This is a genomic window from Methylosinus sp. (assembly GCF_036560965.1).
GTDB lineage: Bacteria > Pseudomonadota > Alphaproteobacteria > Rhizobiales > Beijerinckiaceae > Methylosinus.
The window spans coordinates 1-57095 of record NZ_DATBQF010000079.1; the positions used below are offsets into that span (position 1 = coordinate 1).

The following is a 57095-nucleotide window of genomic DNA, read 5'->3' on the forward strand; positions in this document are numbered from 1 at the left end:
CGAATTTCTATCGCCCGGCGGAAGTGGATATTCTGCTCGGCGATTCGTCCAAGGCGCGCAAGGCGCTGGGCTGGGCTCCCGAGACCTCGCTCGAGCAGCTCATCCACGAGATGCTCGACGCCGATCTCGAGCGGCTGAAGCAAGAGGCGAAAGCCTGAGGGCGCGCGAGCATCCTCTCGCGAACGACGCGAGAATTGACGCTATGGCCGAATCGAAATCCGATGAGCGAGAAGGCGTGACGCTGTCGTCCGACAGCCTCACCGCTTTCATTTCGCCGAAAGGCGCGGAGCTGCAATCGCTGCGCGACAGCGACGGCGTCGATTATCTCTGGGCCGGCGAGCCGATCTGGCCCAAGCATAGTCCGCTGCTGTTTCCGATCGTCGGCCGGCTGGCGAACGACCGCTACGCCTATCGCGGCGAGAGCTATGCGATGCCGAAGCACGGCTTCGCGCGCGACCGCCTGTTCGAGATCGTCGAGGCGGCGCCGCATTCGGCGCGCTTCACGCTGCGCTCGGACGCCGCGACGCGCGCGGTTTTTCCCTTCGACTTTCTGCTCACCGTCGAATTCACTCTGTCGGGCCGGCGTCTCGACATTCGCCATGGCGTGACCAATCTCGGCGCCGACGACATGTATTTCTCGATCGGCGCGCATCCGGCCTTTCGCTGGCCGCTCGGCGAGGCCGCCAAGGAGCAGAGTCGACTGCATTTCGAGCGCCATGAGCCGGCGCCCATCCGCAGGCTCGTCGGCGGACTTCTCGGTCGCATGAAGGACTCCCCCGTCGAGGGGCGAACGCTGTCGCTGCGAGAAGAGCTCTTCGCCGATGACGCGATCATCTTCGACGCATTGACGAGCCGGAGCCTCGTCTATTCCTGCGGAAGCGGGCGATCGCTGGAAATCGCGTGGGAGGGATTCCAGCATCTCGGCCTCTGGTCCAAGCCGGGCGCGGACTTCCTGTGCATCGAGCCTTGGCGCGGCTATGATTCGCCGGTCGGCTTCGCCGGCGAGCTCGACGAAAAGCCCGGAATCGCGCATGCCGGCCCCGGCGAGACGCTCGATTTCATTTTGCGCATCGGCGTCGAGTGACGAGCATGGGCGTCGCCAAGCGCCATGCGCTCAAGCTGCTTCGCCTCTCGCTGGGCCTCGCGACGGGCGATCTCGACATTGTCGGGCGCCTGGACGGTTTTCACGACGACGTCGTCCATGGCTGGGCCTATTGTCCCGCGCATCCGGGCCGACGCGTGCTGGTCGATATATTCGCGGATGATGTTTTCGTCTGCCAGCGATCGGCGGATCTGCCGAGAGCCGATCTCGCGGCCAATGGCATGGGCGACGGCCGCCACGGCTTCGACGTCAAGATTCCCTCGGCCTTCTCGCGCGGCGACGCCACCAGGATCCGCGTCTACGCCATCGCGGAGACGCCGTTCGAGCTGACGTCGGCCGAGCGGCGCGCGCTGCTCGCGCGGCGCCTCGGCCGAGACGATTATCTTCGTGCGACATTCGGCGCGGCTTTCGCCTCGCGCGACGGCGACAGCGAGGCGGCTTCGGCGTCGCGTGCGCCGAGCGCGTCGCACACGAGGGAGCTTCTGTTCGCGCCGACGCCCGTCCCCGCCCCGCCGCCCATTCTCGGCGAGGCTCTGTGCGCCTATCTCGACCAAAATCGCTACAAATGGGATCTCGCCGACACATTCGACGCGACCATTTCAACCGCCGATCGCGAAGCCTTCCTCGCGCATTATGTCGAATTCTACGGACGCGCGCGGCGGCCCTTGCGCATACCGCTCTCCGCGCGCGACATAGAATTTCTCGATGACGGGCCCACTCTCGACGATCGCCTCGCGCCGAGCCGCGCGATGCGTCTCTTCACGCGAGCGCCGCCGGAGAATGCGACCGAGGCCGAGCGGCTCACGGCGATTTTTCGCTGGGCGGCCTTCGGCGCCGCGGCCTTCGATGTCGAGGACTGCCTCATCGCCGACGCTCATGCGGAACTGCTGCGCGCCTGCGACGCGCCGGACATTCGCTTCCCGCTCTCGACCTTCATGACCTGCTTTCTCGACGCGCATCCGATCCTCCGCGGCGCGCGTGTCGCGACCGAAGGCGATCGGCGATCGGCCTATCTCGCCGTGCTGCTCTTCGCCGCGCGGGCGCCGCATTATCTGCGCTACATTCCGCCGGATTGGCTCGACACTTTCCTGTCGCCGCAGGATGGCGTCACGCCCTTCGACGACGAGTCGCGCCGGCTACTCGGCGCCGACGCCGTCGACGCATCGCGCTGGCGCGCGTCGATCGACGCGCTCGGCTATGATTATGACGCGAAGCGGTTTCGCACGCGCACGCCGTCGGGACATCGCGCGCATTCTGCCGCGTCTCCCGCGCCCGACGGCGAGACCGTCGACATTCAGCTGATCGGGCCCTTCAGCCGGCAGCTCGGCATAGCGGACAGCTGCCGCGCGCTCGCCGCGGCGCTCGCGCGTCTCGATCATTCGGTGCGGCTCTGCGACTTCACTCTGGATTATCCCAATCGGATTCGCGCCGACGCCGAGCCTCTCCCGACGACGCCCGGCCGCGCCAGGATCAATATCCTGCATCTCAATCTCGAAGAGCTGCCGAGCGCGATCGCCTATCTGCCGGATATCTGGTCGGACAGCCGGCTCGTCGGCTTTCCCTATCTCGAAATGCCGACGCCGCATCCGGCGCAGATGCTCGGCCTGACGCTGGTCGACGAGCTCTGGTCCGCCTCGGCCTTCACGACCCGGGCGCTCGCCGGCCACAGGCCGACCCATACGGTGGGCACGTCGGCGCGTTTCGTGCGCAAGCGCGGACGCGCGGCGGCGCGCGCGCTCGTCTATGACGATATCGCGGGCGCCGATGATTTCGTCTTTCTCGCCTCCTGCGACGCGCTCTCCGGCGTCTATCGAAAAAATCCGCTCGGGACGATGCGCGCCTTTCTCGCCGCCTTTCCCCATGATGCGAAGGTCAAGCTCGTCATCAAGACGCATAGCGTCGATCGCGTGCGGGCGCCGCGCGAGATGGAAGTGTGGCGCTCGATTCGCAATGTCGTCGCCGAATGCGAGCGGATCGTGCTCGTCGACCGCATTCTCGACGATGAGGAGCAGGCGGCGCTGATCGAAGGCGCGGATTGCTATGTCTCGCCGCATCGCGCCGAGGGCTTCGGCTATCATATGCTGGAGGCGATGACATTGGAGACGCCGGTGATCGCCACCGCCTATTCCGGCAATATGGAATTTTGCGACGATCACACGGCCTTTCTCGTCCCCTATCGGCTCATTCCGGTCGGCCCGGGCGAATATCCGCGCACGCGCAGCGACCAGCTCTGGGCGGAGCCGGATTTCGCGCGAAGCGTCGAGGCGATGCAGGCGGTCTTTCACGATCGCGAAACGCGAGCGGCCAAGGTCGCAGCGGCGCGCATGATCGCCGAGACGCGTTTTTCGACCGAAGCCTTCGCCGCCCGTCTCGATGCGCGCATCGAAGAAATATTGGCGCGCGGCGACTGAGCGTCAGCGCGCGCCGCCGATAAGCTTGCGCGCGCCTTTCTCGAGCGCCATTCCGGCGCTCATCGCGAGCACGAAGACGATCATCTGCGGATCGAGAAACGCGAGATCGACGATCGCCGGGCCCGGGCAGACGCCGCCGAGCCCCCAGCCAATTCCGAAGATCGTCGCGCCGATGACGAGCGGCGCGTCGATGCGCTGATTCGTCGGCAGGCGCATCTCATCGCCGAGCAACGCGCGCGAGCGGCCGCGCGCGACGCGAAAGGCGATCAGCCCGACGCCGACGGCGCCGCCCATGACCAAGCCGAGCGACGGGTCCCAGGGACCGGCCACGTCGAGAAAGCCTTTCACCTTGCTCGGCAGAATCATGCCGGAGATGCAGAGGCCGAGGCCGAACAGCAGGCCGATGGCGAAAGCGGCGATGGTCGATTTCGACATGGATCAACCCAGCATGTGACGGAGAACGAAAACGGTGAGAACGCCGCTCGCCATGAAGGCCGCGGTCGCGACGAGCGCGCGCGGCGACAAGCGCGACAGGCCGCAGACGCCATGCCCGCTGGTGCAGCCGCCGCCGAGCCGCGCGCCATAGCCGACGAGCAGTCCGGCGAGGATGGTCGCGCCATAGCCTATGTCGAGGACCGGCGTCCGCGCCGCGCCGGCGAGCCGCAGAAGCGCCGCCGAGGCGAAGAGGCCGAGGACGAAAGCGACGCGCCAGGAGACATCGCCTCTCGCGGGCGGCAGCAGCCCGGCGACAATGCCGCTGACGCCCGCTATGCGCCCGAGCAGCAAGATCATCAGGCCCGCCGCGAGGCCGATCGCCACGCCGCCCGCCGCCGCGCTCCAGGGCGTAAAATTCGTCCAGTCGATCTGCATCCTCGCCGCCTCCGTCGCGCGCCGGCTCAATAGCCGCGCGCCGCTCCCGCCGCCGACCGCGGATCATTGACGCCCGTCATCAAGCCGTCGCTGATCGCGATCGCCTCCGACGCGCCGAAGGGCGCGTGATCCTCGATCTCATGCCCCATCGCCTCGAGCCGCCGCCGCGTGTCGGGCGAGAACGCGCCGGGCTCGGCCAGCACGACATCCGGCAGCCATTGGTGATGAATGCGCGGCGCCGCCACCGCCTGCGCCAAGGACATATGATGATCGATGACATTGAGCGCCGTCTGCAGCACCACCGAGATAATGCGCGGCCCATTGGGGCTGCCGAGCACGAGGACGGGCTTTCCATCCTTCATCACAATGGTCGGCGACATGGAGGACAGCGGCCGCTTGCCGGGCGCGATGGCGTTGGCGCTTCCCTGCACCAGGCCGAAGCCATTGGCGGCGCCGGGCGCGGCGGAAAAATCATCCATCTCGTCATTGAGCAGCACGCCCGTTTCCGGCGCCATGACTTGCGCGCCGAAATAGCCATTGAGCGTAGTGGTGACGGAGACCGCGCCGCCCTCGCCATCGACGATGGAATAATGCGTCGTCTCCAGCCGCTCGCGCGGCGCGGCGCCGGGCGACAGATCGGCGGAGCGCGTCGCGCGATCGGCGACGATGCTGTTTCGCAGCGCGGCCGCATAGGCTGACGATGTGAGACGCGCGACCGGATTGCTCACGAAATCCGGATCGCCCAGCGAGTTGTTGCGATCGAAGAAGGCGCGACGCTCCGCCTCGACGAGAAGATGCGAGGATTGCGGCGTGTGAAAGCCGAGAGCGGCGAGATCATAGCCTTCCAAAATATTCAATATTTCGCACAGCGCCACGCCGCCCGAGCTCGGCGGCGCGGAGGAGTAGAAATCATAGCCGCGATAGACGCAATGGACCGGCGCGCGCTCCATCACCTCATAGAGCGCGAAATCATGCGCCGCGATCACGCCCTTCTCGGCCTGCGCGGCGCGCTCGATCGCCTGCGGAATGCGCCCTTCATAGAAGGCGCGCGGCCCCTGCGCCGCGATCTCGCGCAGGAGACGCGCGAGATCCCTCTGGATCAGCCGATCGCCCGGCTGCAACGGCGATCCATCCGCGCGCGAGAAGATTTTCGCCGCGGCGGGACTGTCCTTCAATCGCGTCGCGGCGTGCAGGACGCGAATATCCGCCTCCTCCAGAACAAAGCCCCGCTCGGCGAGCGCGATGGCCGGCGCGATGATTTTTTCACGCGGGAGGCGGCCGTATTTCGCCTGCGCCGTCTCGAGGCCGAGCACGGTTCCCGGAACCGCCACCGCGCGATAGCCGATGCGGCTCGCCTCCGTGTCGACGACGCCCTTTGCGTCGAGGAACATATCGGCGGTGGCGGCCAAAGGCGCCGTCTCGCGAAAATCGAGGAAGCGCTCGCCCTGCCCCGGCAGATGCAGCAGCAGAAATCCGCCGCCGCCGAGATTGCCGCAGCAAGGATGCGCGACGGCGAGCGCATAGCCGACAGCGACCGCGGCGTCGACGGCGTTGCCGCCGGCTTTCAATATGTCGAGTCCGATGTCGCTGGCGAGACGATGCTCGCTCACCACCATGCCGCGCCGCCCCGTCGCGACCGGCTCGGCGGCGGCGGCGAGAGCGAGAAGCGAGAGAAAAAAGGAGAGAAGCAATCGCATCGAGGACTCGTGTGATGGGCAATGCACAGTGGCCGCCGGCCTATCGCCCGCTGCCTATTCCCGCCGGCGGACCGATGAGAACATAACCGCGGCTGCGGCCTTCATTGCCGGCGTCGACCGTATTCATCGCATCGAACAGTTCCGCAGCCGAGATCCAGACCGGCGGATATTTGTAGCGCGCGACGTCGAGAAGCAGGAAGCGATCCGTCTTGGCGTCATAGGCGGCGAGCGGCGAGATATGTCCGCTGCGCGCCTGCCCCAGCGCGGCGCGCTGATAATTGACGACGACATGGCGTCGCTTGCCCGACAGCTGCTCCGCCGCGCTGGCGCGAAATTCGTCCAGCGAGCTCTGCGCCGCATGCGTGACCTTCGCCTCGAGGCCGAAGCTCGCGACGAGGCCGCCGAACTCGTCGAGCGTCATGCCCCGACGCAATATGCTCTCCTGCTTCACCACCGCCTCGGTCTTCTCGCTGAACAGATTGTCCTGCGAGAAGCTCCCCTGCCCATCGGCGGGCGCGGGTATCTCGAGCGCGTTGAGCAGCATGGTCAGAGTGGCGACGCCGCAAAAGGAGCCGTTCTTCTGCGTGACGAATTCCGACGAGAGCGGCCAATAGGCCTCGCGCGCCTCCGCCTCGAGGAACCATTCGCGACCCTGCGCGCTGCGCAGATCGACGAGATTGCCGGAGAGCGGCAGGCGCTCCGCCAGCGCCGGCGAAAGCGCGGCCGCGCCAATGGCGAGAGCCGGAACGAGAAAAGCAAAAAATCGTCGTCTCGAGATCGACGTTTTCGTCATTTCATCCTCGGAGAAGCAGGGCCGCTCGACACCGCGCGATGGCGCGAGCGCGACAGGCGTAAGGATGCAGCTCAAAGCGTTTCCAGCCGAAGTGGATGCCGGTTCGGCGTTGGAAACGCGTCGATACAATAGCCTGAGGTGCTTCCGTGTTTCAACGAAACACGGAAACACTTTAGGGGGCGCCGACGACGTATGCAATTTTCGTCCCGCCGGCGCGAGCGCGGCGCTTATCGCGCTACGGCCTCGAGCGCGGCCAGCAGGCTCGCCTGATCCGGCGCGGCCGCCACGCGAATATCGGCGCAGCCCGCCGCGCGCAGCACGCCCGCGACCTCCTCCGACAGCGCGCAATGCACGACCCGCGCGCCTGTCGACCCTTCGGCCAGCGCGAGGAAGATCGACGCGCTGCGCGCCGAAAAATGCAGCACGGCGTCGATCTCGTCGGCGGCGAGCGCGGCGGCGGCCTCGTCGCCGAGCGCCTGCGCCGCGCGCGCCTCATAGGTCTCGACGATGGTCGCCGCATGGCCCCGCGCGCGCAGGAAGGATTCGAGATCGTCCTTGCGATCGTGGCCGGCGAGATAGAGGAAGCGCGACGGCGCGGCGAAGCGGGATTGCAACAGCGCCGTCAGCGCCGCCACATCGGGCGCGCTCGCCTGCGCCTGCACGCCGCGCGCCGCGAGCGCCTGCGCGGTCTGGGCGCCCACGACGAAGAAGGGCGCGCGCAGAGCCGTCAGCCCCTCGCCCGCATATCGGATCGCGCGGGCGCTGGTCGCCAGAACCGCGTCGACAGTTTCGGCCGGCGTCGCGGCGCCGGTCGCGACGATCTCGAGAACCGGGGCGATCAGCGGCGCAAATCCGCGCCGCCGCAGCTCTTCCGCCGTGCGCTCGGCGTCTTCTCTCGCCCGCGTGACGAGAACGCGCCTCATGAGAGGCCCGCGACCCCATTCGGCAGCCGCAGCAATATTTCATTGGCCGCATCGTCGCCGATCAGCGCGGCGTCCATGGCGGGACCGCGCCGATGCGCCTCATAGACCTGCGAGCCATCGGCGCGCAGCGCCATGCCATGGAACGCGATCGCCTCGCCATCGAGCCGCGCATAAGCGGCGATGGGCGTGCGGCAAGAGCCGTCCAGCACGGTGAGAAAGGCCCGCTCGGCCGCGAGCGCGGCGGCGGTCGAAGGATCGAGAATGGCGGCCAGCGCCTCGCGGACGCGCGCGTTGCCGGCGCGCTTGGTGACGGCGATGGCGCCCTGTCCGGCGGCAGGAAGAAAATCCTCTATCGGCAGAATGGCGGTGGCGTGGCGCTCGAGGCCGAGCCGCTTCAGCCCGGCGAGCGCCAGCAGCGTGCCGTCCACCTCGCCGCTCTCCACCTTGCGCAGCCTGGTCTCGACATTGCCGCGCAGCAGCACGATGGAGACATCCGGCCGCAGCCGCTTCACCTGCGCGCCGCGCCGCAGCGAGGCCGTGCCCACCACCGCGCCCTTCGGCAGCGCGTCCAGCGTCGCGCCATTGCGGCCGATCCAGGCGTCGCGCACATCCTCGCGCGGGAGATAGCCGGCGATGGCGATCTGAGGCGGCAAATGCGTCGGCAAATCCTTGGAGGAATGCACGGCGAGATCGATGCGCCCCTCGATGAGGGCGACGTCCAGCTCCTTGGTGAACAGCCCCTTGCCGCCCGATTCCGAGAGCGGCCGATCCTGGATCATGTCCCCCGTGGTGCGGATGACCTCGATCGGCAGCGTCTCCGCCTCGAGGCCGAGCGCCGCGGCCAGCAAGGCCCGCAGTTGCCACGTCTGCGCCAGAGCGAGAGGGCTGCCGCGTGTGCCGATGCGCAGGGGTGTTGTCGTCATAGCCTCGTCCGCCGTGGGAATTGTCGAGGCGGACTATAGGGAAAAGCGGGCGAGCTACAAGCGGGCGGCCCCGACATCGCCGATGCGTTGACGGAACCTGGCAGGTTCTTCGATAATCAATTTGAACCTGGGAGATCAGCCCGTGACCGCCTTCACCGTCCGCCTGCCGGACGCTACCGCCGCCAAGCTCGAAACGCTGGCGCGGAAGCTCGACCGCCATTGCTCTTTCGTCGTGGCGCAGGCGATCGAAGACTTTGTGGAGCGCGAGGCGTGGCAGCTCACCGAGATCGCAGCCGGATTGGCGGACGCCGAGCGCAGGGACTTTGCTTCCAAGTCAGAATTTGCTGATGTCATTCAAAAATATGTAAAGGCCGCTCGGCACGAGCCATCGGACGATCCGGTGGAGTGACCGCCCGTTTCGGGCCAAGAGCCAAAATCCATCCGCACCTCCGCCGCCCGCCCCATCTCTTACGCAAACCGCCGCGAACTTAACCGCGCCTTAACCGAGATCGGATAAACCGAAAGCCAGCGCGGCGAGGCGAATGAGCGTCCCCGCGCGAGGCGTGCCCCCGATGTTCTCCACCGACTTTCAGCGTCTCGTTTTGCCGCGTCTCGCCATTCCGCTGCTGGGCGGATTGCTGCTCGCGGCGGCCCAGGGCGGCGCCCGCGCCGCCGAAGCGCCGAAGAACGTGTATTTGATTTCCGGCCACGAAGGCTATGGCGTCGTCGAATGCATCACGCAGAAGAAAGATTGCGGGAAGATCGTCGCCGATTCCTGGTGCGAGTCGCATGGTCACGGCCCCGCGGTGGCCTTCGGCCGCGCCGACGATGTGACCTCGGCGATCGGCCCGGCCTCGGCGCGCAGGCCCGCGACGGCGGAGGCCGCCGTCGTCTCTTGCAGCGAGTGATCTCGCAGCGATCGAACTCGCAGCGAAAGAGCGCAGGCGGGCGCGGGCCCGCCGGCCCGTCATTTTTTCAGGAACTCGCCGCATTGCGCGACGTCGCCCGCGCCCCAGGGCTGGACCGGCACGCTCGAGGTGGAGTTTTCCGGCGATCCCTCGATCAGCCGGTCGGAATAGGCCATATAGACCAGCACATTGCGCTTGGCGTCGCAGCCGCGCACGATATGCAGGCGCTTCCACAGCGCCGAGCGGCGCTCGCTGAACACCTCGTCGCTCTGACCGAATTTCTCCTTGAATTTCACCGGCCCGTATTGGCGGCAGGAGAGCGACACGTCGGAGGTCTGCTCCGCCACGCCGAACATTCCCGCGACGCCGCCCTTCTCATGCACGGTGTAATAGCAGGCGACGCCGTCGACCTCCGGGTCGTCGAGCACATAGGTCGCCAATTTGTCGTTGGGCGTCAGCAGCTTGAAGTCGGTCGACTTGCGGAAAATAAGATCCGGCCCGTCGGCCCGGGCGGGAACGGAGCCTGCTGCGGCGAGAAGCCCCGTGACGACGAGAGCGGACAGGACGAATTTGGACGGCTTCATAAGTGCGTTCCTCCAGAGCGCCGGGACATTCCCTCGACAAATGTCGTGATGCGCCTTGTTCGCGACAAGAAGCTCGCGACAATCGCGAGCCGATTGATCGGACGGACAATATGCCCGATATGGTCTCGAGCTCGACGGTTTCGGATTCGCCGGCCTCCGGCGCCTCGCCTTTCGAATCGCGCAATATAGGACCAATGTCGGCCAAACATATCACCCCGGAGACAGCTTCGCGGAAGGGGCCGGCACGGCGCCTCGCGGGCGCGCTCGTCCTCGCCGCCGCCGTGCTGCTCGCTGCGCCGGCCCTGGCGCAATCGGCCTATTGCGACAATCTGCGCGCGCAGATCGCCGCCGCCGGCAATAATGCGGGCTCCGCCCGCTATCGCGCCGCCGCGGCGACCCAGCAGAAAGAGATCGACCGCACCGTCGCCTATGGGCATTCGATCGGCTGCGATCGCCAGCAATTCCTGTTCTTCGGCAATGCGCCGCCGCCGCAATGCGGCGCGATCAACGGCCGCATCGCGCAGATGCGCTCCAATCTCGGCTCGCTCCAGCATAGCTCGGGCGACGGCCAGCGCCAGGCGCTGCAAGCGCGCTTCGATCAGCAATGCCGGCAACAGCAGCAGCCGACGCGCATCGTCGCCCGCCAGCGCAATATTTTCGAGGAGCTGTTCGGCTCGCAGGAGGAGGAGCCGACGCCGGCCCGCGAGCTCCCGGCGACGCCGCAAGAACGCGATGTGGACGAAGATGGCGCGCCGGTCGCGCGCGGCGGATCGATGGCGGTCTGCGTGCGGGCCTGCGACGGCGGCTTCTTCCCCATCAGCTATTCGGCGCGGCGCGCCAATCTCGCCGAGCTGGCGGATCTGTGCCGGGCGCAATGCCCGAATGTCGAGGTGGCGCTCTACACGCGCTCGCCCTCACGCGATATCGAGACCGCATTGTCGACGGATGGCGAGGCCTATGCCGACCATCCCAATGCGCTGAAATTCACCAAGAGCTACGATCCGACCTGCTCCTGCCGCCCGCCCGGACGCAGCTGGGCCGAGACGCTCGCCGAGGCCGAGCGGCTGCTCGCCGAGCGGAACCGCGGCGATCTCGTCGTCTCGGCGGAAAAAGCGGAGGAGCTGTCGCGGCCGATCGGCGCGCGCGCCATGCGGGGCGCCGTGTCGCCCAACCTCCCCGCCCCCGCGCCGGAGACGGCTCAGCCGGAGAAACGGCCGGTCGAGGTCCATGAGACGACGACGCGGGAGATCGTCGGCGCCGACGGCGTCAAGAAGCGCGTGCGCGTCATCGCGCCGACCCTGTGAGGCCGTCCGCGCGCTCATAGAGCGTCCAGGCGAAACCCGAGAGGCCCGACGCCGGGAAAAACCCACGGCGCAGGAAGGCGGCGCGGCAATCCTGCGGGCCGGCCGAGCGCCGTTCCGCATGGTCCGCATTCGAATCCGGAAGATCGACGACCAGCAGAAAGGCCGGCGGCGAGGCGCACCACTCCGCCGGGGCGACCGGCGTCGCGACGACGCCCAGCTTGCGCGCATAATAGGCGACGACGGCCTTGGTCTCGCCGCGCGCGAAATCGACGGCGTAGCGCGCCGCTGGCCGCTCGGCCATGATCCTGACCGCATCCTCGTAATGGCCGCGGCCGTAGCGGTAGAAATCGGCGAGCTGCAGCGCATCGCCGGCCGCAAAGCCGGACAGCAGGACGATCGCCGCGAGGCGCCGCCACGCTCCCGCGCGGTGGAGGGCGGCGCAGCCTTCGGCGGCGAGCAGCGCCAGGCCTATCGCCGCGGTCGAGTGAAAGCGCGGATATTGCTGGCTCGGCAGCGCCGCGGCGACATGCAGCAGCGGCAGGCCGAAAACCGCGATCGCCGGAAACACCCGGCGCTCGGCCGGCAGAACCGCCAGCAGGCCCAGAGCGAGCAGCGCCGCCATTGCGACAATGGCGAAATCATCGACGCCGCGCGGGAAGCCGAGCGTCGCCCGCGCCATTCCGGCGACGCCCTCGGCGAAAATCTCGGGGCTCAGCGGAACCATGGCCCCGACCTGAAAATCCGGGGCGAGAGCGCCATAGACGAAACAGCCCAGCGCCGGAAGGCTCGCGAGCCCGGCGACGATGGCGATGACGACAGCCCCGCCGAGGCCCCGCCGACGGGCGCGCACGACCGAGGTCAGAACCAGCGCCGCCGTCGCCTCGACCATTGTGAGATGGCAGAAGGTCCCGAAGCCGATCGTCGCGGCGAGCGCCAGCAGACGCCGACGGGAGGCTCCCTCGACCAGAATGGACTCCACGACCCCATAGGCCAGCAGGACGGCGAGAAACATGCCGGCGTAGCCGCGCGCCTCCGAGCCGTAATGGACGAAGAAATAGGAGGCGGCGAAGACGAAAGCGGCGAGGAGCCCGGCGGCGTCGCAATAGCGGCGGCTCGCGGCCGCGGCGGCGGGAATGGCCAGCGAGCCGAAAACCACCGCCGCGAGCCGCATGAGCGGAACCGGCGCATCGGGTCCGAGCAGAAGGAGCCAGGCGGAATTGGCGACGTGATTATTGTCGTGATGCAGGCCGATGAACACATCGGCGATGGAATGCGCCCGCTCCAGCAGGTGGAGCGTCCAGATTTCGTCGAGCCAGAGATCGCCCTGCGCGGCGTGGAGGCGCAAGGCGACGCCGAGGAGCGTGAGGGCGATGAGGGCGCGGAAATAGCTATTCGATCCGCGGACCATGAGGCCCACGCCCCCGCCCTCCCCCGCGTGGGAGCGGGGAGCGGCGACGTGACGCGAAACGTCGATGACGCGCGAAATCTGCTCGCTCTCCCGCAAAGCGGGGGAGGATTGGGGAGGGGACGCGGCTTCAGGCTCGCATTGCATCAGCGAGACGATCGCACGAAGCCGTCAACGAAAGCTCAAGCCTCCGCCTTCAGCGGCCGCATCAGCAGCGCCTCTATCGCCTGATCCACACCGATCGCGCCCGACAAAATCGCGTCGACCGCCTCGGCGATCGGCATTTCGACATTGCGCTCCTTGGCCATGGCCACCAGCGCCGCGGCGGTGAAGGCGCCCTCGGCGAGCTTGCCGTGGGTCGCGGAGATCGGCGCCTCGCCGCTCGCCAGCGCCGCGCCGAAAGCGAAATTGCGCGATTGCGCCGAGCCGCAGGTGAGCACCAGATCGCCGAGGCCCGACAGGCCCATCAGCGTCTCCTGATTGACGCCATAGGCGCGGCCGAGCCGCGTCAATTCGGCGAAGCCGCGGGCGATCAACGCCGCCTGGGCGCTCGCGCCGAGCGCCCTGCCCGCCGCCATGCCGCTGGCGATGGCCAGCACATTCTTCGCCGCGCCGCCGATCTCGACGCCGAGCACATCGGTCGAGCGATAGAGACGGAAAGCGCGCGTCGACAGCAATTCGCAAAGGCCCTTGGCCAGCGCCTCGTCGCGGGCGGCGAGCGTCACCGCCGTGGGAAGGCCGCGGCAGACGTCGGCGGCGAAGCTCGGACCCGAGAGAATGGCGATCTTCGCCTGCGGCAATTCCTGCGCCGCCACCTCGCTCATGAAGCGCCGCGTGCCGCGCTCTATGCCCTTGGAGCAGATGATGAACGCCGTTCCCGGCGAAAGGATCGGGCGGAAGCGCCGCGCGACCTCGCGCATCGCCTGGGCGGGGACGACTCCGAGCACGACGCTCGCGCCGGCGAGCGCCGCAGGATCGGCGCAGGGCGCGACGCCTTCGGCGAGCGGCAGGCCGGGGAGATAGGCGCGGTTCTCGCGGTCGCGCGCCAGAGCGGCGACATGCTCGGGATCATGCCCCCAGAGCGCGACGCCGGAGCGCCCGCTCGCCGCGACATTGGCGAGCGCCGTGCCCCATGCGCCGGCGCCGAGCACGGCGATCTTCTCCTCGCTGCTCATCTCATCCCGATCTTCTGATTGTCCGAGCGCGCCCACAGCCGCTCGAAGGTCTCCTCGAATTGCGCGACCGCGGCCGGGCTTTCGATCAATATGAGGTCATTGTCCTGGAATTCGGCGCCCGAGACGGAAAAATTGGCCGAGCCGCTGCGCAGCGCCCGCCCATCCACCTGATAGGATTTCAGATGCATGAGATCGCGCGAGCGGCTCTTGCGCTTTATTTCCATATTTCGCGCCGCGGCGACGGCCTCGATGGCGGGGCTGAGGCCGCCGCGCTCCTCGCCGTCGAGATAGACGCGCACGCGCACGCCGCGCATGGCCGCGGCGCCGAGCGCCGAGATCACGGCGCGATCGGTCAGGACATAGGCGGCCATGTCGATGGATTTTCTCGCGCCGCCGATGAGCCGCAGATCGAGATCCTCGAAGCCGGCGCGCGGCCCGTAGAAGACGCGCACGCCGACGGCCATCGGCTCCTGCGACAGCAGGCCGCCGGGCGGCGGCGGGACCGAGAAGGTCGCCGCCGCGGCCAGCAACAGCCGCTTCATCTCAACTGCCCCGCCGACCGCATCGCGAGCTCACGCCTTGCCGTGGTGGAGCGGTCCGGCGTTGGCGTCGAGCGGCCAGCGCGGGCGCGCGGCGAAGGTGAGATCATCCGTCATGCCGCGCGCGAAACGCTCGAGCCCGGCCCAGGCCACGATCGCGCCATTGTCGGAGCAAAGGCCCGGCGGCGGCGAGACGAAGCGCAGGCCGGTCTCGGCGCAAAGGCGGGTGAGCGCGCGGCGGATCGCGCCATTGGCGCCGACGCCGCCGCCGATGACGAGGCCATTGGGACGGCCGCCGCTCTGGGTGAAGATGCGCAGGCCGGAACGCGTGCGGTCGACGAGCACATCGACGATGGCCGCCTGGAAGGACGCGGCGAGATCGGCGACGTCGCGCTCGGTCGGCCCGGATCGCGCGGTCTCTTGCGACGCGCCGTCCTGTCGCGCGACCTCGAGCCGCGCGATCTCCTGGCGCACCGCCGTCTTGAGGCCGGAGAGCGAGAAATCCGCGCCCTCGCGACCGAACATGGGACGCGGAAAATCGAAGCGCCCGGGGTCGCCCTCCTCGGCGAGCCGCTCTATGTGCGGGCCGCCGGGATAGGGCAGGCCCAGCATTTTCGCGACCTTGTCGAAGGCCTCGCCGGCCGCGTCGTCCACTGTCGAGCCGAGCCGGCGATAGTCGCCGACGCCCAGCACGGCGACCAGCTGCGTGTGGCCGCCCGAGATCAGCAGAGCGAGATAGGGAAAATCGAGCCGCTCGGTGAGGCGGCCGGTGAGCGCGTGAGCCTCGAGGTGGTTGACGGCGATGAAGGGCTTGTCGGCCGCGAGCGCCAACGCCTTGGCCGCCGTGAGCCCGACCAGTATGCCGCCGATGAGCCCCGGCCCGGCGGAGGCCGCGATGGCGTCGACGCCGGAGAGATCGGTCCCCGCCGTGTCGAGCGCACGCACGATGAGCCGCTCGAGCACGTCGATATGAGCGCGCGCCGCGATCTCCGGCACCACGCCGCCATAGGCCGCATGCTGGGCGATCTGGCTCATCACCTCATTGGAGAGAATGTCGCCGCCATCGCCGCCGATGCGCGAGGATACGACGGCGACCGCCGTCTCGTCACAGGTGGTTTCAATGCCGAGAACGCGCATGGACGGGTCCTTGAACGCAGGCGCTGAGCGAATCGCCGCGCCGACGGAAGCGGAAACTGGCGCCAACCTATAGGCGCGCGGGCAGGCAAAGCAAAGCGGCGCACAGCCGAGCTAAGCCGAGGTCAATCCGGACCCGAGCGCCCGCACGGAGACTTCGCCGTCAGGATCACCGCCAAGGCGACACCTGTTCCAACGACTGCGCCGAATATCGTCGACAGAGGAACGAGCACAGGCAAAGCATAAGTCAGCACCTCGATGACAGAGTGACAAGGCCCCGCCATCAGCCTGAGAACGGCCAGCGCAACGACGCCGGTCACGGTCGCGCCCGTAACCAGACCCGCGACGACAGCGAGAACGAACCGCGCCAATAGAGCGAGCCTTCGGACCCATGTCGCTGGCCGCATTTTGCCGCCCTTTCTCTCGAAGAGGAGGTCGCCCTTCGCGAACCGAGCCCTCCCGGCGCCGCTGGCGTTCACGGCGCCGCGCGCTATCTGCCGGATGCGTTCCCCACCCGGAGGCCGGGATGGATCTCGACTATCTCGTCTCGGCCTTCGTGACTCTGCTGGTCGTCGTGGAGCCGCTCGGCCTCGCTCCGGTCTTCGTCGCCGCGACATCCGGGCTCGAGGCGGCGACGAAACGCGCCATCGCCTTGCGCGCCAGCGTCTATGCGCTCGCCATTCTCGCAGGCTCCGCGCTGATCGGCCAGCGCCTGCTCGGGGCCATGGGCATTTCCATTCCGGCGTTCCGCATCGCCGGCGGATTTCTCTTATTCTCCATCGCCTCGGAAATGGTGTTCGGCGTGCGCATTCAACGCGACTCCAAAGCGGCCGAAAAGGCCCTCGCCGAGCATGTCCACAACATCGCCGCCTATCCGCTGGCGATTCCGCTGATGGCCGGCCCCGGCGCCATCACCGCGACCGTGCTGCTGGCCAGCGACGCGCATGGCAGCGTGACGCTGATCGCGAGCCTGATCGCGGTCATCGCCGCGATCATGGTGATTTGTCTGGTTTTCTGCCTGATCGCGGGCGAGGTGGCGCAATTTTTCGGCACGGCGGCCAATGTCGTGCTGACGCGGCTGCTCGGCGTGCTGCTCGCCGCGCTGGCCGTGCAATTCGTGGCCGATGGCGTGCGGGCGTTTCTGCAGGGGTGAGCGACGACGCGATCGCATGGGATCGCGTCGCCGTGTCGCGTCAGTGCTGGATGTTCGACCAGATCTTGCGCTTGGTAAAATACACCAGGAAGGACAGCACGATCAGAAAGCCGACCACCTTCAAGCCGATCGACTTGCGCTCCTCGAGATGGGGCTCGGCGGCCCACATCAGAAAGGCGCTCACATCCTTGGAATATTGGGCGACCGTCTGCGGCGTTCCGTCGTCATAGGTCACGGCGCCGTCGGAGAGCGGCGGCGGCATGCCGGTGCGGCGGCCGGGCATGTAGAGGTTGTAATACTGGCCGGGCGCCAGCTCGACGCCAGTCGGCGCGTCCGCGTAGCCGTTGAGCAAGGCGACGATATAGTCGACGCCATGCTCCTGATAGGAGAAGCCCGGCAGCGCATCCAGCAGGAATAAAGGGAAGCCGCGCGAATAGCCGCGCGCCTTGGCGAGAACCGACATATCCGGCGGATAGGCGCCGTTGAGCGCCGCCCGCGCCGCCTGCTCATTGGGGAAAGGCGGCGGGACGCGGTCGCTGAGCCGGCCGGGACGCTCGTAATAATCGCCGGCGTCGTTGGGACCATCCTTGATCTTATAGCTCTCGGCCAGCGCCTTGGCCTCCGCCTCCGGCAGCTCCGGCCCGCCCTTCTCGGAGAAATTGCGGAAGGCGAGACGCGAGATCGAGTGGCAGCTCGAGCAGACTTCCTTATAGACCTTGTAGCCGCGATGCAGCTGCGCATTGTCGTAATGGCCGAAGGCGCCGGCGAAGCTCCATTCCTGCCGCGGCGGCTTGGGCTGCGCATGCGCGCCGCCCTCCTCCGCCAGCGCCGGAGCCGTTCCCGCGGCGCCGGCCAGCGCCGCCGCCAGAACGATCGATTTCCAAGAGTCGACGACCGGTTTCATGATCGATGCTCTCCAGGGCGCGTCACGCATGGGGCTTCTCCTCCGTGGCCGCCTGGCCGAGCGAGGCGGCGATCGACCGCGGCTCCGGCAAGGTCTTCTCATATTTGCCGAGCAGCGGCAGCACGACGAGGAAGTGCAGGAAGTAATAGGCCATCAATATGCGGGCGACGATGAGATAGACGCCCTCCGCCGGCTGCGCGCCGAGATAGCCGAGGCCGACCGACACGAAGACGAAGACCCAGAAGAACTTCTTGAAGGCCGGACGATAGACGCCCGAGCGCACTTTGGACGTGTCGAGCCAGGGCAGCGCTGCGACGATGAAGATCGACGCGAACAGCGCGATGACGCCGACGAGCTTGTTGGGGATGGCGCGCAGGATCGCGTAGAAGGGCAGGAAATACCACTCCGGCACGATATGCGGCGGCGTCACCAGCGGATTGGCCTCGATATAATTGTCCGGATGCCCGGTATAGTTGGGCACGAAGAAGGTGAGCCAGGCGAAGAGCGCCACGAAGATGACGAGGCCGACGGCGTCCTTCAACGTCGCATAGGGCGTGAAGGGCACGGTCTCCTTCTTCACATCCTTCACCTCGACGCCGGTCGGATTGTTCTGCCCGGTCACATGCAGCGCCCACACATGCAGGCCGACGATGGCCACGATGACGAAGGGCAGCAGATAATGCAGCGCGAAGAAGCGGTTCAGCGTCGCATTGTCGACCGAATAGCCGCCGAGCAGCCAGGTGGTGATGGAATTGCCCACATAGGGAATGGCGGTGAAGAGATTGGTGATCACCGTCGCCGCCCAGAAGGACATCTGGCCCCAGGGCAGCACATAGCCCAGGAAGCCGGTCGCCATCATCAGCATGAAGATGACGACGCCCAATATCCACAGCACCTCGCGCGGCTCCTTGTAGGAGCCGTAATACATGCCGCGAAAGATGTGGATATAGACGGCGAGGAAGAACATGGAGGCGCCATTGGCGTGCGCATAGCGCAGCGCCCAGCCCCAATTCACATCGCGCATGATGTGCTCGATCGAATCGAAGGCGAGCGTCGTCTCCGGCGTGTAGTGCATCGCCAGAACGATGCCGGTCACGATCTGCGCGACCAGCATGAAGGAGAGGATCGCGCCGAAGGTCCAAAGATAGTTGAGATTCTTCGGGACGGGATAGGCGACGAAGGATTCGTGGATGAACCCGAGGATCGGCAGGCGCCGCTCGAGCCAGCGCGCGAAGCCGCTCTTCGGCGTGTAAGTCGAATGTCCGGTCATGGATATCGTCTCGGAGGTTGGGACGGCGACGGGGCCGCGATCAGCCGATCTTGATCTTGGTGTCGCTCAGGAAGGCGTAATCGGGCACTTCGAGATTGCTCGGAGCCGGGCCGCTGCGGATGCGGCCGGAGGTGTCGTAGGTGGAGCCGTGGCAGGGGCAGAACCAGCCGTGGAACTCGCCCTCATGGCCGGTGGGAATGCAGCCGAGATGCGTGCAGACGCCGACGACGACGAGCCATTCGGGCTTCTTCACGCGGGCCGAATCGGCCTGCGGATCGGGCAGCTCGGCGAGCGGGACATTCTGCGCGGCCTCGATCTCCTGTTTGGTTCGGTGCCGCACGAAGACCGGCTTGCCGCGCCATTTGACCGTGACGATCTGCCCCTCGGGAATGGCGGCGATGTCGAGCTCCGTCGAGGCCAGCGCCAGCGTCGAAGCATCCGGATTCATCTGCGCGATCAATGGCCATACGGCGGCGCCCGCGGCGACGCCCGCCGCCGCCCCGGTGGCGAGGAACAAGATATCCCGGCGGCTCGGCTCCGCCTTAGTCGCATTGCTCACTTTCTGGAACCTCTCTCGCGAGTTCGACCCTGGCCCCTGCCTCTCGGCTCGGCAACGCGAATAGAAACAAATCTATCCGCGAAGGGCGCGCCTGTTTTGAGCAGTTTGGCGTGAGACCGCAAGCGGCCTTCGCGTCGCTGCGACAAATTGCGCGCTTGCCGCCGCCGCCACGAGATCAGTGGCGCAGCCTGCCGCTGTTGTCCACAAACGGCCCTTGGGAAAATTTGTCAACCGCCGGGGCCCTCTGGAAAGCCTGCCGACGCCTTGACGCGAGCGGCGCGAGCGTGGCTCATGCGGGAGGTCGAAGGGGAAGCGGGTCGGAGGGGAGCGCGTCGAGGTGAGCGGGCGTTATCTGGTGTTCGTGGCGACGGTGGTCAGCCTGATCGCCGTTCCGGGGCCGGACATGCTCTATGTGCTCGGCCGCTCGCTGACGTCCGGCGGGCGGGCGGGCTGTTTCTCGGCGGCCGGCATAGCGGCCGGCTATGCGCTGCTCACGCTGCTGGTGGCGGCGGGGTTTCAGCTCGTCTTCGAGGCTTTTCCGGCGCTTTTCGTCGCCGTCAAATATATCGGCGTCGCCTATCTGTCCTGGCTCGCCCTGCGCCTCATCCGCTCGGACGGCGGCTTCGACGCGCTGAGCCGGCGTCCCGGGCGCTCGGATTGGGCCGCCTTCTCGGCCGGCGTCGCCACCAGCCTGCTCAATCCCAAGGGGCTGCTGTTCTATTTCGCCATTCTGCCGCAGTTCTTCGCCGCCGCCGACGGGCCGTTCTGGCGCCATGCGCTGATCTATGGCTGGACCACGAGCTTTCTGTGCCTGACCCTCTATTCCGCGCTCGGCTGCGCGGCGAGCTATGGCGCGCGACGATGGACGCCGGAGCCGGCGGCGAACCGGGGCCTCTCCCGCCTCGCCGGCGCTCTGCTGCTCCTTTCGGTGCTGGCCATGCTCGGCGCCGAGTGGAGCGGCGTCGCGCCGACCCACTGACGCCCGCGACGTCGAAAGCACGCCGTCATCGAGCCGATGCTTCTCGTTCCATGTCCAGCTCCTCGAGACTGCTGCGCGTCAGTAGAGCTTCACTTTCAAAGTCGCCCCGTAAGCGCGGAAAGCATTGTCGCCGAAGGTCACCGTCCGCGCCGCCGTGCTCGTGCCGATGGTCTGCGCGACGACATATCGCTCGTTGAAGAGATTCTTCGCCCAGAAATGCAGGCTGTAGCGCTCGTCGTCGGTTCGCAGGCCGATGCCGAAATTGACGATCGAGTAGGATGGCTGGAACACCGAATAGAGCGAGCCCGGCTGTGAGAGCTGCGTCTTGTATTTCCAGGCGAGGTTTCCATAGGCGAAGGCTGTCACGGGAACATCCGCCACGCCGCCCAGCCCCTCGAAGATGCGGCCGAGCGGATATTCGTAGTTTGCGCCGATATTGAACGAATAAGGCGCGACGGGACTGTTTCCGGAGACGCCGCCGGTGATGCGCTGCCCGGAGAGATCGACGGAGAGCGGCGCCGCCACGCCATTGACGTTGGCGGATGTCGGCCATGTCCAATCCGGAGCCGGCGCGGCGTTCTTATAGTTGATGTAGCGGGCCTCTGTCAGAGCGCCGGAAAAGGTGATCCACAAGCGCTCGACCGGACTATAGCGTGCGTCGAATTCGAAGCCGCGCAGACGCACATGGCCGATATTGCCGAGATAGGTCTTGCGCAGCGGAATTCCGGTGACGTCGAGGATGCTGGTGTTCACCAATATCGATTGGAAGTCGTAGATGTCGTTCCAATAGAGATTGCCGTTCAGCGTGAGCCTATTGTCCAGCCAATTGGTCTTGACGCCGAGCTCATAGTCCCACGACACCTCCGGCTTGGTGACGACCGGCTGCCACTCCTTGAAATTGCCCTTGCTGTCGGAGATCGGCAGCGCGCCGGTATTGATGGCGCCGGACTTCTCGCCACGCGCGGCGGAACCATAGACGAGAACATTCTCGCTATATTTGTAGGACGGATTAATGAGGCCCGAAAGCGAGTTGCGCGTCGCCTTCTGTCCGCCGGTGTCGAAGAAGGTCGCGCCATAAGCGGTCTGCATCGCCGCCGCTTGCGCGCTCGTGTAGACGCCGCTCGACCAGCCGAAATCCGAGCCGCCTCTGATCTCGAATGTGTCGCGCAGACCGGCAGTCAGCGCCCATTGCTCGTCGATATGCCAAGTCGCCTGGCCGAATTCCGCGAGGCTGAAGGTGCGCGCCTTGCCGTCCGTATGCTCGGAAGTTCCGTTGAGCAGCCCCGGATCGGCGTTGAAATTATTGAGCAGCCATTGCGACGCCTGATAGCCATAGTCCGTGTGCTGATAGGACGACACCGCCTCATGCAGCGCATAGACGCCGACCTGCCATTCGAGCGTCTGATCCTTGGGCGAAGCGAGGCGAACCTCCTGCGAATATTGATCGACCTTCACGTCATAGGCGTTGCCGCTGATCTGCGTGAAATTATTGCCGAGCGAATTGCGCGGATGCAGGATGAACTCGCGCCAGGCGGAGATCCCCGTCAGCGTATTCTCGCCGATCTGCACATTGATCTCGTTGGAGACGCCCGTCGTGCGCTGATCGAGATTGCCGAGCCGCGACATGACCGGCGAATACGGGCTATTGACGAGCATCGGATAGTGCACACGCGATGCGAGATTTTGCGCATAGCTCGTGGTGGCCGCGCCATTCGCCCACAGGGGGAAGCTGTTGCCGATGACGCCGCTATAATTATTATATTCGTCCGAACGCAGGCGATCGAAGATCAGACGGTCGGTGAAATTATCGCCGACATAATAGAGCTGGCCGCGCACGCCCCAGCGATTATTGTTGAGGATATCGGCGCCGGTGAGCGCGTCATTGATCGCGCCATCGCCCTTGTCCAGGAAGAAGGTGACGCGATAGGCGAGCTTATCGTCGATGATCGGCCCGCTGATATTCGTCTTCTCGATGATGCGGCCGCGATTGGCGAAGGAGGTCTCGAAGCTCGCCTCCGGCGTGAAGGACGGCAGCTGTGTGTGAATGACGACGGCGCCGACCGTCGTGTTCTTGCCGAGCAACGTGCCCTGCGGGCCGCGCGCGACCTCGAGGCTCTGCAGATCGACGAAATCCGCCCATTGGAAGCCGACATGCGTGTAGAACACGTTGTCGACGATGAGGCCGACCGCCGATTCCGAGCCGTCGGCGCCGCCGGAAATGCCCGAAATGCCGCGGATCGCCATGGCGGAGGTGCGCGGATTGGTGACATAGGGAACGAAATTCGGCACTTTCTGCGCGAAATCGCCCAGACGCTCGATATGCTCGCGCTCGGCGGTCTTTCTGCCGACGACGCTGACCGGCAGCGGCACGTCCTGGGCTTTCTCCTCGCGCAGGCGCGCCGTCACGGTGACGTCGTCGACATCGGCGCTCACCGGGACGGCGCCGGCCTGGGCGACCGCCGTGTCGGGACTCGCGGACGGCGCGGGCGCCGATTGCGCCGCGGCCCGGCCGACCGAAACCACTTCGAAGGCCAGAACGCCGGCCGCCGCCAATGCGGCGAAACCGACACTGCGCAACAAATTCGCACGCGATGCTCTTTTTGCTCCACTCGCTCTCGACATCACCAATGTTTCCCCATGTCCCGTCGCGCACGGCTCTCGTGCGCCACGGCGACGGTCTACGTAGCGCTCCCCCATGGCGCGCTTACGTATAATATCTATAGACTACGTAGATTTCGTAGGGGACGTCAACAACTTCGCTCGACCTCGCCGCCCAACGGCGGCTTTCGCCCATCGCCTGTGGCGCCAGCGCAACAGCGGGGAAGGAGCACAAAACAAGAGAGCCCCGCCTCCTCACGGAGGCGGGGCTCTTATCTGCTAAACCTATGATATAAGCCGATAGATCAGCGCAGCGAGGTCAGGCCGTCTGCGCGGCGCGGCGCGCACGCCTTTCGCCGCTCGCCGGCGCCGCGACGGGAAGCGAGCGCCGCAGGCGCCGCCACGCCAGAACCACGGCGCTGGCGCTGAGCGCGACGCCGAAGGAGACCCAGACGCCCATCCAGCCCCACCACAGCCAATGATTGCGGAACCAGCCGAAATCCCAATGATGCACGGCCGAATAGAGCCAACGATAGACGCGCCGGCTCGTATCGAATTTCGCCAGCAGACGGCCGTCCGCAGGATCGATGTAGAGCGACGTGCGCTCGGCGTCTGCGAAATCGACGCGCAGCACGGGCAGCGGCTTGTCGAGCGCCGTCTGCCGATGATTGGCGAAATAATAGGAATCATACTCGGCGAGCGTCTCGGCGGAGGCGATGGCGACGCCCTCCTTCAGCCGATGCGCCGCGGCGAGAAGAGCGTCTTCGGCGAGGCCGGCGACGGCGCCCGGCGCCGCCACAGCGCGGCGCGCGCCGTCTCGCGATTGCGCGATGAGCAGCGCCTCCTCGCCGAGACGGCTCCAGGCCAGCTCCACGACATCCGTGGAGAGGCCGAGCGCGGCGGAAGGGCGCCAATCGACGATCGCCTGCGGAAGCGCGACGCCGCGATAGCGCGCGAGCTCTTCACGGCTCGCGGTCGCCTGCGAGAAAATCTGCCCTGGATTGGTGGAGAGAAAGCCGCTCGCCGCCCAGCCGAAGGCGAAAGCCCCGCCGATGAGGCCGGCCCAGAAATGATATTTCAGCCAGCTCTCGCGATAGGGCTGCGTGCGCCCGCGCGCATAGGTCGGGCGGCCGAAAAATCCCGGCTTCCATTTGATCCAGCCGATCACGACGCCGCTGAAGGCGCCGATGGCGGCGAAAAATCCGGCATAGGTCAGCGCATCGCGACGATAGTCGCCGGCGCCGAGCGCATCGAGCCAACGGAAGAGATGCAGCCAATTGCCGGCATAGACGAAAGCGCGCTCGACTCGCGTCGCGACTTGCGCGACCTCGCCCGTGCGCGCCGAGACGATGATCTGCGTGCCCGCCGCATCGCCGGTCGCGAAGCGATGAAAGGGTTTCAGCGTCTCGGCGTTGCGCAGGCCGATCGCCGTGTCCACAGTGTCGAGATAGAGCAGCGACGGCGCCCCGAGCCAGTCGCGCGCGATACGCTCGGCCGCCTGTTGGTCGAACGCGATCAGCGCGCCATTCGTCGCCGAAAGAGCGAAGCGCCGGCTCGCATCGTCTTCGATGAGCCAGATCGGCTCGTCGCCGACACGCAGCAGACGCGCATCGACGACGCCGCGCTCGCTCTTGGCGCCGCCCGAATGCTCATGACGCGCATGTCCCATGCCGCCTCCCATGCCGCCGGCCTCGCGGCTCGCCTTCGAGGCTTGCGCGCGGGCCGACGCGCTCGCGCTCAACGCCTCGCCGAGCGAGAGCCAGCCGTCCTGCGGGGCGAGCGCCGCCGCATGAGCGAGCCGCTGCGCGCGGTCGATCGTCGGCGAGCCGATGAAGGCGATGGACAGTCCGGTGGAAAACCAGACGAGCATGAATAGCGCCAGAACGACGCCCACCCATCGGTGAAGGAAAAGCAAGATCGACATTGGTGACGCTCCGCCGCGCGCTGAATGGCCGCCGGCGGCGGTTCCGCCCGCGGCGAAATCAGTATACATCGCGACGAAATTTAATTCATAAATACGAGTAGGTAAATAGGAATATATCCAGTTTTCAGCGTCATTGCAGAGCCTTCGCGCGGCGGCCGCGAGCCGGCGCGCGCGCGCCGCCGCCATCATATGCGTGATGGCCACAAGGGGACTCTCCACAATCGCGAAGCCGTCGTCTTCGGCGCTAGCGTTTGCACTGCGCCTGAGACGATAGCGACAGTTCACGAGATCGCGATCAGTCGGCCGAGGCGCTCTGCGGAGGAGCGGCGTGGGCTCATATATCGCGCATACTCGACGCAAAACGAAATCGACCAAGCCGGAGACGTCGGCGATCGACGCCGCGGCGATCGCGGCGCGCGAGCAGGCGATCGCGGCGCTGCGCGAGCAGCAACGGATCGAGGCGGAGCGCGCCCGCGCCGAGAAGGCCGCGCGCGCTCTGCGACGCGCGGTCGGCAAGCGCATGACCGCCATCGACGCCGACACATCGGGACGTCGCCGCACCGCGGCGCGGGCGGCCGGCATCATGCTGATCTCGGCGACCGGCGGCCTGCGCACGCAGAGCGTCTCGCTGTTTCGCGGATCGGGACGCTCAGGCTCCGATCTCTGGCTCGCCGATGTGCAATTCGAGCAGGAGAAAGGCGTCGCGCATTTCATCAATGATCTCGCCACGCCGGCGGACAAGGACGCGCTGCATGCGATGCGCGCGCTCGCGCCGCGCATCGCCGAGCATATCTTCATCGGCGCGCCGCCGCAGGACGGCGTCGACGATCGCAACATGAGCACCGCCTTTCGACTGGCGCAGTCCTTCATGCACAAGACCCATTACACCGCTTCGCTCGCCGAGGAGGAGAAGCAGCGCCTGAGCCTCGCGATCTTCGAGGAGCTGCAATCGGTCGCCGCCATGCGCCTGCGCCATTTGCACAAGGAGCTCGAGCGCATCGTCGAGATTTTGATGCACAAGACGAAACTGTCGCGCTCGGAATGCAACGGCCTGCTCGCGCCGATCTACGACGGCCTCGAGGAGTTCCGCCGCGCGGAGCAGGACGGCCGTATGTGGCGCGCGCCGCCGCGCCTCGACACGCCCGCCGAGCATCCGCCGATCGTCGATGTCGAGGAAGACCTTCCCGCGACCGGCACGCACGGCCGCTGAGCGCGATCAGCCGATCGCGAGATAGACGACGAAGCCCGAACCGAGCAGCAGCAGCGCGGCGAGAATGACCAGCTCGACGAGCCCTGCGTCAAAACCATGCTGCGCCTCGTCGGCGATGAGGCGCCGCGTGTGGATGAAACGCACGGTTGCGACAATGATGAGCGCAACGCCACCGAGCACCAGCAGGCCTCCGCCTCCCCCGCTCGTCAATGGTCCCGACAATTTTTCGAAACGCTGCAAGATCGGCCCGCGCTCGACCGCGGGAAGCGTGATGCTGATCGTGTGAACGAAAAGATCGAACTTCTCGATCACGAAGCCGAGCGCCATGATTGCAATGCCGGTGCGCACCCAGGCGAGAAACGTCCGCTCATTGGCGGCGTGGCTGACATAGTCGCGAATCATGACGTTTTCCCTCGCGGTTCCCGGCGGGCGGCTCGCGCGCGACGCGACGACGCATATTGATCCTCTTCGGTCGCGCGATAAATAGCCCGGTGTCGATCCGCAGACATCTCCGGAGCATCCGCCATGAAATATCCGATGAGAAGCCTCGCGGCCGCCATCGCGATCGCCGCGAGCGCCGCCGCCGCAGCCGCCGCTCAGGATTGTCGATCGACGAATGATTCAGGCGCCACGCGATGCGTCTCTGGCGTGCTCTATCGATGCACATGCACGCGCGGAATCGGCGCCACGACCTGCACTTGGGACAATGCCGCCGCGCTCTGCTCGGCGATCTCCGAACGCGTCGCGCCCGGCGGCGACATAGCGGCGAGAAGCGACGATCCGACGCGCGATCCGATGAATGACTCGCCGTCGGTGACGCCGTGACCTTTCAGATGCCGGCGCCGAAGCTGAACGATTCGCTCAGCGGCTTCGCCTGAGTGACATTGCTGCCCGGCGGCACGCCATGCGTCAGCCAGACATTGCCGCCGATGACCGAGCCGCGGCCGATGGTGATGCGGCCGAGCACTGTGGCGCCGGCGTAGATCACCACATCGTCCTCGATGATGGGATGGCGCGCGCCGCCCTTCACCAGGGCGCCGGTCTGGTCCACCTCGAATCGCTTCGCGCCGAGCGTGACCGCCTGATAGAGACGCACATTTTTTCCGATGATCGCCGTCTCGCCGATGACGACGCCAGTGCCATGATCGATGAAGAAGCCTTCGCCGATCTCGGCGCCGGGATGAATGTCGATTCCCGTCGCCGAATGCGCGATCTCCGAGACCAGCCGCGCGAGCATGGGCGCGCCGAGCAGATAGAGGCGATGCGCGAGCCGGTGGCGGATGATCGCCGAAAGGCCCGGATAGGAGAACACAACCTCGTCGAGGCTCTTGGCCGCGGGGTCGCCCTCGTAGGCCGCGTGAATGTCGGTGTCGAGCAGCGCGCGAATCTGCGGGAGCGCCTCGGCGAAAGCGTCGACGATCGCATGAGCGCGCGGGCGATAATCCGTCTGACCGTCGTCGGCGCCATTGGCGAGCAATTGCAGCTCGCGGCGCACCTGCTCGCGCAGCGCGCGCAGGCTCTTGTCCACCGTGTAGAGAACGAAGCCGTCGGCGCCGTCCGTCGTCAGCTCCGGCGGGCCGAAATGGCGCGGATAGAGGCTGGCGGCGAGATCCTCGATGATCTCGATCGTCGCCTCGCGCGACGGCAGCTCGGGCAGACGCCCGTCGCGATAGCGCCGCTTCTGCGAGGCCCGGCGCAATTCGCCGAGCTCCGCGACGATGCGGCCGAGCTGCGGAAAGCCGCCGAGCTCGGACCCGCTCCCCGCCCGCAGGTTCGGCTCCGCTCGGCGCCCCCGCTCCGCTTGCGGCCTCTGCTTTGCTTGCGTCACCGCGCCGCCCCTTCGCCCGACGGCGCAAGGCCGCCGCCATCCCATTCAGTCTATAAACAGACTACACTAGTCGAGGATCGGGAACAATCGCCGAGATCGCTGGCGCGACGGCGCCCGAGCCGATAATCTCGCGGCGAAGATCGAGGGAACCGATGACGACCGAAAATCCGCTGCTCTCCGCCTCGACGAAAGCTTTCGGCCTGCCGCCCTTCGGCGCGGTGAAGCCCGACCACTACCGTCCCGCCTTCGAGGCCGGCATGGCGGAGAATCTGGCCGAGACCGCGCGCATCGCCGCCGATCCCTCGCCGCCCGACTTCGAGAACACGATCGCCGCGCTGGAGCGCTCCGGCCGGCTGCTGGCCCGCATCGGCGGCGTGTTCTGGAATCTCGCCGCGACCGACTCGACGCCCGAGCTTCAGGAGATCGAGCGCGACATATCCGGCGCGCTCGCCCGCCACGAGAATGAAATCCTGCTGAACGCCGCGCTGTTTTCCCGCGTCGACGCGCTCCATGCGCGCCGCGACACGCTGACGCTGACGCCGGAGCAGGCGCGCGTGCTGGAGCTCACGCATAAGCGCTTCCTGCGCGCCGGCGCGAAGCTCGACGAGGACGCCAAGCGTCGCATGGCGGAGATATCCGAGCGTCTCGCCAAGCTCACCACCTCGTTCGCGCAGAATGTTCTCGCCGACGAGGCCGACTACCTGCTGCTGCTCGAGGAGACCGATCTCGACGGCCTGTCGGACGATTTCCGCGCCGCGGCGGCGCAAGTCGCGGGCGAGCGCGGCGCGCCGGGCAAATATGCCGTCACCCTCTCCCGCTCCAGCGTCGAGATTTTTCTGCAGAGCTCGACGCGCCGCGATCTGCGCGACATCGCCTTCCGCGCCTGGGCCAGCCGCGGCGAGAATGGCGGGGCGACCGACAATCGCGCGCTGATCGCCGAAATCCTGCGCCTGCGCGAGGAGCGCGCGCGGCTGAGCGGATTCGCCAGCTTCGCCGCCTATAAGCTCGACGACACGATGGCGAAGACGCCCAAGGCCGTGCGCGATCTCCTGGATCGCGTCTGGGCGCCGGCGCTCGCCGCGGCCAAGGCCGAGCGCGACGATTTGCAGGCGCTCGCCGCGCGCGACGGCGCCGATGTCGCGATCGCCGCCGCCGACTGGCGTCATTACGCCGAGCGCGTGCGCAAGGAGCGCTATGATCTCGATCAGGCGGAGCTGCGGCCCTATTTCCAGCTCGACGCGATGATCGCCGCGGCCTTTCACGTCGCCGAGCGACTGTTCGGCCTCTCCGTCGTCGAGGTGGAGGGGCTCGATCTCTATCACCAGAGCGTGCGCGCCTTCGATGTTCGCGATGCGAAGGGCGAGCATGTCGCGCTCTTCCTCGGCGATTATTTCGCGCGGCCGTCGAAGCGCGGCGGCGCCTGGATGTCGGAGTTCCGCAGCCAGGAGAATCTCGACGGACGCATTCGTCCGATCGTCGTCAATGTGCTGAATTTCTCGCGCGCGCCCGATGGCGCGCCGACGCTGCTCAGCCTCGACGACGCGCGCACCCTGTTCCATGAATTCGGCCATGCGCTGCACGGCATGTTGTCGGACGTCACCTATCCGCTCGTCGCCGGAACCAATGTCGCGCGCGATTTCGTCGAGCTGCCGTCGCAGCTCTATGAGCATTGGCTGCTGGAGCCGCAAATTCTCCGCGCCTTCGCGCGCCACGCCGAGACCGGCGCGCCCATGCCGGAGGCGCTGCTCGAGCGCATCGCCAAATCCCGCCATTTCAACCAGGGCTTCGCCAGCGTCGAATTCTGCGCCTCCGCCTATGTCGATCTCGATCTGCACGAAACCGCCATCGGCGAGAGCTTCGACGCGCTCGACTTCGAGCGCGAGAGCCTCGCGCGCATCGCCATGCCGCAGGAGATCGTCATGCGGCACAGGACGCCGCATTTCACCCATGTCTTCGCCGGCGACGGCTATTCGGCGGGCTATTACTCCTATCTATGGGCGGAGACGCTCGACGCCGACGCCTATGAGGCCTTCTCGGAGGCCGGCGATCCTTTCGCGCCCGCGATCGCCGAGCGTCTGCGCCGTCACATCTACGCGGCCGGCGGAACGCAAGACCCGGCGCAAGCCTATGTCGCCTTTCGCGGACGCATGCCGAGCGTCGATGCGCTGCTGCGTCAGCGCGGCTTTGCGGAACAGCCGGCGGAATAGCCGGACATCATCGCGAGCGAAGCAGTCTGCGCGCCATCGGCGGCCGCCGGTTTGCTTCGTCGCGCGGCGGCGCCCACACAAAGTCACATTCGTCTCTGCTATGCTGCTCGAATGACGACGCCCCCCTCCCCCTCGCGACGCAGCGCCGTCGCGCCTTTTCTCGCAATGGATGTGCTGAGCGAGACGCGCGCGCTCGAGCGCCAGGGCCGCCGCATCGTCCATATGGAGCTGGGCGAGCCCGGCGCCCCCGCCCCGCTCGCGGTGCGCGAGGCCGCGGCGCGCGGGCTCGCCGACGGCGTCATCGGCTATGCCGAGGCGCTCGGCCGGCCGGCGCTGCGCCAGCGCATCGCGCGCCATTACGGCGAAGCCTATGACGTCGATGTCTCGCCGGAGCGCGTCATCGTCGCCACCGGCTCCTCGGGGGCGTTTCTGCTGGCCTTTCTCGCCGGCTTCGACGCGGGCGCGCGCATCGCCATGACCGCGCCGGGCTATCCCGCCTACGCCAATATTCTCGCTTCGCTCGGCCTCGAGCCCGTGCTGATCGAGGTCGGCGCCGAGACGCTCTATTCGCCGACCGCGGCTCTGCTCGCGGCGGCGCATCGCGCAAAGCGGCTCGATGGCGCGCTGTTGGCGAGCCCCGCCAATCCGACCGGCGCGATGATCCCGAGCGATGAATTCGAGAAAATCTGCGCCTTTTGCGAGGAGGCGGGAATCCTGCTCGTCTCCGACGAGATCTATCACGGCCTCTCCTATGAGCGGCCCTGCGAGACGGCGCTGGCGCATTCACGCAATGCGATCGTCGTGAACAGCTTCTCCAAATATTATGCGATGACCGGCTGGCGGCTCGGCTGGCTGGTCGCGCCCGAGTCCCTGGTGCGGCCGATGGAGCGGCTGCAACAATCGCTCAGCATTTCGGCGCCCACGCTGGCGCAGATCGCCGCGCCTTTCGCCTTCGAGGCGCGCGCCGAGCTCGAGGCGGTGAAGGCCGGCTATGCGCGCAGCCGCGCGCTGCTGCTGGAGCGCCTGCCGCGCTTGGGCTTCACCGATTTCGCGCCGCCCGACGGCGCCTTCTATGTCTATGCCGACGTCTCTCGCTTCACGGCGGATTCGGCGGCCTTCTGCAAGCGCATGCTGGAGGAGGCCGGCGTCGCCGTCACCCCCGGCGTCGATTTCGATCGCGCGCGCGGCAGTCATATGCTGCGCTTCTCCTACGCGGGCGCCGAGAGCGAGGTGCGCCTCGGCCTCGACCGCCTCACCGCCTGGCTCGGCGTGCGGGCCTCGGCTTGACGAGAGCGGGGCCGCGCAGAGCCTTCGGACAATGTCTCGCGACCGCGCAGAAGCCGAGTGTCATCCCCCCTCGAACAAAGGCAGCGTGACGGCGACGCGCGCGCCTTTCGCCGCGCGGCCGATCGTGGCCTCGCCGCCATGCGCCTCGACGAGCGCGCGCACGATCGCGAGGCCGAGGCCGGCGCCGCCGGTCCCGCGGCTGCGTGATGTCTCGAGCCGACTGAAAGGCTCCAGCATCTGCGCCCACTGCGCCTCCGGAATGCCCGGCCCCTCATCCTCCACGGCGATCTCGACGCAGCCGCCGCGCGCGGCGACAGAGACATGGGCGGCATGGCCGTATTTCAGCGCATTGTCGACGAGATTGGCGATAATCCGACGCAAGGCCAGACGATCGCCGAGCACCACCGATCCCGCCGCGCCGCTGATGCTCGCATCGACGGCGCCGCCGCTCTGCGCGCGATCCTCGACCTCGGCGCGAACGAGCGCCGACACATCGACGAGCTCGCGCGCGAGCTCACCGGCGCCGGCGCGGCTCGACAAGAGCGCGTCGTCGAGCAGGCGGATCATATCGTCTATGTCGGCGATGGCGCGGCGGCGCTCGGCCGCATCGGCGATCGCCTCGACGCGCAGGCGCAGACGCGTCGCGAAAGTGCGCACATCATGCGATATGCCGCCGATCAACGCCATGCGCGCGCGCATGAGGCTCCCGAGCCGCGCCTGCAAGCGCTCGAAGGCGGCGACCAGCGCGCGCACTTCCGGCGCATTGCCGCCGGGCCGCGGCAATGGCGTGGACTCGCCCGAAAGATCGATCCCGTCGACGGCGGCGGCGAGGCGCGCCAGCGGCTTCGTCTCGCGATACATGACGAGGAGCGCGACCAGCGCCACCAAAGTGCCGAACAGCCCGGCGAGCAGGCCGACCGGAACGCCCGACCGCGCCACCATCATCGCCCCGCGCGTGTCGATGAGCAGAGTTTGGCCATCGTGCAGCGCGATGCGAAACTCGAGCGCATTGGAGAGCGCGCCGGCCAGACGCGGAAAGCGACGGCCGATCGGCAGAGTGGGACGCCACTCGAGGACGAGCCCGCGGTCGCCGAGCGCGGCGGCGTAGTCGCGGCGAACGTCATCCGCGACCGACGGCCCCGAAGCCGCCGCCGCCACGCCCGCCGGCAGAAGCCGCAACGCGAATTGCGGCGACGACGCCGCCTCCAGCGCGAGCGCGCGCAGCGACGGCGGCGCTCGCTCGACGAGCTCGGCGACGGCGGCGACACGCGCCGGCGAGGGACGCTCGCGCGCGCTCTCATCGGCGGTGAAGCGATAGATGGCCGCGATGGCGGCGACCCAGACCGCCGTCAGGCTCACCACGACGATGAGCGTGATTCGCGCGGCGATCGTCCAACGCGACATCACGAGAGCCGCCTGACCTCGGCCTTGAACAAATAGCCGCCATTGCGCACGGTGCCGATGAGATCGCCGCTCGCCCCCGCCGCATCGAGCTTCTTGCGCAGGCGCGAGACCAGCATGTCGATCGAGCGGTCGTAGGGATCGGCGTTGCGGCCATGTGTCCAATCGAGCAATTGGTCGCGCGTCAGCACGCGGCGCGGATGCTGCGCGAAACAGGCGAGAAGATCGAATTCCGCGCTCGTCAGCGCGATCGGCGCGAGTCCGGCCTCGGCCGGCGCGAAGCTGCGCGCATCGAGATCGAGCAGGAAACGGTCGAAGGAAAAGCGCCGGCTCACCGGGCGGCTCGGCCCCGCCTGCGCGCGTCGCAGCAGCGCCCGCACGCGGGCCAGCAGCTCACGCGGGCCGAAGGGTTTCGTCAAATAGTCGTCGGCGCCCATCTCGAGGCCGACGACGCGGTCGATCTCGTCGCTCTTGGCCGTCAGCATCAGGATCGGAATCGAATCGCCGGCGCGCAGGCGCCGACAGATGGAGAGGCCATCCTCGCCCGGGAGCATCAGATCGAGGATGAGGAGATCGGGCCGCGAATGCGCGAGCGCCTCGTCCATCGCCTCGGCGTCGGGCGCGAGGGTGAGCTCGAAGCCCTCGCGGCGCAAAAAATCGCCGACCAGCCGGCCGATTTCGGAATCGTCCTCCACCATCAGAATTCGGGCCGCGGGCGCGTTCATAGCGCAAATGTCGATCGTCGGCGCCGCGGAGGCAAGAGCCGAGAGGCCTTGTTGCACATCGTTACGAAAGGGCGACAATTCGCGACGAAATATCGCGCCGCCGTGATCGGCGCAGGACGAAGACCGCTCATCCTCTCCTCACGTCGAAACGTCGACGACAAGACGATGAGGAGATTTCACATGTTCCGATCGATCGCCGCTCCGGCTCTGGCCGCGCTGATTTCTTTCGCCGCCGTCTCCGAGGCGGGCGCCTGGAGCCGCGGCGGGTCCTTCACGGGCCCGCGCGGGACGAGCAATTGGGGCGCCTCTGGACGCTGCTCGGGCGGCGCCTGCTCCTCGCAGGGTGGCTGCTCGGGTCCGCGCGGCGGCGCCTGGAGCCGCTCCGGCTCGGTTTCCCGCTAGCGCTTTCCGATCGAACGGAATCGTTCGAACGATCAGAATTCACTCCAAAGAAACAAAGAGATCGAGCGTCGCATTCCGCTCGATCGCCGACCGTCACGAGGTCGCATCATGCCGCAGCTCGCACAATCTCCGCTCGATCTCCACATGCGGATGCTCATTCTCGCCGTCGCCATCGGCTTCATGGCGCTCGAATATCTGCTGGCGCGCCTCGCCGCACGCGAGCATCACGATCTGCGCGAGAGCGCCGCCTCGCTCGGCGTCGCGCTCGGGCGCAACGCTCTGCGCCGGGTCGAGGCGCTGATCGTCGCCGGGCCCTACGCCTTCGCCTATGAGCATCGCCTCCTCGATTTCGATCCGACGAGCGCGCTCGCTCTCGTCGCGCTCTTCCTCGGCGTCGAGTTTTTCTATTATTGGGACCATCGCGCCTCGCATCGCGTGCGCTGGATGTGGGCGACGCACTCCGTCCACCATTCGCCGACGCGGATGAATTACACCGCCGCCGTGCGGCTCGGCTGGACAGCGGGCCTCTCCGGCAATTTCCTGTTCTTCCTGCCGCTCGCCTGGCTCGGCTTTCACCCCATCGCCATCATGCTGATGCTGACGGCGAATCTCCTGTATCAATTCTTCATTCATACGGAGCTCTGCCCGCGCTTGGGGCTGCTCGAGCATGTGCTGAACACGCCCGCGCATCACCGCGTGCATCACGCTTCCAACGCCTCCTGTCTCGACAGGAATTACGGCGGCGTGCTGATCGTCTTCGACCGTCTGTTCGGCACTTTCGCCGAGGCGCCGAAGGAGGAGGCGCTGCGCTACGGCCTCGTCGGCGCGACGCCGAGCTTCAACCCGCTGAAAATCGCGCTCGGCGAATGGGGCGCCATGTTCCGCGACGCGCGCGCCGCCGGAGAGTGGCGCGGCGCGTTGCGCGCTTTGCTCGCGCCGCCCGGCGCCTCCGACGAGATGCCGCCCTACGATCGCCGCCTGACCGGCTCTGCAGCCGAATGAGAGCGAGCCTTCGAGACTCGCATCGCCAAAGACCACCCGGAAACCAAACCAGTCGTTTCGAGGAGAACATGATGAACAGAATGACGCTTTCGGCCATTGCGGCCATTCTCGCCGCCGCCCTCGCGGCGGAGCCCGTGGCGGCGCAGACGGCGCCCACCGGCGATCGTGTCGACGCCGCGAAAAAAGCCTGCAAAGGAGATTATCAGCGTCTGTGCAGCGGCGTCATGCCGGGCGGCGGCCGCGTCCTCGCCTGCCTGCAGAAGCATTCGTCGGAACTCGGCCCGGAGTGCGCAAAAGCGCTCGGCAAATAGCTCCGCCTCGAAAGATCGGCGCGACGGCCCTCCGGGGCCGTCGCGCTTTTTGTCAATCGCCGCCGAGCGAGGCCTTGGCGCGCTGCCACCAGCCGCCCTTCTTCGGGCGATTGGGATCGGCCTCGGTGATGACGGTCTCGGTCGACTCGCGCGGGGGCGCAGGCTCACGCGCGATCGGGGCGGACGTGATCGGAGCAGGCGAGATCGGGGCGGGCGAGATCGAGGCAAGCTTGGCCTCGGGCTCTGGCGCCTCGGGCTGCGGAGCCGGACGTTCCGGCTCGGGCGCGCTCGGCGTCGCGGCTTCCACCGCCGGCGGAGGAGGAGCGGCCTCCTCGGCGATGACCGAAGATGCGGCTTCATGCGCCTCGAAAGGCGGGATATGCGCCTCGGCCGCAGAGACGGCTGTCTCCTCGACGCCCTCGTCGAGCGGGAAGGCGCCCTGCTCGCGATATTCGGACGGCAGCGGCGAGGAGCGCGTCCAACGACCGGCGCGACGGCCGCGTCCACCGCGGCTGCCCCGTTCCGCGGGACGCGGGACTTCATTGGCCGGCGCGGTCGGCGCGCCGTCGATCTCCGCGACAATGGCGAGGCCTTCGTCCGACGGCTGCTCGGCGCCCGGCGCCGGAGCTTCCCCACCCGTGAGGCCGCCGCCGCGACCGCGACGCCGCCGACGACGACGCGCGCGCGGCTGCCCATCCTCGTCTTCCTCGGCGAAAGCCGGAACGGCGCCGCGCTCTTCGCGCCGTCCGCCCTCGGAGCGTCCACCCTCGGAACGTCCGCCCTCGGAACGCGCGCTTTCGGGCCGGCGCTCGACGATCTCGTCCTCCTCCGCGGCTTCGACTTCCGCGGGCTCGAACTCTTCCTCGATCTCATCGGCGAGCGAATCGACGCGCAGCGCCTGCTGGATCGGAAGCTCGCGCACGCCGGTGGCCGGCTCGCCGCGCTCCAGCGAATGATAGGAGGTGCCGGTGAGGCTGTCGTCCGCCGAGACGGTGATGGCGACGCCGAAACGACGCTCAAGCGCCTGCAGATGGCTGCGCTTCTGATTGAGGATATAGAGCGCGACCACGGTGCGGGTGCGCAGGCTGATGTCATGCGCCGCGCTCTTGATGAGCGCATCCTCGAGCACGCGCAGCACATGCAGCGCGATGGAGGCGGTTGAGCGAACGGTCCCGGCGCCGGCGCAATGCGGGCACGGCACGGTCGAGCCCTCGAGCACGCCGGCGCGAATACGCTGGCGCGACATTTCGAGCAGGCCGAAATGCGAGATGCGGCCGACCTGAATGCGGGCGCGGTCGTTCTTCAGCGCGTCCTTGAGCCGGCGCTCGACGGAGCGATTGTTGCGGCCCTCCTCCATGTCGATGAAATCGACGACGATGAGGCCGGCGAGATCGCGCAGGCGCAGCTGGCGAGCGACCTCGTCGGCCGCCTCCAGATTGGTGCGCAGCGCCGTGTCCTCGATATTATGCTCGCGGGTGGAGCGGCCCGAGTTCACGTCGATGGCGACCAGCGCCTCGGTCTGATTGATGACCAGATAGCCGCCCGACTTCAGCGTCACCTGATTGGAGAACAGCGCGTCGAGCTGCGCCTCCGCTCCGGCGGCGGCGAAGATCGGATTGGGATCGCGGTAGAGGCTGACATTCTTCGCATGGCTCGGAATGAGCATGCGCATGAAGTCCTTGGCCTCGCGATAGGATTCTTCGCCGGAGACGACGACCTCGTCCACGTCGCGGCCATAGAGGTCGCGGATGGCGCGCTTGATGAGCGAGCCCTCCTCATAGACGAGCGTCGACGCGCTGGAGCGCAAGGTCAATTCGCGCACGCTCTCCCACATGCGCAGGAGATATTCGAAGTCGCGCTTGACCTCGGCCTTGGTGCGCGTGGCGCCGGCGGTGCGCAGGATGACGCCCATGCCCTCCGGCACCTCGAGCTCCTGCACGATCTCCTTCAAGCGCTTGCGATCGGCGCCGTCGGTGATCTTGCGGGAGATGCCGCCGCCGCGCGCGGTGTTGGGCATCAGCACGGAATAGCGGCCGGCGAGCGAGAGATAGGTGGTGAGCGCCGCGCCCTTGTTGCCGCGCTCTTCCTTGACGACCTGCACGAGCAGAACCTGGCGGCGCTTGATCACCTCCTGGATCTTATATTGACGGCGCGAGCGCGAGGGCCGGTGCGGCACCTCCTCCATCGCGTCGCCGCCGATATGCTCGACGTGCTCTTCCTCGTCCTCGTGCTCTTCTTCCTCGTCGTGATCGTCCTCGCGGCGGCGAGCCTCCTCGCGCTCGCGCTCGGTCTCGTGCTCCTCATCGCGCTCGTCCTGGCGGCGAGCCTTGGCCTCATGGTCGGGCTCGGCCGGCTCGACGGGAGCCTCCTCGGCGTGACCGGCCTCGATGACGCCGAAACCCTGCGGATCGACGGAGATCGGCTCGACCTCGACCGCCTCTCGCGGGGCGGATTCGGCCACCGCCGTCTCCGCCTCCGCGGCGCGCGGCGATTCGGGCTCGGCGCTTTCGTCAGGCGTGGCGCGGGCCGCGTCGGCCGGCTCCGCGGCGTCGAATTTGGCCGCCTCGTCGGCGGCGTCGATCTCGGCGCCCGCCTCGCTTCCGGGAACGTTCTCGGAGATCACCTCGTCGGAATGGGCGCGCTTCTCCGCGCCGTCCGAATTGCGGCGGCGCGAGCGACGCCGCCCACCGTGCGGACGCGGCTCCTCGTCCTCCTGCTGATGGACGCGGCTCTCCTCCTCGAGCAGAGCGATCCGGTCCGCGACAGGGATCTGGTAATAATCCGGATGTATCTCGGCGAAAGCCAGAAAGCCGTGGCGATTGCCGCCGTAATCCACGAAGGCCGCCTGCAGCGACGGCTCCACGCGGGTGACCTTGGCGAGATAAATATTGCCGCGCAGAGGTCTCTTGTCAGCGGCTTCGAAGTCGAATTCCTGAACGCGATTGCCGCGTAGCACGACTACGCGGGTTTCCTCCGGGTGGGAGGCGTCGATGAGCATTTTGTTGGCCATGAGAAACTCTTTGCGGCGCGACGCGAGGCGACGCCGGCGGTCTCGAGCGAGCATCCCGTGAGGAATGATGCGACCGCGGTCCGGCGAAGCGTCGGAGCGTCGACGCGTGTTTTCGAGGAGTTGGTGTCGATCGCGAAACATCGGATACGCGAACCGGCGCGACCGCCGGCGGACTGGGCGAGAGGCGCGACCGACCGCCGAAGCGAAATCGGTCGGGAGCCCGAGTGACGACGGCTCGCGAAGACAGCGCGAATCGATAGCCCCACTGGCGCGCGATACTCTCGCGCGGAGTGGCGCCTCGATTGGCGGCATGTCATGGACTTCGCCATGAGCTCGTCACAAAAACCTTATGTCACAGCGCCTTACGGCGGCGCCCGCCCGTCCCGAACCCGCGCATGAAGCGTGCATTCGAACGTCATTCGCCCCGCGGAAAAACGCGCCGTCCGTCCCGAGACGGTTCCCGACGCCGTAAAACGCCGAAATTGCGCAAGACGCATTTCGGACCCTTCCACGGAACGTTTCCATACATAATGTCTCGAAGGCGACACCGCAAGTTGGACGTCCCCTCTCCGCGGCTCCGCCCACAGGCTGGCGCCGGTCGGCCGGCCAAAAAGGGCGCCGGAGCAGCCGCTAACTGCGCATTAACCAGATATCCTCAGAAAGATTTCGGGCTCGCGCGCTCGCGCGAGCCACGCCATATTGTTTGCGGGCGATTTGCGCGAGCGGGGCGATTTTCGACATGGACGACAGGCGACCGACGCGGGCCGGGCCTTCGCTGGCTCATGATTCGCGGTCTTATCGGCGATTCGCGCCCCGACGATTCTCGCCCCGGCGATTCGCGCGCGTGGCGCTCGCCTGCGGCCTCGCCCTCGCCATCGGCCGGGCCGGGGCGGAGCCCGCCGAGCCGGTCTCGGCGATCGCCGTGCGGATCGAGCAGCAGAAGGACCGGGCGCGCCTCGTCTTCGAGACGACGGCCGAGGTGACGCCGATCGTGTTTCCCGTCGCCGACCCGTATCGAATCGTCGTCGATCTGCCGGAAATGGCCTTTCGCCTCGACCCGGAGATCGGCCGCGCGGCCAAGGACAAGCGCGGCGGCGACGATCTCGTGACCTCTTTCCGCTTCGGCCATTTCGCCCCCGGACGCTCGCGAATCGTCATCGATCTGGCGCGGCCCGCCAAAATCCTGCGCGCCGAGAGCGATTCGCGATCGAAGACCCCGCGTCTCGTCATCGAGCTCGAGCCCTCGGACGCCGCGAGCTTCGCCGCCGAGGCGGCCCGCCGCGCGCCGGTCGCCGCGCCGATAGCCGCCGCCGAGCCGCCGCCCGCCCCGCCCGGCGGCAAGCCGATGCTGGTCATCGACCCCGGCCATGGCGGCGTCGACGTCGGCGCGGCCGGACCGCATGGCGAGCAGGAGAAGACCATCGTCCTCGAATTCGCGCGGGCGCTGAAAGCCAAGCTGGAGGCGGACGGCAAGCTGCGCGTCGTCCTCACCCGCAATGAGGACGCCTTCATGGCGCTCGACGAGCGCGTCCGCGTCGCGCGTCAGGCCGGGGCCGATCTGTTCTTGTCGATTCATGCCGACACGCTCGCCGAGCAGAGCGTCGAGGGAGCCACTGTCTATACGGTTTCCACTCGCGCCTCGGACTCCGAGGCGGCCAAGATCGCCGAAAAGGAGAATTTCGCCGACCGCGCCGCCGGGCTCGAGCGCAAATCCGAGGACGCCAGCGAAGTCGGCGACATTCTCTACGATCTGACCCGGCGCGAGACGCGCGCCTATAGCCGTGTCTTCGCCCGCACGCTGATCGCCTATTGGCAGACCGTCGGCCATCTCAACAAGAATCCGAGCCGCTCGGCCGGCTTCGTGGTGCTGAAAGCCTTCGACATTCCGTCCGTTCTGCTCGAGCTCGGCTATCTGTCGAGCGCGCGCGATCTGTCGCGGCTCGTCTCGCCGGACTGGCGCGAGCGCGTCGCCGAGACCACGGCGCAGGCGATCGAGCGCTATTTTCTGGAGCGCCAGCAGCAGGCGCAAGAGCAGGGTCAGGAGCAGGCGCTGGCGGGAACGGCCCCGCAAGCCGGGCCCTCGCAAACCGTGGCCGCGACCGCACGCCCACAATAAAACATAAAAACGAGGATAAGGATGGGCGCGGCGAGAGGCCGATTCGGGTTTCCGTCTCGATAAAAAATCTCTAAACGGGACGCCGACGGCGCGGCGCGCGCCAGATTCCACGGCAACGCGTCTCTTCGAGGATCATCCTTCATGCGTCTGCTCGTCCGGTTCTTCGGCTTCCTCTTCGCGACCGGCGCCATCGTCTTCCTGATCGGCGTGGCGGCCGCGGCCGGCATCGTCTATGTTTTCTCGAAGGATCTGCCGGACACGGCGCAATTGCGCAATTACGAGCCGCCGGTCACGACGCGCATCCACGCCAATGACGGCTCCATCCTCGCCGAATATTCGCGCGAGCGCCGGCTGTTCCTGCCGAGCTCGGCGGTTCCGCCGCTGGTCAAGCAGGCCTTCATCTCGGCCGAGGACAAGAATTTCTACACGCATAATGGCGTCGACTTCGAGGGCATCGCCCGCGCGGTCTCGATTCTCGCCCAGGGCGGGCGCCATATGCAGGGCGCCTCCACCATCACCCAGCAGGTGGCGAAGAACTTCCTGGTCGGCAATGAGCGCTCCTTCGAGCGCAAGGTTCGCGAGGCGCTGATCTCCTTCCGCATCGAGGCGGCCTATCCCAAGGATCGCATCCTCGAGCTCTATCTCAACGAGATCTATCTCGGCCTCGGCAATTATGGCGTCGCCGCCGCGGCGCTGAATTATTTCAACAAATCGGTCTATGAGCTGACCGTCGCCGAGGCCGCCTATCTCGCCGCTTTGCCCAAAGCGCCGAACAACTACCACCCCTTCCTGCATCGCGACCGCGCGGTCGAGCGCCGCAATTACGTCATCGACCGCATGGTCGCCGACGGCTTCGTCTCGCAGAAGGACGGCGACAAGGCCAAGACCGAGCCGCTCGGCGTCAACCCGCGCGTGACCTCGCCCAACACCTATGTCGCCGGCTATTTCGCCGAGGAGGTGCGCCGCGAGCTGCTCGACAAATACGGGGACAAGAAGCTCTACGAGGGCGGCCTCTCGGTGCGCTCGACGCTCGACCCCAGAATGCAGGCCATCACGCGCAAGGCGCTGGCCGACGGCCTGGTGCGCTTCGACGAGGCGCATGGCTTCCGCGGGCCGATGCGCCATATCGACATCTCCTATGACTGGGGCCTGCCGCTCGCCGATATTCCGGCGCTCGGCGATGTGAAGCCCTGGCGCCTCGCCGTGGTGCTGGACGCCAATGATAGCGTCGCCCGCATCGGCCTGCAGCCCGGCCGCGAGAAATCCGGCGAGGTGGCGCGCGAGCGCGAGACCGGGCAGCTCGGCCAGGAGGGCATGCGCTGGGCCGGCCGCAGCATTCGCGCCGCGTTGACGCCGGGCGACGTCATCTATGTCGAGCCGCTCTCCGGCCGGCAGGGCCAGTATCGGCTGCGGCAGATTCCGGAAATCTCCGGCGCGATGGTGGCGATGGACCCGCATACGGGCCGCGTCTTCGCCATGGTCGGCGGCTTCTCCTACGATCAGTCGGAGTTCAACCGCGCGACCCAGGCGCTGCGCCAGCCGGGCTCCTCCTTCAAGCCCTTCGTCTACGCCACGGCGCTCGACAATGGCTACACGCCCTCCTCCTCCATTCTCGACGAGCCGATCACCATCGTGCAGGCCAATGGCGAGAGCTGGACGCCGGAGAATTTCGAGGGCGCGCATGGCACCGGCGCCCATCCGCTGCGTTACGGCGTCGAGCATTCCAAGAACATGATGACGGTGCGCCTCGCCAAGGATGTCGGCATGCCGCTCATCGCCGAATACGCCAAGCGCTTCGGCATCTACGACGAAATGCCGCTCTATCTGCCCATGGCGCTCGGCGCCGGCGAGACGACGGTGATGCGCATGGTGACCGCTTATTCCATGCTCTGCAATGGCGGCAAGCGCGTGAAGGCGACGTTGATCGACCGCATCCAGGACCGCTGGGGCAAGACGATCTATCGCCATGACGAGCGCCAATGCCTGGGCTGCGACGCGCCCAAATGGGAGAGCCAGAACGAGCCCAAGCTCATCGACAAGCGCGAGCAGGTGCTCGATCCGCTGACCGCCTATCAGATCACCTCGATCATGGAGGGCGTCATCGAGCGCGGCACCGGCCAGTCGATCAAGGCGGTGGGCAAGCATCTCGCCGGCAAGACGGGCACCACCAACGAGGCCAAGGACCTGTGGTTCGTCGGCTTCTCGCCCGACCTCGCCGTCGGCGTCTATATCGGCTACGACCGCCCGCGCCCCGTCGGCGAAGGCAAGAGCGCGCAGGCGGCGACCTACGCCGCGCCGATCTTCCGCGACTTCATGATGGTGGCGCTGAAGGACAAGCCCGACGTGCCCTTCCGCGTGCCGCCCGGAATCAAGCTGATCTCGGTCGACTCGCATTCGGGCCTGCGCTCGAAGGGCTCCGGCTCGATCCTCGAGGCCTTCAAGCCCGGCACCGCGCCGCCCGATTCCTATTCCGCCGCCGGCAGCGACGGCGGACTGCAATCCGGCGGCGCGCAGGATGTGGACAAGCAGGTGGGCAGCGGAACGGGCGGGTTGTACTGAGCGAGCGGGAGCGGCCCGGTCAGGACACGAGCCGCTCGATCTCGGCGACGAGCTTATCCTCCCGCCCTAGGAAAGCTTCGATCATCGCGGCGAGGAAGGACTCGGCCTTCAACCTGCGCAGCTTCGGCGGGCGCCCCGCCCGATCGGCGAGAAGCGCGAAAAACGCGAGTTGGGCCCGGCCGTTGCCGTCTCGAAACGGATGAACGGCGTTGAGCTCCGACAAGAAACGAGCGGATCGAACAGCGAATAGATCGAACGGCGCGCCCCTGAGATAAGCGTCGTCGCGGAGGCTATCGAATATCCGCGTCATTTCGGCTGCGATATGCTCTGGATAACAGAACATGCTCGCTCCTTTGGCGATTCTTGCGGTACGATAGCAGCCCGCCCAGCGATAGACATCTCCGAAAATATGGCGATGGATGGCGCGATAATGTCGAACGCCGAAACGCCCCATCGGGAGCGGTTCCGAAAACCGTTGCGCTGTCGCATCGGCCTCGAAAGCGTCGAGGTCCGCCTGATCGCGAAGTCCCAGACGATTTTTCAGAACCGTCGTCCCTCTATAGCAATAGGGATCGACGACGGTGCGATACATGAGGCCTAGGCTTTTTTTGCGTGCTTTTCGTGGATCGCCCGGCGACGCTCGGCCGCTGTCAAACCACGACGCTCGAAATCGGCAAACATTCGCTTGCTATCGGAGTCGAGTCGGACGCCCTCGACGGCGCTGATGCGTGAAAAACCCACCAATCCCAAGGTGAGGGACCGTCGCCGGCCGACAGGATGGTCTCGCTTCGTCATCTGCGCAGAATATCACGAAGTCGCCAGGCCGAAACAGCGGTCCGCGCCCCCCTACTCCCCCAAATGCCGCAACGCCGCCGCCGCGGCGAAGGGGCACAGCGCCAGCGACGCGAGGCTGATCGCGCATAATATCGCGAATGGCGCGGCGAAGGACACTGTTCCGCCCGTCGCCGCCTGCGCCGCCGAGACGCCGAAAATCAGCACCGGAATCGTCAGCGGCAGCACCAGCAGCCCCATCAGCAGGCCGCCGCGGCGCAGCGTCACCGTCGCCGCCGCGCCGATCGCGCCGATCAGCGTCAGCGCCGGCGTGCCGGCCAGCAGCGTCCCCGTCACCGCGACGAGCGCCATCTCGTCTTGTTGCAGCATCAGGCCGAGAAAGGGCGCGGCCAAGGTCAGCGGCAGGCCGGTCGTCACCCAATGCGCCGCGCATTTGGCCAGAACAGCGAGCTCGAGCGGCGCGCGGCCGAGCGGAAAGAGATCGAGCGAGCCATCCTCGAAATCGGCCTGAAACAGACGATCGAGGCAGAGCAGGCTGGCGAGCAGCGCCGCGATCCACAATATCGCCGGACCGATGCGGGCGAGAAGATTTGGGTCCGGGCCGATGGCGAAGGGGACGATCGACACCATCACCAGGAAAAACACCACGCCCATCGTCGCCGAGCCGCCGATGCGGCGGGCGACGCGCAGATCGCGCAAGAAAAGAGCGAGCAGCGGCGAGCTCACGCATTCGCTCCCAGCGCCAGCTCGCGCGCATCCTCGAGGCCGAGCGGCTCGTGGGTGGCGGCGATGATCATGCCGCCCAGCGCCCGATGCTCGGTCATCAGCCGGGCGAGCCGCGCCCGCGAGGCGGCGTCGAGCGCGCTGGTCGGCTCGTCGAGCAGCCACAGCGGTCGGAAGGCGACGAGCAGCCGCGCCAGCGCGATGCGGCGCTTCTGCCCGGCGGAGAGCATGGCGACTTGCGTCTGCGCGAGATGGGCGAGGCCGACCCGCTCCAGCGCCTCGCCCGGCTCGAGGCTGCGCCGATCCGGCTCGCCGCCGAGAAATTGCGCCCAGAAATCCAGATTCTCGCGCGCGGTGAGCGGCGCCTTCAGCCCGTCGGCATGGGCGAGATAATGAAGCAGCGAAGCCTCCTCCCCCGCCGGCGCGCCGTCGATCTCGACGCGGCCGGCAAGGCGCGGCAACAGGCCCGCCAGAGCGCGCAAAAGCGTCGATTTGCCGGCCCCGTTGCGGCCGGTGACGATCAGCGCCTCGCCGGCGGAAAGGGAGAAGCCGAGGCCGAACAGCACGCGCCGCCCCCCGCGGGCGACGGCGAGCGCCTCCACCCGCAGCCGCAGAGCGGAGGCACGTTCGGCGTGCGGCCGGGAATGCTGATGCGGAGCGTCTGTCATCGCCAGAGCCAATAGAACAAGTTCCGCCGCAGGGGAAACCCCCGCCCCGCGAAACAACTGCGACACGATTGCGCACGATGCTTTCGCTGGCGCTCCGGCGCCGAAGGATGCTAAGGCTGCGGGCCGACCGCGGGCGTCGCGAGGAATCGGGCGCCGGCTTCCAATGAGGCGCCGCGCCGGACAGCGCGCGGCCCGAGACCCGGGGTGACGCACTAAGTGGCGAAGCATAGCAGCCTTTCGGACTACGCATCGAGACGATTCCGTTTCGCGGGCAATGCGCTCCTCCAATATCACGATCCCTTCTTCGCGCAGATCGACCGGCTGCGCGCCGAGTTCGAGGCGAAGGGAACGCATTTCGTCAGCTTCGCCAATTACGATTATCTCGGCCTCGCCAATCATCCCCGGATCATCGAGGAGGCCGAGCATGAGCTGCATCGGCTCGGCGTCGGCGCGCTGGCCTCGCGCCTCGTCGGCGGCGAGCGCTCGACGCATAAGCCCTTCGAGGCGGAAATCGCCGAATTTCTCGGCATGGAGGCGGCGCTGACGCTGGTCTCCGGCTATCTCGCCAATGTGACGACCATCTCCTGGCTGCTCGGCAAGCGCGACGCGCTGTTCATCGACGAGCTCGCCCACAACAGCATCGTCGCCGGCTGCGAAGCCTCCTCGGCCGAGGTGATCAAATTCCGCCACAACGACTTGGAGCATCTCGACCATCTGCTGGCCAAGAAGCGCGAGGACTTCCGCCATGTGCTGATCGTCGTCGAGGGAATCTACAGCATGGACGGCGACACCGCCGATCTGCCGCGCCTCGTGGAGCTGAAAGAGCGTCACGACGCCTGGCTGATGGTGGACGAGGCGCATTCGCTCGGCGTGCTGGGCGATACCGGCCGCGGCCTCGCCGAGCTGCAGGGCGTCGATCCCGGCCGTCTCGATCTCGTCGTCGGCACAATGTCCAAGACGCTCGCCTCCTGCGGCGGCTTCGTCTGCGCGAAGAAGCCGGTCATCGACTGGTTCCGCTACACGCTGCCGGGCTTCGTCTACAGCGTCGGCCTCTCGCCCGTCATCCTCGCCGCGGCGCGCACGGCGCTGCAGCTGATGCAGGAGGAGAGCTGGCGCGTCGGCAAGCTCGCGCGCAACGCCGAGCTGTTCCGCGACTACGCCCACGCCAATGGGCTGAGCACCGGGCCGGCGATCGGCCGCGGCGTGGTGCCGATTCTGTTCCAGGACAGCGTCGAGACCATGTGGGCCTCGCAGCATCTGCTCGGCAATGGCTTCTATGTGCCGCCGATCGTGCAGATCGGCGTGCCCAAGGATCAGCCGCGGCTGCGCTTCTTCCTCTCGGCCAATCATTCGGAAGCGGAGATCAAAGGCGTGATCGAGGCGCTGCGCGACCTGCCGCCCGTGGCCGCCGAGGCGCATGAATTGGTCCGCAAGGCGATGGCCGGCGCGAATTTGTGAGGGAGCGACGAGCAGCCGCGAGCAGGGGATCGCAACGTCCCCCTCATCGCTCGCCGCTCGCTGTTTCTCCCGCGTCGATATGCCCGCTTTCGCTGGCTTCTCTAGCTCGATAGGTGTTCGCCATGGCCGGCATCGAGATTGTACCCGTCGATAATCTTTCGCGATTTCTGACCTTCTGCAAGCTGCCGCGTCTCATCTATAAGGGCCAGAAGGGCTTCGCGCCTTCGCTCGACGCCGAGCGCTGGAATCTCTACAGCCACAAGCTCAATCCGCATTTCAAGCAAGTGGAGGCGCAGGAGTTCCTGGCGCGCAAGGACGGCAAATGGGTCGGCCGCATCGGCGCGCAGGTCTATAAGCCCGCGATCCAACCCGTCTCGGCCTCGCGCTGGCAATTCGGCTCGCTCGACGCGATCGACGATCTGGAGGTGGTGCGCGCGCTGACGCAGGCCGCGGAGGAATGGCTGCGCGCGCGCGGCGCGCAGACCATCGTCGGCCCCTTCTCGCCGGACATCAACGGCGAAAGCGGCGTGCTGATCCAGGGCTTCGAGGCGACGCCGATGTTTCTGATGCCCTGGCACCCGCCCTATCTGTCGCCGCTCGTCGAATCGCGGGGCTATGAGAAGGCCAAGGATCTGATCTCCTATCGGCATCTCGCCGCAGACCAGGACCTCGGCAAGGAACGCCGCATCGCCGACCGCCGCGAATGGCGCGGCCGGCTGAAGATTCGCCAGCTCGACCGCGATCATCTGAAGCAAGGCGAAACCGCGCTGATGTCCGATCTGTTCAACGACGCCTGGCGCGACAATTGGGGCTTCGTGCCGCTCGGCAAGGATGAGCTCGACGGTTTCGCGGACCTCATGAAATATGTGATGCCGCCGGAATTCGGCATCGTGCTCGAGCTCGACGGCGCGCCGGTGTCCTTCGCGGTCGCGCTGCCCAATCTGCACGAGATCACCGCCGATTTCGACGGCAAGCTGCTGCCCTTCAATCTGTTCAAGCTGATCTCGCGCATCCGCAAGCACAAATTCTCGACCGCGCGCCTGCTGCTGCTCGGCACGCGCAAGTCGCTGCAGAACAGCGCCACAGGCGGCGCGATTCTGCTGTCGATGATCGAGGACATGCGGCGGCGCAGCTGCGTCGACGCCAATATCGTCGCGCTCGAGGCCGGCTGGGTGCTCGAGGACAATCTCGGCATGCGTAAGCCGATCGAAATGTTCGGCGGCGTGATCGACAAAATTCATCGCATCTACGAAAAGCGCGTCACAGACGCCACACCCGTTTCATCCGAGGCAGTGAGAGAAGAGGCGGCTCCATGAATGTCATCTCGATTTCTTCGACGTCCTCCGCCGATCGCTCGCATGTCGAGCGCCGTCGCCTCATTCTCGAGGCGCATCCGGACGTGCGGACGCTGTTCGGCAAGGACGACGTCACTTTCAAGATCGCCGCGGGCATATTCGCCGGGCAGCTGCTGATCGCGGCCATTCTCGGCTGGCTCGGCCTCGCCTATTGGCCGCTGACGCTGCTGCTCGCGATCTGCGTCGGCGCCTTCGCCAATCACGCCGCTTTCGTCGCCATCCACGACGCGATCCACAATTGCGTGTTCGACAATCCGCTCTACAACAAGCTCACCGCTCTGCTCGCCGATCTGCCCAACGCCTTCCCGACGGCGATGGGCTTTCGCTGCTACCACATCAAGCATCACTCGCATCTGTCGGCCTATGATTACGACGCCGACATTCCGAGCCATTGGGAGGTGGAGTGGGTGGGCAATAGCACATGGCGCAAGGCGCTGTGGCTGTTCTTCTTCCCCGCGATCCAGCTGGCGCGTCTGTCGCGCCTCAAAGGCACGGTGCCGTTCATGGGCTTTTGGACCTATGTCAACACCGCCGTCATCCTTCTCTTCGATCTCTTCGTGCTCTACGCCTTCGGTCCCAATGCGCTGCTCTATCTGGCGCTGTCCTTCTGGTTCTCGGTCGGCGGGCTGCATCCGCTGAGCGCGCGCTGGGTGCAGGAGCATTTCGCCTTCGGCCCCAATCAGGGCACTTTCGACTATTACGGACCGCTCAACAAAGTCGCGCTCAACATCGGCTATCACAACGAGCATCACGACTTTCACGAGATCCCCTGGCGTCGCCTGCCGGAGCTGACCGAAATGGCGCCCGAGTTCTACAAGCCGCTCGGCAGCCATTATTCCTGGCTGGCGCTGCTCGTCACTTTCGTCTTCGACCCGCGCTATTCGTTGCAGACGCGCTCCGCCAATGTGGAGCTCGCCAGCGCCGCGCAGCCCGTCCCCGTCCCCACCCCCGTCCCGGCCGAGTAGAGCTTCCCATGACTGCGACCGAAAACGACGCGCTCGCCGCCTCGCCGCGCCTGTTCGAGAGCGACATTCTCGACAAATATTCGCGCGTCCACCATCTGACCCCGCCGCTCGTCTATGGGCCGATCATTCTCTGGCTGCTCGCCTATGCGAGCGGCTATGCGAGCGCGGGCTACATTCTCTTCGCCTTCCTCATGGGCTATGCAGCCTGGACGCTCACCGAATATTTCGGCCATCGCTTCCTGTTCCATACGGTGTTCGCGCTGCCCTTCGGACTCGGGCCGCGCTTCCAATTTCTCATCCATGGCGTGCATCACATCTATCCGAGCGATCCGCTGCGGCTCGTGATGCCGCCGCTGCTCTCCGCGCCGATCATGCTGATCGCGCTGACGCTCATTCGCCTCGTCGTCGGCGGGGACTTCGCCTGGCCGATGCTGGCTGGCTTCATCGCCGGCTATGTGCTCTATGACTGCGTGCATTTCTGGACGCATCACGGCCAGCCCAAGTCCAAGCTCGGCCATCTGGTGCGCCGGCTGCACATGCTGCATCATTTCCGTGATCCGGAGCGCGGCTTCGGCGTTCACGCGATCTGGTGGGACTATGTGTTCGGCACCAATTACGACCAGGGCCAGACGCCCGGAAGCAGAGCGGTGTAACGGGCTTTTCGTCGCAGGACCTTTTGTGCGCGGCTTTCGGTCATAAATGAGCCGAGGCGCCGGCGCATAGCACGCGAAGGCAGGCGTCCGCCGCGCCCTCGAGCGAGCCGAATCATGTCGAGCGTCAAAGGGCAGCCCACCTCCGCCGCGACTTCCGATCTGCCGCACGCCGATCATGGCCGCGTCCGCGCGCTCGTCACGGCGCTCGCGCCGCAGCTGGTGCGCTGGTATCGCTCGTCGCTGTCCTGGCGCCTCGCCATCGGCCTTCTCGCCGCGGCCACGGGCGTCGTCTGGCGCCTGCTCATCGCAGGCGAGAGCGGCGGCCACACCTATGTCACCTTCTATCTCCCGGTCATCGTCGCCTCCTTCACCGGCGGCGCGGTGTCCGGCGCGCTGACTCTGCTCATCAGCGCGGTGGTCGCCCAGCTCTGGCTCTCGCCGATCGAAGGCGTCGAGGATGCGCTCGCCTTCGCCACCTTTCTGACGACGAACGGGCTCATCGTCGTCATCGGCGAGGCCTTCCAGCGCACGCTCACGCATATCGACAATCTGGAGACGCTCCATGCGATGGAGCGGCTCGCGGCGCAGAATGCGCGGCTCGTCGAGCAATTCGGCAACGTCGCCCTCGCGGCGCCGGGCGTCGTCTTCTCCTTCCGGCTCGATACGGGCGGCCTCGGCTCCTGCCCCTATCTCGCCGAGAATGTGCGCACCGTCTTCGGCGTCGCGCCGGAGGAGATCGCGACCAACGCCGCGCCCATGCTCCGCCGCATCGACCCCGCCGACAATGAGCGCTTGCGCGCCAGCTTCGCCCGCTCGGCGGCGCAGATGACGCTGCTGCGCGAGGAGTACCGCTACAATCATCCGTCCAAGGGGGCGATCTGGCTGGAGACGCAGGCGCAGCCGGTGCGTCAGGCCGACGGCTCGGTGGTCTGGCACGGCTATGCGCAGGATGTCACCGAGCGCAAGCGCGAGGAGGCTGCGCGCCTCGCGGCGGAAGGCGCGCTGGAGCAGCGCATCGTCGAGCTCGAGCGCGTCAACGAGCGGCTGGCCCGCTTCGCCTATGTCGCCTCGCATGATCTGCAGGAGCCGCTGCGCAAGATCGTCGCCTTCTCGCAAATGCTCGACGCCGCCGTCGCCTCCTCGGACCACAAGGACGTCGCCTATGCGAGCGAGGTGATGCGCGGCTCGGCGCTGCGCGCGCGCGAGCTGGTCGACGATCTGCTCGTCTATTCGCGCGTCGTCGAGGCGCCGCTCAAAGTGCAGCGGCGCGACCTGCGCGTCGAAATCCAATCGGCGCTGACCGATATCTCCGAGCTGATCGAGGAATCGGGCGCCGATGTCAGCCTCGATGCGCCCTGCGTCGCATTCGAGGCCGATCCGCCGCAATTCGCGCGGCTCATGCATAATCTCGTCAGCAACGCCATCAAGTTTCGACGCCCGGGGGAGACGCCGCGCATCGCCATCGCCGGCCATGTCGAGGACGGATTGCTGCGGCTCTCCGTCTGCGACGATGGCGTCGGCTTCGAGACGAAATATGCCAAGGCGATCTTCGAGCCGTTCAAGCGCCTGCACAGCAAGGCGGAATATCCGGGCACGGGAATCGGGCTCGCCATCTGCAAGACGATCGCCGATCGCCACGGCTGGACGCTGGCGGCGCGGTCGCAGCCGCTTCAGGGCGCTACATTCGAGGTGACGATGCGGCTGCCGAGCTGAGCAAAGGCCGCGGTCCTGCAGAGGCGCCGCTGTCCTGCAGAGGTCTTGCCGACTGCGGAGCTCTCGCTCACCCGCAGAGCTCGCGCTCTCCCGCGGCGTCGCCGCCGCCTTACGAAAGTTTCATGCGGCCGCCACTGTGGCGTAAGCCCGCAAACCCCATCTTCATCGTCGATAGGCGGACGCCCCGCCGCCGCCCCGGACCGTCGCTTCTCGCAAACGGCGAGCGCGCGAGGGGGCCGTATCGATGGAGACGGTTTGATGACCTTGCCGGTGGTTTTTCGTCGAGCTCTCGCCACATCCCGAACGGCGCGATGGCGTCGTCCGGAAGGACGCCCGTTTCGCGTCGCCCTCATGTCCGGCGCGGCTGCGCTCGCGCTCGGCGCGACGCTGCTCGCTCCGGCGCAGACCTTGGCCTGGGGCCAGGCGCCCGCCACTCCGACCCAGACCCAGAGCGCCCTGCCCGCCGTCGGCCCGCAATCCTTCGCCGATGTCGTCGAGCGGGTGAAGCCCGCCGTCGTCGCGATCAAGACCAAGGCGCTCGAGGCCGCGGGCGGTCCCGAGGACGGCTTTCCCGGCGCGCCGCCCGAGCTCTCGCCGGACGATCCGCTCTACCGCTTCTTCCGCCGTTTCGGCGAGCCTCAGGGAGGCGGACGCCGGCAGCAGAAGCATATGACGCAGGCGCAGGGCTCCGGCTTCGTCATCACCAATGACGGCTATGTCGTCACCAACAATCACGTCGTCGAGAATGCGACGCAGGTGGAGGTCAGCTTCGACGACGGCCGCACGCTGCCGGCCAAGATCATCGGAACCGACAAGCGCACCGATCTCGCCCTGCTGAAGATCAGCGACGGCAATAATCTGCCCCATGTCGATTGGGCGAGCGGTAGTCCGCGCGTCGGCGATTGGGTCATCGCCGTCGGCAATCCCTTCGGCCTCGGCGGCACGGTGACGGCCGGCATCGTCTCGGCGCGCGGCCGCGACATCGGCGCCGGCCCCTATGATGATTTCCTCCAGATCGACGCGCCGGTGAACCGCGGCAATTCCGGCGGCCCCTCCTTCGACGAGCACGGCCAGGTCGTCGGCGTCAACACGGCGATCTATTCGCCCTCGGGCGGCTCGGTCGGCATCGGCTTCGCCATTCCTTCGGAGGTCGCCAAGGACGTGATCGCAGCGCTCAAGGACAAGGGCGCGGTGGCGCGCGGCTGGATCGGCGTCTCCATCCAGCCGATCACGCCCGAGATCGCCGAGAGCCTGGGGCTCAAGACGAGCAAGGGCGCGCTGGTCGCCCAGCCGCAGCGCGGCGGGCCGGCGGAAGCGGCCGGACTCAAGGCCGGCGACGTCGTCACCGCCGTGGACGGCCAGAAGGTCGACGGCCCGCGCGATCTCGCCCGCCGCATCGCGACGCTCGGTCCCGGCAAGAGCGCCGAGCTGACCTTCCTGCGCAATGGCGCCGAGAAGAATGTGAAGCTGAAGCTCGGCAAGCTGCCGAGCGAGAAGGAGACCGCCGCCGCCGAGTCCAACGACGATGGCGTCGAGCCCGGCGCGGCGCTGGCGGCCTACGGCATAGAGGTGGCGCCGTCCGCCGAGGTGCGCGGCGGCCGCGGCGGCGAGGGCCTCATCATCGTCGGCATCGACCCCAATGGCGCCGCCGCCCAGAAGGGCCTGCGCCAGGGCGATGTGATCGTCGAGGCCAATGGCCAGACGCTCAAGGGTCGCGGCGATCTCCAGGCGGCGATCGACGCCGCCAAGAAGGACGGACGCAAATCCGTCCTGCTGCGGGTCAAATCGCCGGAGGGCGCTCGCTTCGTGGCCCTATCGGTCAATCCGGCGTCCTGACGCCGGCGAGCTTCTTGCGCGAGGCCCGTTTGCCCGCCCCCCGTGTAGCGGGCCCGCGCAATGAAGGACGGCGGGAGACGTTCGTCTCCTCTCCCGCCGCGTCAGTCGCGGCAGGTCGGCGCGTATCCGCCGGCCTGCCGTTTTTTATCGAGGCGCGCTATATGAGAGAGATGCGAATATTGGTCGTCGAGGACGATTCGGAAGCCGGAGCCTATCTCGTGAAGGCGTTTCGCGAGCAGGGCCATGTCGCCGACCATGCGGCGGACGGGCTCGAAGGCTATGCGGCGGCGGCGGAAGGCCGTTACGACGTGCTCATCATCGACCGCATGCTGCCCAAGCTCGACGGACTCTCGCTGATCTCGGGCCTGCGCGAGCAGAAGATCGACACGCCCGCGCTCATCCTCTCCGCGCTCGGCCAGGTGGACGATCGGGTGCGCGGCCTGCGCGCCGGCGGCGACGACTATGTGTCCAAGCCCTACGCCTTCTCCGAGCTGCTCGCCCGCGTCGAGGCGCTGGCCCGCCGCCGCGGCGGACCCAAGCAGGAAGAAACGGTCTATCGAGTCGGCGATCTCGAGCTCGATCGCCTCGCCCATAAGGTCGTCTCGGCCGGACAGGAGATCGTGCTGCAGCCGCGCGAGTTCCGTCTGCTGGAATATCTCATGAAACATGCCGGCCAGGTGGTGACGCGCACCATGCTGCTCGAGAATGTGTGGGACTATCACTTCGATCCGCAGACCAATGTCATCGACGTCCACATCTCCAGATTGCGCGCCAAGATCGACAAAGGACGCGAGACCCCGCTCCTGCACACGATCCGCGGCGCAGGATATATGATCCGTGAAGGCGCTCGTTAGACTCTTCCGCACGACGGCCTTCAAGCTGTCCCTCGCCTATCTGGTGCTCTTCGGCATCGGCGCCGCGCTGGTGCTGACCAGGGTGCAGATCAATGTCGAGGACCTCTTCGACGAGCAGACCGCGCAGACGATCGACGCGGATATTCGCGGCCTCGCCGAGCAATATTCGGAAGGCGGCATTCGCCAGCTGGTGGAGGTGATCGAGCGGCGCGTGCGCACGCCCGGCGCCTCGCTCTATCTGGTGACGACCTTCTCCGGCGAGCTCGTCGTCGGCAATATCGCCGAGCTGCCGCCGGACCTGCCGGACGGCTCCGAGCTGGTGGAGGCGCGCTATCAGCGGCGCGGCGAGGCGACCGCCCATCATCGCGCGATGATGCGGCTGTTTCAGCTTCCCGGCGGCTTCCGCCTGCTGGTCGGCCATGATCTGCAGGACCGCAAGCTGCTGCGCGGGATTTTGCGCCGCGCGCTGGTCGCCTCGCTGTTCTGGCTCATCGCCATCGGCACGCTCGGCGGCATCATCGTCGCGCGGCGCATTCTGGCGCGGCTCGACAAGCTCTCCGCCTCGGCGCGCCGCATCATGTCCGGCGATCTCGATCAACGCCTGCCGCTGATGGGCGCCGATGACGAGCTCGACCGCCTCGCCGGCAATCTCAACGCCATGCTGGAGCGCATAGAGCAGCTGATGGCGGGTCTGCGCGAGGTTTCCGACAATATCGCCCATGATCTCAAGACGCCGCTGACGCGGCTGCGCAATCGCGCCGACGCCGCATTGCGCTCCGCTTCCACGACCGAGCACTATCGCGATGCGCTGAACGACATGATCGAAGAATCGGACGGACTCATCCGCATCTTCGACGCTCTGCTGATGATCGCGCGCGCCGAGGCCGGCTATTGCAGCGACTTCATGGGCGAAGTCGACGCCGCCCGCGTCGCCGCCGACATAGCGGAAATGTACGAGCCCGTCGCCGAGGAGCATGGCGCGCGCATCGAGCTCGCGACGGCCGAGGGGCTGACGTTTCGCGGCAATCGCGAATTGCTCGGCCAGGCGCTCGTCAATCTGGTGGACAATGCGCTGAAATATGGCGCGAACGAGCCCGGCGCCGTGGTTCGCGTCGCGGCGCGACGGGCCGGCGACGGCATAGAGATCGAAATCTCCGATCGCGGCCCGGGCATAGCGACCAAGGATCGCGACCGGGTGATCGGGCGTTTCGTGCGGCTCGAGAACGCACGCTCGCGGCCGGGCTCGGGGCTCGGCCTGTCGCTCGCCGCGGCGGTGGCGCGCCTGCATGGCGGCGCGCTGCGCATAGAGGACAATGAGCCGGGCCTGCGCGTCGTCGTCGCGCTCCCCGCGACATGCGCCGATGCGACGCGGCCGCCGAGCGCGCCCGTCGCCCCGCTCGCGACCGGTTTCGCCGCCGGGACGAGCCCGCGCGCTCGATAGAGTCGCGCGCGCGATTTCGCTTCGAGGCGGGCCGGGTCGCGTCTATCGTCGATCGGACGAGGGGCGGCCCGGATTTCAACCCTTCGCCCGCGCTGGTCCAGGCATTGCTTCGCTCGCGGGCGACAGCAGCGGAACGGAGGACAAGGCAATGGACATCCAGCGCATCGGCTCACGGCCGTCCGCCAAAGCGCAGCCGGAATATTTCACAGGCGTGGTGCGTCTCGATCCTTTGATCGAAGCGCCCGAGCCGGCGCGCGTTCGCGCCGTCAACGTGACCTTCGAGGCCGGCGCGCGCACCGCTTGGCATACGCATCCGCTCGGTCAGACATTGATCGTCACCTCCGGCCTCGGCTGGGCGCAGCGCTGGGGCGGTCCGGTCGAGGAAATCCGGCCGGGCGACGTGATCTGGTTCTCGCCGGGCGAAAAGCATTGGCACGGCGCGACCCCGACGACGGCGATGGCGCATCTCGCGATTCAGGAGGCGCTCGACGGCAATACGGCGGATTGGCTCGAGCCGGTGAGCGACGAGCAATATCAACGGCGCCCTGCATAGCGGCGCCTTCGCCGTTCGCCGCGCGCGGATGTCCGTTGAAATCATGATAGCGAGCGGCGCCGAGCAGCGCCGCCGCTCGAATCCAGATTTGCGCGAATCTCTTGTCGCGGCGCCGTCTTCAAATCGACGATGCGATCGAGAACGCGGCTCGCCATAGGGCGCGAGCCCCTCGAGCTCATATCGCCGGAGCCGCGTTCGACCAGCCGATCGGACGTCGGCTAGTCATGCGCCATCGATGGCCGTGTCCTACAAAAAACCCATAGAAATTCGTTTTTGCCGCAACCCCGCGAGGCTTAGGCGACAAGGCGGCGAGCGTCGACTCGGGGTCGCTCCGCCCGGGGCCGGAACACGCGACAAAGGGCGTTGAGACACAAGACGTTTCGCCATTTTGTACGGACTTACGTCACGTTCGCGCGATGCATGCGAGCCTGTGGAAAAGCCCGCGAGCGGCGCGCGGCGCCGCTTGAATGATCGGCGGGATGCGCGCTTTCGGCTTGCGCGCCAGAAAAAAGGCGGACATTAATTCGACATTCACTGGAAAGGGGCCCGCAATGACCTCATCCCTTTACATCATCAATCCTGCTGCTGATTTTCCAACCTACTTCGGCGCCGAAATCCTGCTGGCCGCAGGCCGCCGATCCGGCGTCATGATGGCCGATCTGTCGTCGACGACCGTCGCCGCTATGGCGCCGCCCGATTTCTCGATCGCCATTTGCGACGAAGGCGTCGCGCCTGTCGATTTCGACAATGACGCGGATTGGATCGCCATCACCGGCAAGGTGAGCCAGCGCCGCCGCATGATCGCGATCGCCGACGAATTCCGTCGCCGCGGCAAGAAGGTGATCATCGGCGGCCCCTATGCGAGCCTCAG

Annotated in this window: 51 protein-coding genes (1 of these 51 running past the window's edge); 27 read left to right on the forward strand and 24 right to left on the reverse strand. The window is 67.0% G+C overall.

The annotated features are described in order from the left end of the window. The 3 genes from VIF40_RS19930 to VIF40_RS19940 form a co-directional block, all read left to right on the forward strand. On the forward strand, positions 1–158 hold a 158-nt coding region (locus tag VIF40_RS19930), incomplete at its 5' end, for a GDP-mannose 4,6-dehydratase (RefSeq protein WP_331939316.1). Positions 159–202: 44 nt separating this feature from the next. Next, positions 203–1084: an aldose 1-epimerase family protein gene (locus tag VIF40_RS19935; RefSeq protein WP_331939265.1), complete on the forward strand. Its 882-nt coding sequence runs from the start codon at positions 203–205 to the stop codon at positions 1082–1084. A 5-nt stretch (positions 1085–1089) separates the two neighbouring features. Next, a complete protein-coding gene (locus VIF40_RS19940; protein ID WP_331939266.1) occupies positions 1090–3513 on the forward strand; it encodes a glycosyltransferase in 2424 nt (807 codons plus the stop codon). 3 nt (positions 3514–3516) lie between these two features. Here the strand turns inward: VIF40_RS19940 and VIF40_RS19945 are convergent, their stop codons facing one another. The 6 genes from VIF40_RS19945 to hemC all read right to left on the reverse strand — a co-directional run bounded on the left by VIF40_RS19945 (position 3517) and on the right by hemC (position 8719). After that, a complete protein-coding gene (locus VIF40_RS19945; RefSeq protein WP_331939267.1) occupies positions 3517–3948 on the reverse strand; it encodes a DUF6691 family protein in 432 nt (143 codons plus the stop codon). Between the two features lie 3 nt (positions 3949–3951). Further along, the gene (locus VIF40_RS19950; protein ID WP_331939268.1) at positions 3952–4383 is read right to left on the reverse strand and encodes a YeeE/YedE family protein; all 432 of its coding nucleotides are present in this window, start codon (positions 4381–4383) and stop codon (positions 3952–3954) included. Positions 4384–4409: 26 nt separating this feature from the next. Beyond that, entirely contained in the window at positions 4410–6080 is a 1671-nt protein-coding gene (gene ggt / locus VIF40_RS19955; protein WP_331939269.1) for a gamma-glutamyltransferase, read from the reverse strand. Positions 6081–6120: 40 nt separating this feature from the next. Further along, the gene (locus VIF40_RS19960) at positions 6121–6873 is read right to left on the reverse strand and encodes a phytochelatin synthase family protein (RefSeq protein ID WP_331939270.1); all 753 of its coding nucleotides are present in this window, start codon (positions 6871–6873) and stop codon (positions 6121–6123) included. 227 nt (positions 6874–7100) lie between these two features. Next, positions 7101–7796 carry a uroporphyrinogen-III synthase gene (locus VIF40_RS19965; protein WP_331939271.1) on the reverse strand — a complete coding sequence of 232 codons (696 nt, stop codon included), beginning with the start codon at positions 7794–7796 and terminating at the stop codon, positions 7101–7103. After that, a complete protein-coding gene (gene hemC / locus VIF40_RS19970) occupies positions 7793–8719 on the reverse strand; it encodes a hydroxymethylbilane synthase (protein ID WP_331939272.1) in 927 nt (308 codons plus the stop codon). Before hemC ends, VIF40_RS19965 begins: the two co-directional genes overlap by 4 nt. Positions 8720–8861: 142 nt before the next feature. Between hemC and VIF40_RS19975 the strand changes: the two genes are divergently transcribed. Both VIF40_RS19975 and VIF40_RS19980 read left to right on the forward strand, forming a co-directional pair. Then, positions 8862–9128, forward strand: coding sequence for a CopG family ribbon-helix-helix protein (locus VIF40_RS19975; RefSeq protein ID WP_331939273.1), 267 nt, complete (start codon positions 8862–8864; stop codon positions 9126–9128). A 163-nt stretch (positions 9129–9291) separates the two neighbouring features. Then, positions 9292–9627: a hypothetical protein gene (locus VIF40_RS19980; protein WP_331939274.1), complete on the forward strand. Its 336-nt coding sequence runs from the start codon at positions 9292–9294 to the stop codon at positions 9625–9627. Positions 9628–9686: 59 nt separating this feature from the next. On the opposite strand, the gene VIF40_RS19985 is transcribed toward VIF40_RS19980, so the two are convergent. Then, complete coding sequence (locus tag VIF40_RS19985) at positions 9687–10211, reverse strand: CreA family protein (protein WP_331939275.1); 525 nt, start codon at positions 10209–10211, stop codon at positions 9687–9689. A gap of 194 nt (positions 10212–10405) precedes the next feature. Between VIF40_RS19985 and VIF40_RS19990 the strand changes: the two genes are divergently transcribed. Further along, positions 10406–11515: a DUF2865 domain-containing protein gene (locus VIF40_RS19990; RefSeq protein WP_331939276.1), complete on the forward strand. Its 1110-nt coding sequence runs from the start codon at positions 10406–10408 to the stop codon at positions 11513–11515. Here VIF40_RS19990 and VIF40_RS19995 read toward each other — a convergent pair. The 4 genes from VIF40_RS19995 to tsaD all read right to left on the reverse strand — a co-directional run bounded on the left by VIF40_RS19995 (position 11496) and on the right by tsaD (position 15771). Further along, on the reverse strand, positions 11496–12923 hold the full coding sequence (locus VIF40_RS19995; protein WP_331939277.1) for a hypothetical protein: 1428 nt from the start codon (positions 12921–12923) through the stop codon (positions 11496–11498). The genes VIF40_RS19990 and VIF40_RS19995 overlap by 20 nt on opposite strands. Before the next feature lie 179 nt (positions 12924–13102). Continuing rightward, positions 13103–14095 carry an NAD(P)H-dependent glycerol-3-phosphate dehydrogenase gene (locus VIF40_RS20000; RefSeq protein ID WP_331939278.1) on the reverse strand — a complete coding sequence of 331 codons (993 nt, stop codon included), beginning with the start codon at positions 14093–14095 and terminating at the stop codon, positions 13103–13105. After that, positions 14092–14637, reverse strand: coding sequence for a phospholipase D-like domain-containing protein (locus VIF40_RS20005; RefSeq protein WP_331939279.1), 546 nt, complete (start codon positions 14635–14637; stop codon positions 14092–14094). The genes VIF40_RS20000 and VIF40_RS20005 overlap by 4 nt, the downstream gene beginning before the upstream one ends. Positions 14638–14667: 30 nt before the next feature. Continuing rightward, a complete protein-coding gene (tsaD, locus tag VIF40_RS20010) occupies positions 14668–15771 on the reverse strand; it encodes a tRNA (adenosine(37)-N6)-threonylcarbamoyltransferase complex transferase subunit TsaD (RefSeq protein ID WP_331939280.1) in 1104 nt (367 codons plus the stop codon). Between the two features lie 523 nt (positions 15772–16294). Between tsaD and VIF40_RS20015 the strand changes: the two genes are divergently transcribed. Next, positions 16295–16921, forward strand: coding sequence for a MarC family protein (locus tag VIF40_RS20015; RefSeq protein ID WP_331939281.1), 627 nt, complete (start codon positions 16295–16297; stop codon positions 16919–16921). A gap of 40 nt (positions 16922–16961) precedes the next feature. On the opposite strand, the gene VIF40_RS20020 is transcribed toward VIF40_RS20015, so the two are convergent. The 3 genes from VIF40_RS20020 to petA are packed head-to-tail and all read right to left on the reverse strand — an operon-like array spanning position 16962 to position 19654. Next, on the reverse strand, positions 16962–17825 hold the full coding sequence (locus tag VIF40_RS20020; RefSeq protein ID WP_331939282.1) for a cytochrome c1: 864 nt from the start codon (positions 17823–17825) through the stop codon (positions 16962–16964). Positions 17826–17847: 22 nt separating this feature from the next. Continuing rightward, positions 17848–19095 (reverse strand): cytochrome b, encoded by a 1248-nt coding sequence (locus tag VIF40_RS20025; protein ID WP_331939283.1) that lies wholly within the window; start codon positions 19093–19095, stop codon positions 17848–17850. A gap of 40 nt (positions 19096–19135) precedes the next feature. Next, on the reverse strand, positions 19136–19654 hold the full coding sequence (gene petA / locus VIF40_RS20030; RefSeq protein WP_331939284.1) for a ubiquinol-cytochrome c reductase iron-sulfur subunit: 519 nt from the start codon (positions 19652–19654) through the stop codon (positions 19136–19138). Positions 19655–19991: 337 nt separating this feature from the next. On the opposite strand from petA, the gene VIF40_RS20035 reads away from it, so the two are divergent. Further along, complete coding sequence (locus VIF40_RS20035; protein ID WP_331939285.1) at positions 19992–20633, forward strand: LysE family translocator; 642 nt, start codon at positions 19992–19994, stop codon at positions 20631–20633. A 78-nt stretch (positions 20634–20711) separates the two neighbouring features. On the opposite strand, the gene VIF40_RS20040 is transcribed toward VIF40_RS20035, so the two are convergent. Both VIF40_RS20040 and VIF40_RS20045 read right to left on the reverse strand, forming a co-directional pair. Further along, entirely contained in the window at positions 20712–23213 is a 2502-nt protein-coding gene (locus VIF40_RS20040; protein ID WP_331939286.1) for a TonB-dependent receptor, read from the reverse strand. Between the two features lie 337 nt (positions 23214–23550). After that, positions 23551–25155, reverse strand: a complete 1605-nt coding sequence (locus VIF40_RS20045) for a PepSY domain-containing protein (RefSeq protein ID WP_331939287.1) — start codon at positions 25153–25155, stop codon at positions 23551–23553. A 328-nt stretch (positions 25156–25483) separates the two neighbouring features. Here VIF40_RS20045 and VIF40_RS20050 point away from each other — a divergent pair, with 328 nt between their 5' ends. Then, entirely contained in the window at positions 25484–26365 is an 882-nt protein-coding gene (locus VIF40_RS20050; RefSeq protein ID WP_331939288.1) for a hypothetical protein, read from the forward strand. Positions 26366–26371: 6 nt separating this feature from the next. Here the strand turns inward: VIF40_RS20050 and VIF40_RS20055 are convergent, their stop codons facing one another. After that, a complete protein-coding gene (locus tag VIF40_RS20055) occupies positions 26372–26767 on the reverse strand; it encodes a YidH family protein (RefSeq protein ID WP_331939289.1) in 396 nt (131 codons plus the stop codon). Between the two features lie 123 nt (positions 26768–26890). On the opposite strand from VIF40_RS20055, the gene VIF40_RS20060 reads away from it, so the two are divergent. Further along, positions 26891–27190 (forward strand): hypothetical protein, encoded by a 300-nt coding sequence (locus VIF40_RS20060; protein ID WP_331939290.1) that lies wholly within the window; start codon positions 26891–26893, stop codon positions 27188–27190. 4 nt (positions 27191–27194) lie between these two features. Here the strand turns inward: VIF40_RS20060 and epsC are convergent, their stop codons facing one another. Further along, positions 27195–28136 carry a serine O-acetyltransferase EpsC gene (gene epsC / locus VIF40_RS20065; RefSeq protein ID WP_331939317.1) on the reverse strand — a complete coding sequence of 314 codons (942 nt, stop codon included), beginning with the start codon at positions 28134–28136 and terminating at the stop codon, positions 27195–27197. Between the two features lie 209 nt (positions 28137–28345). On the opposite strand from epsC, the gene VIF40_RS20070 reads away from it, so the two are divergent. Both VIF40_RS20070 and VIF40_RS20075 read left to right on the forward strand, forming a co-directional pair. Then, on the forward strand, positions 28346–30400 hold the full coding sequence (locus tag VIF40_RS20070) for a M3 family metallopeptidase (RefSeq protein WP_331939291.1): 2055 nt from the start codon (positions 28346–28348) through the stop codon (positions 30398–30400). 111 nt (positions 30401–30511) lie between these two features. Next, complete coding sequence (locus tag VIF40_RS20075) at positions 30512–31687, forward strand: pyridoxal phosphate-dependent aminotransferase (RefSeq protein WP_331939292.1); 1176 nt, start codon at positions 30512–30514, stop codon at positions 31685–31687. A 60-nt stretch (positions 31688–31747) separates the two neighbouring features. Here VIF40_RS20075 and VIF40_RS20080 read toward each other — a convergent pair whose 3' ends face one another. Both VIF40_RS20080 and VIF40_RS20085 read right to left on the reverse strand, forming a co-directional pair. Continuing rightward, positions 31748–33091 carry a sensor histidine kinase gene (locus VIF40_RS20080; RefSeq protein WP_331939293.1) on the reverse strand — a complete coding sequence of 448 codons (1344 nt, stop codon included), beginning with the start codon at positions 33089–33091 and terminating at the stop codon, positions 31748–31750. Continuing rightward, on the reverse strand, positions 33091–33813 hold the full coding sequence (locus VIF40_RS20085; RefSeq protein ID WP_331939294.1) for a response regulator transcription factor: 723 nt from the start codon (positions 33811–33813) through the stop codon (positions 33091–33093). The genes VIF40_RS20080 and VIF40_RS20085 overlap by 1 nt, the downstream gene beginning before the upstream one ends. Before the next feature lie 180 nt (positions 33814–33993). Between VIF40_RS20085 and VIF40_RS20090 the strand changes: the two genes are divergently transcribed. The 3 genes from VIF40_RS20090 (at position 33994) to VIF40_RS20100 (ending at position 35528) form a co-directional block, all read left to right on the forward strand. Beyond that, positions 33994–34215, forward strand: a complete 222-nt coding sequence (locus VIF40_RS20090) for a hypothetical protein (RefSeq protein ID WP_331939295.1) — start codon at positions 33994–33996, stop codon at positions 34213–34215. Between the two features lie 108 nt (positions 34216–34323). Then, entirely contained in the window at positions 34324–35217 is an 894-nt protein-coding gene (locus VIF40_RS20095) for a sterol desaturase family protein (RefSeq protein ID WP_331939296.1), read from the forward strand. A 68-nt stretch (positions 35218–35285) separates the two neighbouring features. Beyond that, on the forward strand, positions 35286–35528 hold the full coding sequence (locus tag VIF40_RS20100) for a cysteine rich repeat-containing protein (protein WP_331939297.1): 243 nt from the start codon (positions 35286–35288) through the stop codon (positions 35526–35528). 52 nt (positions 35529–35580) lie between these two features. Here the strand turns inward: VIF40_RS20100 and VIF40_RS20105 are convergent, their stop codons facing one another. Then, on the reverse strand, positions 35581–38538 hold the full coding sequence (locus tag VIF40_RS20105) for an Rne/Rng family ribonuclease (protein ID WP_331939298.1): 2958 nt from the start codon (positions 38536–38538) through the stop codon (positions 35581–35583). An 844-nt stretch (positions 38539–39382) separates the two neighbouring features. Here VIF40_RS20105 and VIF40_RS20110 point away from each other — a divergent pair. Both VIF40_RS20110 and VIF40_RS20115 read left to right on the forward strand, forming a co-directional pair. Continuing rightward, positions 39383–40654: an N-acetylmuramoyl-L-alanine amidase gene (locus VIF40_RS20110; RefSeq protein ID WP_331939299.1), complete on the forward strand. Its 1272-nt coding sequence runs from the start codon at positions 39383–39385 to the stop codon at positions 40652–40654. Between the two features lie 141 nt (positions 40655–40795). Beyond that, positions 40796–43213: a penicillin-binding protein 1A gene (locus tag VIF40_RS20115; protein ID WP_331939300.1), complete on the forward strand. Its 2418-nt coding sequence runs from the start codon at positions 40796–40798 to the stop codon at positions 43211–43213. A 19-nt stretch (positions 43214–43232) separates the two neighbouring features. Here the strand turns inward: VIF40_RS20115 and VIF40_RS20120 are convergent, their stop codons facing one another. The 3 genes from VIF40_RS20120 to ccmA form a co-directional block, all read right to left on the reverse strand. Continuing rightward, positions 43233–43805 carry a Fic/DOC family protein gene (locus VIF40_RS20120; RefSeq protein ID WP_331939301.1) on the reverse strand — a complete coding sequence of 191 codons (573 nt, stop codon included), beginning with the start codon at positions 43803–43805 and terminating at the stop codon, positions 43233–43235. A gap of 254 nt (positions 43806–44059) precedes the next feature. After that, complete coding sequence (gene ccmB / locus VIF40_RS20125) at positions 44060–44731, reverse strand: heme exporter protein CcmB (protein ID WP_331939302.1); 672 nt, start codon at positions 44729–44731, stop codon at positions 44060–44062. Then, positions 44728–45396, reverse strand: coding sequence for a heme ABC exporter ATP-binding protein CcmA (gene ccmA / locus VIF40_RS20130; RefSeq protein ID WP_331939303.1), 669 nt, complete (start codon positions 45394–45396; stop codon positions 44728–44730). The genes ccmB and ccmA overlap by 4 nt, the downstream gene beginning before the upstream one ends. A gap of 216 nt (positions 45397–45612) precedes the next feature. Here ccmA and VIF40_RS20135 point away from each other — a divergent pair, with 216 nt between their 5' ends. The 10 genes from VIF40_RS20135 to VIF40_RS20180 all read left to right on the forward strand — a co-directional run. Further along, a complete protein-coding gene (locus VIF40_RS20135) occupies positions 45613–46854 on the forward strand; it encodes a pyridoxal phosphate-dependent aminotransferase family protein (protein WP_331939304.1) in 1242 nt (413 codons plus the stop codon). A gap of 122 nt (positions 46855–46976) precedes the next feature. After that, on the forward strand, positions 46977–48170 hold the full coding sequence (locus VIF40_RS20140) for a hypothetical protein (protein ID WP_331939305.1): 1194 nt from the start codon (positions 46977–46979) through the stop codon (positions 48168–48170). After that, the gene (locus tag VIF40_RS20145) at positions 48167–49174 is read left to right on the forward strand and encodes a fatty acid desaturase (RefSeq protein ID WP_331939306.1); all 1008 of its coding nucleotides are present in this window, start codon (positions 48167–48169) and stop codon (positions 49172–49174) included. The genes VIF40_RS20140 and VIF40_RS20145 overlap by 4 nt, the downstream gene beginning before the upstream one ends. Positions 49175–49182: 8 nt before the next feature. Next, positions 49183–49827: a sterol desaturase family protein gene (locus VIF40_RS20150; protein ID WP_331939307.1), complete on the forward strand. Its 645-nt coding sequence runs from the start codon at positions 49183–49185 to the stop codon at positions 49825–49827. Positions 49828–49941: 114 nt separating this feature from the next. Next, positions 49942–51540: a sensor histidine kinase gene (locus VIF40_RS20155; protein WP_331939308.1), complete on the forward strand. Its 1599-nt coding sequence runs from the start codon at positions 49942–49944 to the stop codon at positions 51538–51540. 258 nt (positions 51541–51798) lie between these two features. After that, positions 51799–53376, forward strand: coding sequence for a Do family serine endopeptidase (locus VIF40_RS20160; RefSeq protein WP_414684836.1), 1578 nt, complete (start codon positions 51799–51801; stop codon positions 53374–53376). A 170-nt stretch (positions 53377–53546) separates the two neighbouring features. Then, on the forward strand, positions 53547–54230 hold the full coding sequence (locus tag VIF40_RS20165; RefSeq protein WP_331939318.1) for a response regulator transcription factor: 684 nt from the start codon (positions 53547–53549) through the stop codon (positions 54228–54230). After that, positions 54214–55671, forward strand: coding sequence for an ATP-binding protein (locus VIF40_RS20170; protein ID WP_331939310.1), 1458 nt, complete (start codon positions 54214–54216; stop codon positions 55669–55671). Before VIF40_RS20165 ends, VIF40_RS20170 begins: the two co-directional genes overlap by 17 nt. Before the next feature lie 148 nt (positions 55672–55819). Beyond that, positions 55820–56224 (forward strand): (R)-mandelonitrile lyase, encoded by a 405-nt coding sequence (locus tag VIF40_RS20175; protein ID WP_331939311.1) that lies wholly within the window; start codon positions 55820–55822, stop codon positions 56222–56224. Positions 56225–56775: 551 nt separating this feature from the next. Then, positions 56776–57095, forward strand: partial view of a radical SAM protein gene (locus VIF40_RS20180; protein ID WP_331939312.1) — the beginning only. 1246 nt of this gene lie beyond the right edge of the window; the window shows 320 of its 1566 coding nt (coding positions 1–320); its start codon is at positions 56776–56778; the stop codon falls past the right edge of the window.

What these genes read in the sequence shown, in the direction of transcription:
- VIF40_RS20075 (WP_331939292.1), top strand. Translation starts at nt 30,512, where the DNA reads ATGACGACGCCCCCCTCCCCCTCGCGACGCAGCGCCGTCGCGCCTTTT.
- VIF40_RS19950 (WP_331939268.1), bottom strand. Translation starts at nt 4,383, where the DNA reads ATGCAGATCGACTGGACGAATTTTACGCCCTGGAGCGCGGCGGCGGGC.
- VIF40_RS20095 (WP_331939296.1), top strand. Translation starts at nt 34,324, where the DNA reads ATGCCGCAGCTCGCACAATCTCCGCTCGATCTCCACATGCGGATGCTC.
- VIF40_RS19960 (WP_331939270.1), bottom strand. Translation starts at nt 6,873, where the DNA reads ATGACGAAAACGTCGATCTCGAGACGACGATTTTTTGCTTTTCTCGTT.
- hemC (WP_331939272.1), bottom strand. Translation starts at nt 8,719, where the DNA reads ATGACGACAACACCCCTGCGCATCGGCACACGCGGCAGCCCTCTCGCT.
- VIF40_RS19940 (WP_331939266.1), top strand. Translation starts at nt 1,090, where the DNA reads ATGGGCGTCGCCAAGCGCCATGCGCTCAAGCTGCTTCGCCTCTCGCTG.
- VIF40_RS19985 (WP_331939275.1), bottom strand. Translation starts at nt 10,211, where the DNA reads ATGAAGCCGTCCAAATTCGTCCTGTCCGCTCTCGTCGTCACGGGGCTT.
- VIF40_RS19990 (WP_331939276.1), top strand. Translation starts at nt 10,406, where the DNA reads ATGTCGGCCAAACATATCACCCCGGAGACAGCTTCGCGGAAGGGGCCG.
- VIF40_RS20000 (WP_331939278.1), bottom strand. Translation starts at nt 14,095, where the DNA reads ATGAGCAGCGAGGAGAAGATCGCCGTGCTCGGCGCCGGCGCATGGGGC.
- VIF40_RS20100 (WP_331939297.1), top strand. Translation starts at nt 35,286, where the DNA reads ATGATGAACAGAATGACGCTTTCGGCCATTGCGGCCATTCTCGCCGCC.
- VIF40_RS19935 (WP_331939265.1), top strand. Translation starts at nt 203, where the DNA reads ATGGCCGAATCGAAATCCGATGAGCGAGAAGGCGTGACGCTGTCGTCC.
- VIF40_RS20155 (WP_331939308.1), top strand. Translation starts at nt 49,942, where the DNA reads ATGTCGAGCGTCAAAGGGCAGCCCACCTCCGCCGCGACTTCCGATCTG.
- VIF40_RS20160 (WP_414684836.1), top strand. Translation starts at nt 51,799, where the DNA reads ATGACCTTGCCGGTGGTTTTTCGTCGAGCTCTCGCCACATCCCGAACG.
- VIF40_RS20080 (WP_331939293.1), bottom strand. Translation starts at nt 33,091, where the DNA reads ATGTCGCGTTGGACGATCGCCGCGCGAATCACGCTCATCGTCGTGGTG.
- VIF40_RS20045 (WP_331939287.1), bottom strand. Translation starts at nt 25,155, where the DNA reads ATGTCGATCTTGCTTTTCCTTCACCGATGGGTGGGCGTCGTTCTGGCG.
- VIF40_RS20015 (WP_331939281.1), top strand. Translation starts at nt 16,295, where the DNA reads ATGGATCTCGACTATCTCGTCTCGGCCTTCGTGACTCTGCTGGTCGTC.
- tsaD (WP_331939280.1), bottom strand. Translation starts at nt 15,771, where the DNA reads ATGCGCGTTCTCGGCATTGAAACCACCTGTGACGAGACGGCGGTCGCC.
- VIF40_RS20120 (WP_331939301.1), bottom strand. Translation starts at nt 43,805, where the DNA reads ATGTATCGCACCGTCGTCGATCCCTATTGCTATAGAGGGACGACGGTT.
- VIF40_RS20070 (WP_331939291.1), top strand. Translation starts at nt 28,346, where the DNA reads ATGACGACCGAAAATCCGCTGCTCTCCGCCTCGACGAAAGCTTTCGGC.
- VIF40_RS20140 (WP_331939305.1), top strand. Translation starts at nt 46,977, where the DNA reads ATGGCCGGCATCGAGATTGTACCCGTCGATAATCTTTCGCGATTTCTG.
- VIF40_RS20055 (WP_331939289.1), bottom strand. Translation starts at nt 26,767, where the DNA reads ATGATTCGCGACTATGTCAGCCACGCCGCCAATGAGCGGACGTTTCTC.
- VIF40_RS20060 (WP_331939290.1), top strand. Translation starts at nt 26,891, where the DNA reads ATGAAATATCCGATGAGAAGCCTCGCGGCCGCCATCGCGATCGCCGCG.
- VIF40_RS20005 (WP_331939279.1), bottom strand. Translation starts at nt 14,637, where the DNA reads ATGAAGCGGCTGTTGCTGGCCGCGGCGGCGACCTTCTCGGTCCCGCCG.
- VIF40_RS20150 (WP_331939307.1), top strand. Translation starts at nt 49,183, where the DNA reads ATGACTGCGACCGAAAACGACGCGCTCGCCGCCTCGCCGCGCCTGTTC.
- VIF40_RS19995 (WP_331939277.1), bottom strand. Translation starts at nt 12,923, where the DNA reads ATGGTCCGCGGATCGAATAGCTATTTCCGCGCCCTCATCGCCCTCACG.
- VIF40_RS20085 (WP_331939294.1), bottom strand. Translation starts at nt 33,813, where the DNA reads ATGAACGCGCCCGCGGCCCGAATTCTGATGGTGGAGGACGATTCCGAA.
- VIF40_RS20145 (WP_331939306.1), top strand. Translation starts at nt 48,167, where the DNA reads ATGAATGTCATCTCGATTTCTTCGACGTCCTCCGCCGATCGCTCGCAT.
- VIF40_RS19980 (WP_331939274.1), top strand. Translation starts at nt 9,292, where the DNA reads ATGTTCTCCACCGACTTTCAGCGTCTCGTTTTGCCGCGTCTCGCCATT.
- VIF40_RS20175 (WP_331939311.1), top strand. Translation starts at nt 55,820, where the DNA reads ATGGACATCCAGCGCATCGGCTCACGGCCGTCCGCCAAAGCGCAGCCG.
- ggt (WP_331939269.1), bottom strand. Translation starts at nt 6,080, where the DNA reads ATGCGATTGCTTCTCTCCTTTTTTCTCTCGCTTCTCGCTCTCGCCGCC.
- VIF40_RS20115 (WP_331939300.1), top strand. Translation starts at nt 40,796, where the DNA reads ATGCGTCTGCTCGTCCGGTTCTTCGGCTTCCTCTTCGCGACCGGCGCC.
- VIF40_RS19945 (WP_331939267.1), bottom strand. Translation starts at nt 3,948, where the DNA reads ATGTCGAAATCGACCATCGCCGCTTTCGCCATCGGCCTGCTGTTCGGC.
- ccmA (WP_331939303.1), bottom strand. Translation starts at nt 45,396, where the DNA reads ATGACAGACGCTCCGCATCAGCATTCCCGGCCGCACGCCGAACGTGCC.
- VIF40_RS20105 (WP_331939298.1), bottom strand. Translation starts at nt 38,538, where the DNA reads ATGGCCAACAAAATGCTCATCGACGCCTCCCACCCGGAGGAAACCCGC.
- VIF40_RS20090 (WP_331939295.1), top strand. Translation starts at nt 33,994, where the DNA reads ATGTTCCGATCGATCGCCGCTCCGGCTCTGGCCGCGCTGATTTCTTTC.
- VIF40_RS20020 (WP_331939282.1), bottom strand. Translation starts at nt 17,825, where the DNA reads ATGAAACCGGTCGTCGACTCTTGGAAATCGATCGTTCTGGCGGCGGCG.
- VIF40_RS19965 (WP_331939271.1), bottom strand. Translation starts at nt 7,796, where the DNA reads ATGAGGCGCGTTCTCGTCACGCGGGCGAGAGAAGACGCCGAGCGCACG.
- VIF40_RS20025 (WP_331939283.1), bottom strand. Translation starts at nt 19,095, where the DNA reads ATGACCGGACATTCGACTTACACGCCGAAGAGCGGCTTCGCGCGCTGG.
- VIF40_RS20165 (WP_331939318.1), top strand. Translation starts at nt 53,547, where the DNA reads ATGCGAATATTGGTCGTCGAGGACGATTCGGAAGCCGGAGCCTATCTC.